The following is a 57,671-nucleotide window of genomic DNA, read 5'->3' on the forward strand; positions in this document are numbered from 1 at the left end:
GTTACTAGCGAATTGACTTCGCAAATGTTTGTTTTGGATTCAACCTAAGTTGAATCGCCCTGCACATTTGATTCGTCGAAACTTTGTTCAGTTTTCAAAGGTCTACAATGTCTCTCACAAGACAACTACTTAAATATACTACTTATTTTTATTCATGTCAACAACCTTTTTGAATAAAAATTCAATTGATATTTCTTAGCTGTTTGCTTCGTGACAACAGATAATAATATATCAAGTTCTGACGAAAATAGCAATACCTTGTACTCATATTTATCATTTTTTAATTTAGCCAACAAAAAAACACCTAATGACGAGTGGTCATTAGGTGTTTCATATTATGAATGATTAATCTTCTGGACGCATTGTTGGGAAGAGTAACACGTCACGGATGGTCGCAGCATCAGTCAACAGCATGACAAGTCGATCGATTCCGATACCTAATCCACCAGTAGGCGGCATCCCATATTCAAGAGCTTCAATAAAGTCTTCATCAATACCCTCTGCTTCATCATTACCAGCCTCACGTTCCTTGACTTGCGCTTCAAAACGTTCACGCTGATCAATTGGGTCGTTCAACTCAGTAAAGGCATTAGCATACTCATTACCAAGAATGTACAACTCAAAACGATCCGTAAATCTTGAATCGTCAGGATTCTTCTTAGCTAATGGTGAGATTTCTACTGGGTGACCATAGATAAATGTAGGTTGTTCCAGCTTATCTTGAACCAATTCTTCAAAGAATGCGTTAATAATGTGGCCAACGACCCAGTAATTTTCGTACTTAACACCGTGTTCATCAGCCAACTTCTTAGCATCTTCAACTGACATTTCTTGCCAGAAGTCAACACCAGTATATTCTTTAACGGCGTCTACCATATGAAGACGTTTGAATGAGTTACTCAAATCAACTTCAGTTCCCTGATAGTTGATTGTTCCTTCATCCGTAACAGCCTTTGCAGCCGCTTTAATGATACCTTCAGTTTCGTCCATGACGTCATTGAAGTCAAAGTAGGCCACGTATGACTCGAGCATTGTAAACTCAGGGTTATGATGCTTATCCATACCCTCATTACGGAATACTCGACCAATTTCGTAGACCCGTTCCATTCCACCAACAATGAGACGCTTTAGATAGAGCTCAAGCGCAATCCGCAAGTACAAATCAATGTCCAATGCGTTGTGGTGTGTTGTAAATGGACGCGCACTTGCTCCCCCAGCCTGAGTATGTAAAACAGGGGTTTCAACTTCAGTGAAATCAAGACCATCAAGGTAACTTCTAATTGCAGTGATAATCTTGCTCCGTTTTTGGAAGCGACTAAAGCTTTCTGGGTTAGAAATCAAATCTAAATAACGTTGACGATAGATTTGTTCCTTGTTTTGAAGACCATGGAACTTATCAGGCAATGGTCTGAGTGCCTTCGATAGGAAGGTTAATTTAGTAGCACGGATTGTTAATTCGCCCATATCTGTCTTGATGATGTCCCCTTCAATACCAAGGTGATCACCAATGTCAGAGCGCTTGAAGATGTGGTATGCATCTTCTCCCAGGATATCCTTCCGAACGTAAATCTGAATTCGGCCAGAGCGGTCCAGGATATCAGCAAATCCAACTTTTCCTTTACCACGTTTCGAAACCATTCGTCCCGCAATAATGGCAACTTTGCCACTTTCATTCAATGATTCTTTGTCTTCTTCAGCAAATTGGTCATGTAACTGCTGAGCTAAGTAAGTTCGCTCAAAGCGGTGACCAAAGGGATCAAGTCCCTCTTCACGGAGTTCATTCATCTTTTCGCGACGAACCCGCAGCTGATCATTCATTTGCTTTTCGTTTTTTTCAGCCAATCTTAACCCTCCATTATTTCATCATACTTAATCTATGATGATTAAATCCGCTTTAAATTGCAAGCTTATTTTGCAATTCGTTCCTCACGTTCACTACGCGTCTCGAGCTTTTCGATGAAACCATCAAAAATATCAATCATTTCTTGTTCTGTATCAGCATTGTTCAAGGCAGCTTTGGCCCGTGCTGAGTGTGAAATACCCTTAAGATAGTAAGCAGCTTGACCTCTAAATTCGCGAGGACCGGTCTTTTCGCCCTTAATTTCAACTAAACGGTGTAAATGTTCCTTAGCCGTTTCAACCTTCTTTTCAGGTGTTGGCTCAGGAATTAGTTCACCCGTTTCTAAATAGTGCTCAGTTTGGTGCAACATCCATGGATTTCCCATAGCAGCGCGGCCAATCATTGCAGCATCGGCACCAACGTATTCAATCATCTTTTTGGCGTCTTCTGGTGTAGTAATGTCACCATTCCCCATGAATGGAATCGTTAATTCACTAGCCACATCCTTCAGAATTTCCCAATCAGCTTGACCCGTGTACATTTGCTTCCGAGTCCGGCCGTGCATGGCAATGGCTGATGCACCTGCGCGTTCGGCTGCTAAAGCGTTGTCGACCGCAAAGATATGGTCACTATCCCAACCAGTTCTCATCTTGACCGTCACAGGCTTTTTAACGGCATCCGTCACGTAAGAAACCATTTCGTATACCTTGTTTGGATCAAGTAACCATCTGGCTCCAGCCTCAGTCTTAACGACTTTGTTAACTGGGCAACCCATGTTGATATCAATGATGTCAGCCGCCGTATTTTGATCAACGAACTTAGCAGCTTTAACTAGTGTTTCCTTAGTCCCACCAAAAATTTGGATGCTCATCGGATGTTCTTTGGCATCTACAAACATCATGCTTAGTGTTTTCTTGTTGCGGTACATAATTCCGCGGTCAGAAATCATCTCACATACAACTAACCCGGCACCAAATTCCTTACAAATCATTCGAAAAGCTGAGTTTGTTACCCCAGCCATTGGGGCCACAGCGATTTGGTTAGGAATCGTGACGTCTCCAATTTTCCATTCCATGTTCTTCACTCCATTTATTTAGATTCTTCTAGTAATTGTTTCAATTCTGCTTCACTAAAATCGTACTTTTTGCCACAAAAACGGCATACCGTCTCTGCATGATGATCCTCATCAATGATTTCCTGCAACTGAGCAGGATTGACACTACTAAGGGCCTTTGCAAACCGATCTTTCGAACAGTCACATTTGAAAGCTACTGGCTGTTTGTCTAGAATTTTAATTCGGTCTTCGCTAAAAATTAAATTGAGGATATCCTCTGGTTTCTGGCCGGCCATCAACAATTCTGAAACGATTGGAATCTGGCGTAACCGTTCTTCCAACTTTTCAATCGCCGTTTCATCTGCACCAGGCATAACCTGAATAAGAAAACCGCCGGCAACACTCACCGAGTTATCCGGTTCCACAAAAACGGAAACACCCACTGCAGAAGGAATTTGCTCTGATTGAGCCAAGTAGAACGTCAAATCGTCCCCAATCTCACCTGATGCTAATGGCACCTGCCCCGTGTAAGGCTCCTTCAAACCGAAGTCCTTAGTCACCGATAGAAAGCCCTCGTTTCCGACTGCCTTTCCCACGTCAATCTTGTGGTTTTTATTCAAAGGCAAACTGATGTGGGGATTTTGAATATAGCCCTTAACGGTACCATTTGCATTACCGTCAACGACGATCCCCCCAACTGGTCCACCACCATCAATTCGAACAGTCATTTTTTCTTCACCTTTTAAGACTGAGGACGATAATAGGAGCGTCCCAATCAGTGAACGACCTAACGCAGCCGAAGCAGCACTCCACGTATCGTGGCGTTGTTGCGCTTCTCTGACAAGGTCGGTAGCGTCCACTGCATACGCACGAAACTGCCCATCATCAATGATACTTTTCAGTAAATAATCGCTCATTGTTTCCTCCTAAAAAATTACATAAGTGTTTGTATTATAACAGGTTCTCTCCAAACCGGCTAATATTCTAAATGGCAAAAAATAAGTTGCCGCTGATAAACGCCACTTTAACAGTTTCAACGTGCCATCATGACAACAAAAAAAGATGCAACAAGCAGCTAGCTTGTGCATCTCCAAAATTGATTTATTATTCTTTATCAGAATCGTCCGGCTTCTGTTGCGTATCATCATCAGTTTGACTAGCAATTGTTTCACTAGCATCACCAGTTGAGTCCGCATCAGATTTGGCCTGATCTTCCAATTCTTGATGACGTTCAGCTTCCCGGCGTTCAAGCTCCTTCTTTGATTCCTCAAAGGTGGCTGCTTTTTCACTTGGGAATTCACTTTGATCGTCCTTTTCTGGCATCTTACCAGTCTTGAACAAACTAAGAATCTGCTTTTCATCAAGTGTTTCATACTTAAGCAAGGCTTCTGCAATAATCTTGTGTTGTTCACGGTGGGCTTCAATGATTTCACGCGCATTTTCGTGTGCTTCATTGATAATTCGACGTACTTCGGAATCGATGGTAGCTGCCGTTTCTTGTGAGTAGGCAGGACCTTGTCCGTAAGCAGCCCCAGCAAATGGCTGGCTGCCAGGACTTTCAAGTTGTACGGTCCCAAGCTTATCGCTCATCCCGTACTGCGTAACCATCGCTCTAGCAAGTTGAGTTGCTTGTTCAAAGTCATTTGAGGCGCCTGAAGATTCAGAATCGAAAATCAATTCTTCAGCTGTACGACCACCCATCAAACCGGCAATCTGCTCCATGGCATCCTTCTTGCTAAGCAACATTTGATCCTCACGTGGCAACATGATTGCGTAACCGCCGGCACGGCCACGTGGCACAATCGTAACCTTGTGCACAACACGAGCTTCATTAAGGACTAATCCAACAATTGTATGACCAGCTTCATGGTAAGCAACCGTGTTGCGTTCCTTCTTACTGATAACTCGATCACGCTTTGCGGGACCAGCAATGACACGATCCTCAGCTTCATCCAAATCAGCTGCATCAACGGCTGTCTTATTCCGACGAGCTGCTAACAGTGCGGCTTCATTCAACAAGTTTTCAAGATCGGCACCAACGAAACCTGGTGTTTGCTTGGCAATTTCTTTCAAATCAACATCGCCAGCAAGTGGCTTGTTCTTGGCATGAACTCGTAAAATGGCTTCACGACCTTTGACGTCTGGACGACCAACCAAGATCTTCCGGTCAAAACGACCTGGACGAAGTAAAGCAGGATCCAATACGTCAGAACGGTTAGTAGCTGCCATAACGATAACGCCTTCGTTACCCGTGAATCCATCCATTTCAACCAACAATTGGTTCAATGTTTGTTCACGTTCATCGTGGCCCCCACCCATTCCGGCACCACGTTGACGACCGACCGCATCAATTTCATCAATGAAGATAATCGATGGTGCGTTCTTCTTGGCTTGATCAAACAAGTCACGAACACGACTAGCACCGACACCGACGAACATTTCAACGAAGTCTGAACCAGAGATTGAGTAGAATGGTACACCAGCTTCACCGGCTACCGCTTTAGCAAGTAAGGTTTTACCAGTACCTGGAGGTCCCTCTAACAGAACACCTGATGGAATTCGCGCACCCAACGCATTGAATTTGCGTGGATCTTTCAAGAATTCAACGACTTCGACTAATTCTTGCTTCTCTTCCTCTTCACCAGCAACATCTGAGAAGCGGACTTTGTTGTCTTTGCTATCAGCAGGCTTAGCTTTGGTTTTACCAAAGTTCATCACCCGACCATTGCCGCCACCTTGTCCAGCTTGTCCCATCATCATGTAGAAGAAGAACACGAAGATTAAGAGTGGTAGAACGTAAACAAGAATGTTAACCCAGAAACCGCTTGATTCCTCAGGCTTTGTATTCATCTTAACGTTGTTGGATTTTGCAGCTTTGGTGATTTCAGCAACCGTGTCGTTATTCTGAAGCACTGATGTTGAGAACTTCGTTACCTTTGTTGAACTATTGGTACTCCCAATCGTAAATCCACTACTTGGCTTGACCTTTTGCGCTTCACGGTAAGTACCAGTAATCTTATACACGCCACCTGATGGCTGTACAGAGAAGTTCTTAATCTTGTTGCTATTTAGCTTTTGAATAAACTGACTCGTTTGGATATCTTGGCTTTGTGAATGCGAGTTATTACCTTGGAAGAAGTAAATCACACCCATGATCAGCAAGAAGACCACAATGTAAAACAGACTGTTCCTAAAAAGTCCATTTTTTCGGTTATTCATTTAGCGCCTCCTCAATCGCGTTCCGGTCACATTTGTGCGGAACAAAATGTAGGCCGAAGCCCCTGTAATTAAGATAAAGTCTATCACATTTGACTATGTTTGACTAATTATTTATTCTCGTAAATTGCCGGCTTCAAAACCCCGACATAAGGCAGGTTCCGGTACTGATTACGGTAGTCCAAACCGTATCCAACCACGAACTCGTTAGGGACAATGAACCCAACATAATCTGCTTTTGCCTCAACAACTCGACCAGATGGTTTATCTAACAACGTGCAAACCTTAATAGAGTTAACGTGACGTTCCTTGAGTAGATCCAACATGAACTTCAGTGAACGTCCACTGTCAATAATGTCCTCGACAATAATGATGTCACGGCCAGCCACATCGATACTTAAATCATGTTCCAGTTTCACTTCACCACTCGATTCCGTTCCACCGTGGTAACTGGATACGTCAATGAAATCCAATTCAGCTGAAATATCCATTTGTCTAATCACATCAGTCATGAAGAGTGCTGCACCTTTTAGAACCCCAACAATTAGGGGATTCTTATCTTTATACTCTTCCGCCATTTGTGTACCTAGTCGCTTACAAGCCTCTTGAATGTCCTGCACACTATAAAGTACTCTTTCGATGTCGTTATCCATTACGTTCCTCCAGGTTTTTTAATTTCAATTGGTAGTAAGTTGCATTCTGATCAGCCTCACGCCAGGCATTTTTACGATTAACTAATGCGAGAATCTCATTTTCCTGTGTGACAACCACTAAGTCTGACGCCCGTTGTGAATTAGGGACTTTCTGGTCGATCTGGATCCGTCGAACTAACTGGTGTCCTCCAGATTTGAGGGTTAACTGATCACCAGATTCAACCGGCCTAACCCATAACGGTAGTTCGGCATCTCGCAAAGAAACAGATAAAAATGTGTTTTCATCTGAATCCCCAGTGAACAAACCGATCTGTTGCGTCTCACTCACCAATTTCCAGTGATTTAAGTCTAGCACAGTTTTTTTATCAGTTCCCCTATTTTCTACCGAGTCTAGGCAGTTATTCAAGAAAAATGTCTCATATTGTTTAACAAACCGCCACTCATGGGTGAGATAAACCTCCCCCTGAGGCTTAGTTTTATTATGAATAAGCTGTAACACTTCCATTAAAGTAAGCTCACTCACCGATTCTTGCCCCTGTTGTAAATACCATCGAAGGAAAACTGCTTGTTGTGCATCAGGTAAATCGCAAAAAACTGGCAGATTAATACCGTCTTTGCCTTTGAGCTCTTGCGCCGTTTGTTCTGCCCAGTCAGCAACTACCATCTGTTGTTGAGCCAGTTGTTCCGAATACTGTTGGATGTGTAGCAAAAATTGCTCATTCTCTTGTTGTAGCAACGGCATCACGTGATGACGAATCCGGTTTCTTAGCGTTTCATCTTGCTCGTTGGTTGCATCTTCAAACCAGGTTAACTGTTGCGTTTTCGCAAACGCTCGTAAATCAGCTTTCGTGAATGATAGTAGGGGCCGGACGAGCTTACCCATTTCGAAATCTTGAACTGCCCTAATACCGATTAGCTGCTTCACGTCGCCTCCACGCAGCAGTTTCATCAAAATAGTTTCAGCCAAATCGTTTTCATGATGGGCCGTCATTAAAATAGCTGCCCGTTCTTCACGCATGACGCGTTTAAAAAAGGCATACCGAAATTGGCGAGCAGCAGCCTCAACGCCTGTGTCGGGATGATCGTTAATTGGCCAATCAGCCGTCCGCAAAGTTAAGTCCTCGTCCAGACAATAGTTTTCTAAAAACGCCTGCTCAGCATCACTTTCCGGCCGCAGTTTATGGTTTACGTAAGCCACAATCAACTTGGGGCGTAAAGATGCAGGGAGCTGTTTCAACAAGTGCAATAACACCATCGAATCAACACCAGTTGAAACAGCCACGACTACTTTGTCCTGGCTACGCAACCAGCCTTTTTGTTTAATCTGTTTTCGAAATTGTTTTTCTAAGTCCATGCTTTTCTCCATGAAATAAAAAACCGCGGATTCTCATCCACGGTCAATCGTCTTTAACTACGACGGCCGCCTCGGCCACCGCGTTTACCTTCAGTATTTCGTTTGAGTGTCGCCAAACGATCTTCACTATCCTTTAAGAACCCGGACATTAAGTCGTCAAAACTTTCCCTTGAATTGGAGGAGTGCTGGCTTGGCTTGTGACTGCTCGAACTATTGTGGAAGCCTCGATTATTATTTCGAGGGCCATCACTATGATAATTACTCTTGCTATGCAATCCAACCTTAGCCTGAGCCGGTTCGGCAGGCTTATCAACTGCTTTACGGATAGAAAGTCCAATCTTACCGTCGTCACCGATTGTTAAAACCTTAACAGTGACCTCATCGCCAACTGATAAGACGTCGTGGATATCTTTCACAAAGCCATCTGAAACTTCACTGATATGAACTAGGCCGGTTTTATGTTCGCCTAAGTCCACAAATGCTCCAAAGTTCGTGATTCCTGAAATTTTACCAGAAACCTTCGCTCCAACCTCAATTGCCATAAAAAAGAATTTCCTCCTTAAGATATGTACTATTAGTATAACATATTTTTAACAAGCTCAAAGTCAAATAAAACCAAAAGTTAATTTGCTTTGGCGCCTGCTAGTGGTCATTAGGAAAACTATAGACGGTTTCGCCAGTCTTAGTATAGAGGTATTTCGAGCGGATCAATTTTTCCATGTAGTCTTTGTTATGTAAGAGTTTGACTTCTTCTTTTAAATCAACATTGGTCTTCTTTTGCTTTGCGAGTTCTTTTTTTGACGTCACCAACTCTGTCTGCACCGAATTCAAATTAATCTTAGAGTAGATAATTTGAATACTAAAAACCAACACAAAGAAGAAAAACACGCCCAAGATAATCATGGCGCGTTTCTTACGCCGTTTGCTCATGTGCTGGCCCCCACCAGCAACAGTGGCAGTGGTTTCTCTAAAGCGTCTGATGTAGTCATTTTCAAGGTGTCTCACTTTTTGTTCCTTCATCATTCGAAACCTCCCTACAGTTTTCAATAATACGTCTAAAGTATACCAACTATTAAATAGCCTGTCCACGCTATCCCTCCACCTTTGTGCAATATTACGAAACAGTCTTCACAAGACTTGTTCCGTAATACTGAAAATCAACACCAAAACAAAAAGGTGCACCAGTATCGGCACACCTTTGTCCTACTCTTCACTAAAGTCGCGTTCGTAGCTTTCATTTAGAATCTTATACATCTTTTCTGCATCGTCTTTCTTCGTCGTCTCCAACAATTGCAGTACTTGAACTTCAAGCGTTTTGTTTCCAAACTTAATGACTAATTTGTCATTAGGAATAACGTCTGAGGACGACTTAGCCACTCTATCGTTGATTAGGATTCTACCCTTATCAGCAATTTCTTTAGCAACCGTCCGGCGTTTAATAATTCGAGATACTTTTAAGAATTTATCGAGTCTCATTTTTTACTTTCCTCCATGTGGCCGATACTTTTCCAGCCATGTTGATAAATACGGAATCGTTTGTAATTCTGTCTTTGTAAATAATTTTAACCAAATTGAAAGGCCAACGAAAACGAACGCACCTACTAAACTCTCCACTGCAACGAGCACTAACGCTTGTCCACGGCTGAATGTAGTGAAATGGCACAATACCATTGTAGTATGTTTAGCAATCAAGACACCACCAACCATGCCAACCAAAGCGACCACTAGTTTTCCAACAAACCACCAGTTAGCAGTGTTCGCGACGATATGCTTCACTTCACCACCATACATCACGAATAGCATGCAGACAAGCGCGAGATTAGTCATCACGGCCGCCCCAATCACACCAAACTGAGCAACCGCAACACTATTCAACAGGCTCTTTATCACCAAACCACTAATCACTGCGACGGCGACCCGGCGTTGTTGATTGAGGCTTTGCAAAATACTATTTTTCATGGTAATCAAGGCCATCAACCAAACGTTTAACAGATAAAGACTGATTGCAATCGGTAACTTGGCATCCCCAAACAAAAAAGTATTCATTTCTGATAGCACACTGATTAAGCCAATTGAAATCGTCAACGCCAGTGCAAAGTTCAGCTTTTGAAAAAGGCGATTCAAATACTGGAATCGTTGATGTTCCCCCTTTTGAATGGTGGCCACCAACCCCGGCAGCAAAGTCGTCGACAGGGCTACAGAGAAAACCAATCCCAATTGAACCAATGTTTGCGCCCGATCATAAATTCCTTTGACGTTCTTAGCAGCGTCAAAACTGAGTCCGAACTGGCGTAAACCATCAACCACCGTTAGCGAATCAACGAGTTGCAGTAGAACGAGTACGGCTGCTACCAAACAAATAAGCAGCCCTTCTGATGCGAGTCGCTTTAGTAACTGCATGCTTGAAATCAAATGCTGTCTACTAACCTTCATGAACATCACGGGTAAAAACCGACGCCATAAAATCAGAATCGCCATTAATCCAGCAATTGTGGCACTAAACATGGCCAACGTCCCAATCTGATAAACGGACCAGCCCTTCTGCATCCCGTAGTAGGCCGCAAAGAGAATGACGCCCACCCGAACGACTTGCTCGGCCAACTGTGATTGACTAGTGGGTACCATATCAAGTTGACCCTGAAAGTAGCCGCGACTAACCGCCAAAAAAGGCACCAAAACGAACAGCCAAGTGGCAGCTCGAATTTCAGCGGTCAACCCGCCATCACCCATGACACTAGCCAACTGTGGTGCAAAAAGCTGCAGGCCAGCAAATAATCCCCACGCAACCACTAAAAGAATGCTGAAGAGGCGCCGAGCAACCATAATCCGTTCCGCTGGTTCGTCATACTCAGCAATCACTCGGGAGATGAAAACCGGTACACCACTGAGTGCCAAGGTCATCGCAATCCCATAAATGGGATAGACTTGTTGATAGACATAAAACCCTTCATTGCCCACCATGTTTTGAAAGGGAATTCGGTAAAAAGCGCTCAGTATTTTCACCAGTAGTGAAGTAACTGAGAGAATCACCGCCCCTTTTAAGATTGTCGATGTCGTTTTTGATTTCATATGAACCCTACTCATTCTTGCTATCGGTCAACACAATATCTTTCAACCCAACGGTAAAATCGACCAGTTGCTGCAACCAATCGGCTTCCTTCATGTTTGGCTGAATAATAAGTTTAACCGTCATCTTGTCGTTTGCTAATCCGACCGTGGCCTTCAACTTCGTGTGTGAGAGCGCCTTAAAGATATCTTCACCACTCACTAAGTTGCTTCCCTTCTTGGAAAGGTTCACGATAATCTGATCATCAATCCGTCTAATCTTTTCAATTAAGGCTTCATCCGCCTGCATCTTCAAATGACTAATCTCTAACAGGTTGGCGACCGCATCCGGATACTCACCAAATCGGTCGATTAAGTCATCTTCAATTTCGTGATAATCGGCTTCATCCGCCACTTGCCGAATGCGTTTATACATTTCGATTTTTTGTTGTTGATCGTCAATATAATCGCTTGGTAGATAGGCTTCAATGCCCAATTCAATTGTGGCATCTGACTTCGCCTGCTTTTGCTTCCCCTGTTTCTTGGCAACGGCATCAGCCAGCATTTGCGAGTAAAGGTCATACCCCACGGAATCAATGAATCCGTGTTGCTGTTTGCCTAACAAGGTACCAGCGCCTCGAATGGATAAATCGCGCATGGCAATCTTAAACCCGGAACCAAGCTCGGTGAAGTCTTTAATAGCCTCCAGCCGTTTTTCACTCACTTCGGTCAGCACCTTGTTAGGTTGATACATGAAGTACGCATAGGCGACTCGATTACTTCGACCCACACGACCACGCAGCTGATAAAGCTGCGAAAGACCCATGTGGTCAGCGTTTTCAACAAACAGCGTATTAACATTTGGCATATCCACACCCGTTTCAATAATAGTAGTAGTAACCAAAACGTCGTACTCGCCCTGAACGAAATCATAGAGGACCCCCTCTAACTGAGCCTCCGTCATCTTGCCGTGAATAAACGCTACTTCGGCATCCGGTACGAGTGCTTTGATCTGACTAACGGTCTTTTCAATATCACTCACTCGGTTATGCAGGTAAAAGACTTGACCGCCCCGTTTCATCTCACGATGAATACCATCTTGCAACGCACCGGCATTTTGCTCCATCACGTAAGTTTGGATGGGGAACCGGTTTGCGGGTGGTGTTTCAATGACTGACAGATCCCGAACCCCCAACATTGACATGTGTAATGTTCTGGGGATGGGCGTTGCGGTCAGCGTCAATACGTCGACGTTCGTTCGAATTTCTTTCAACCGCTCCTTATGCTTCACACCAAAGCGTTGCTCCTCATCGACCAACAACAAGCCTAAATCTTTGAATTTAACGTCTTTAGAAAGTAAACGATGAGTACCGACAACCATATCGATACTGCCATCCTCTAGTCCGGCGATGGTTTCGTGAACTTCCTTAGTCGTTTGGAATCGTGACAAAATCGCCGTTTGAATTGGATAGCCCTCAAACCGGTTCATCATCGTTTCGAAATGTTGTTGTGCCAGGATGGTAGTTGGTACCAAAAAGGCGACTTGTTTCCCAGCTTCAATCGCTTTAAATGCTGCTCGCAAGGCAACTTCAGTTTTTCCATAACCAACATCCCCAACAAGTAATCGATCCATCGGCCGTGTCCGTTCCATATCGCGTTTTATTTCATCAATACTACGTAACTGATCCGGCGTTTCTGAATACGGAAAATCATTATCAAATTGCTCTTGATAGCTGTCGTCCTTCGGAAAAGCAAAACCTTTTTCAGCTTCCCGTTTGGCGTAAAGTTCGACCAAATCATCCGCAATGTCTTCAATTTTAGAAGCCACTTTACTCTTGGTTTTCGCCCATTCTGAGCCACCCAATTTATTAATCTTAGGCTTTTTATCTTCGGACGAAACGAACTTTTGAATCAAATTAAGCTGAGTAACTGGAATAAAGATTTTAGCGTTATTTTGGTAATCAATGGTCATGTAGTCTTGGTGCACACCGTCAACTTCGAGCGTTTGCATACCTTCGAAGCGACCAATCCCATGATTAACATGAACCACGTAGTCGCCCGGCTTCAAATCCGTATAGCTCTTTAGCCGTTCCGCGTTTTCAAGGGTTTGTCTGCGTTTACGGCGCTTAGGCACCTTTTTAAACATTTCACTTTCAGTGACGACCACTAAACTGGCACTTGGCAATTCAAATCCCAATTGTAATTGGTCAGTGATGAGTTGAACGACACCAGCCTGAATATTATTCTGACCGGTCAAGGTTGCCTTGATTTTAAAATCCTGCAGTGTTGCAGCCACTTTATTTAACCGCATTTCATCTTTCACCATAATGACAACGGTCTGCTTAAGCTTTTGCCAACGGTCTAATTCGGCCTTCAAAAGTGGCATCTGTCCGAAAAATTGTTGCATTGCCCGCGTTTGCCAGGCTGTAATTTGGTTAAAGCGTAGATTCCCCATCCCTTTTTGGAACATCGCCAAGAAGAGCTCCGCGTGGGCATCCTGCCTGAACGTTTCTCTAAGTGGAATGGCAAATTGCTGGTCGATGAACACTTGCTGGTTAGCCAGCTTATCCGTTACCCAACTTGCCTCATCACTCTCTAGTTGCTGATTCGTGTCAGTAATTCGGGTGAAGTCATCTAATAAAACGACTCCATCCTCTGATAGATAATCCAAAACTGTGGTCGTTTGCTCGTACAGATAGTCTGCAAACACCAACAGTTCAGGGCTAGAACTTCCCTTTTCCAGCTCAGCAATCAGCGGCGTTACATTATTACTGAGTAATTCCTGTTGATCCTGAGATAGTTTTTCTGTCAACGCTTTGGCTAACACGTCCTGTAATCGTTTCGCTGCCGCCGGACGTTTGCCACTAGAAATGAGCAAATCCGTAGCCGGTAGCATTGTCACCGTTTCAATGTTTTCGATACTACGCTGAGTTGCCACATCAAACGTGCGCATAGAGTCCACTTCGGTATCAAAGAAATCGATCCGAATTGGATTTTCCTCGGTGAGTGGGTATACGTCCACGATGGAACCACGCACGGCAAAGTCACCAGGTGCGTCCACTAATTTCTGGTGCACGTATCCTAACTCACTGAGCTTGTGCTGAAGTTCGGTCAAATCCACATCTTGTCCGATTTTTAAGGTCATCACATTTTCCTGAAAATCTGCAGGACTTGGTAAATAGCGCCGTACGCCCGAAACTGCTGCCACTACCACAACTGGTTTGCCACTTGTCAGTGCCGCTAGCGTCTTAACCCGTTGTGCTCGAAAATCAGGTGAACTAGTTGCCACTTCAGCCGCTAACATTTCTTCGACAGGGAATTCAAATAACTGATCATCATCCAAAACGTTGCTTAGATCATCAACTAGTTGATCCGCGTGAAATAGCGTATCCGTTACAAATAGAATTGGACGCGACAAATCAGCCAGCATCGCTTTAATCATCAGCGTTCGTGCTGAGCCAGCCATCCCAGTTATCAATTGCCTACTATTCGGTTGTAATTGTGCACGAATTGCTTGGTACTCGTCCGTGCTGATCATTAATTCTTCGATGTTCACTCTGACTTCTCCTGTCCATAGCCTACTAATTAAACTGATTCATTAAGTCACTAAATGATTTGCCTGCTGTCCATTCTTCTAATGCGGTAACGGCTTCATCCATGCCCTGTTCAAAAAGTGGTGCTTGGTCCTTCGTAAATTTGCCTAAAACGTAATCGACCACACTACTCTTAGATGGGTGATCGACCCCAACACGAATCCGATTAAATTTATCAGTACCTAAGTGGGCAATCAAACTCCGAATACCATTATGTCCACCAGCCGAGCCCTTTTGACGTAACCGGATTTTGCTTAGGGGTAAGTCCATATCATCGTAAACGACAATCAAGTCGTCCAAATCCAAATCGTAGTAATCCATCAGCGGACCAACTGCCCGACCAGACTCATTCATGAACGTTGTTGGCTTCACTAAAAGTAATTTTTCACCATTTAAAAAGCCTTCCGCTAATTTGGCCTCCATTTTACGAGTTGTAAACGTTAAATCATTCTTTTCTGCAAATTGATCCACCGTCATAAATCCTGTGTTATGACGAGTTTGCTTATATTGTGGACCGATGTTGCCAAGTCCCACTATCATTTTCATGAATTAATTGCCACCTTTTTTAATTTAGCCATGCAAAAACGGCTGAACAAAAATTTTTGTCCAGCAATCATCGCTTCAAATGTTAGCAAATTATAGCACAATTCAGGAGGCTTTCCTAATGAGTGATTTCATGTTCATTTTTGCACATTTTCCAAAATTAAGCTTAACAATATACAAATTCATGATACAATTGATAAGCGACATAAACATGTTTGAGGAGATGAATTATCTTGACTAATGCTAAAAAGTTTCAAAAAGTAATGCTTGTCGGTGACGGCGCTGTTGGATCATCATACGCCTTCGCTATGATGCACCAAGGTTTAGCCGAAGAATTCGTAATTGTGGACGTTGTTAAGGAACGTACTGAAGGGGACGCACTTGATCTTGAAGACGTTCAAGCCTTCACTTCACCAAAGAACGTTTACTCTGGTGAATACAGTGACGCAAAGGATGCTGATCTCGTTGTGATCACTGCCGGCGCCCCACAAAAGCCAGGCGAAACTCGTCTTGACTTGGTTAACAAAAACCTTAAGATTCTTTCAACGATTGTTAAGCCAATCGTTGACTCAGGTTTCGACGGCATCTTCTTGATTGCTGCTAACCCAGTTGATATCTTAACTTACGCTACTTGGAAGTTCTCAGGATTCCCTAAGAACAAGGTTATCGGTTCAGGTACTTCTTTGGATACTGCTCGTTTACGTGCAGCACTTGGCAAGAAGTTCAACGTTGACCCTCGTAACGTTGAAGCTTACATCATGGGTGAACATGGTGATTCAGAATTCGCAGCTTACGACGAAGCTACTATTGGCTCAAAGCCATTAATGACTATCGCTAAAGAAAACGGTGTTACAAAAGATGAATTGCTTAAGATTGAAGACGAAACTCGTCACAAGGCTTACGAAATCATCAACCGTAAGGGCGCAACATTCTATGGTGTTGCTACTGCACTTATGCGTATTTCAAAGGCCATCCTTCGCGATGAAAATGCAGTTCTCCCTGTAGGTGCCCCACTTGATGGCGAATACGGCTTGAACGACATCTTCATCGGTACACCAGCGGTTATCAACGCCAACGGTATCGAAAGTGTTATCGAAATTCCACTTAGCGATGAAGAAAAAGCAAAGATGGCTGCTTCTGCTGAAACCTTGAAGAAGGTTACTAAAGACGGTCTTGACGCTTTAGGTCTTTAATTTCAACTAACAGCTAGTATCTAAGAACTCGAAATCTCTGATTTCGGGTTCTTTTTTTGTCCTATGCCTTAATTCTTAAAATCTGATATTATTTTGAACAGACGTTTGTTTTTTACGTGGATTTGCCGTAATCTTGAGGTAGAGGAGAATCTTAGGAGGTTCCAATATGAAACTCAGTAAAATTTGGCTTATCGCCGCAGGTGCCGTCGTTCTAATCGGCGGTGGCACATACGTCGGTAAAGCCCTCCATTATCAAAATCAACAAGTTTTCATGAATCATACGGCTTTTGCTGGCGTAGATATTAGTGGCAAATCAGTCAGTGAAGCGACCAAATTAGTCAACGCTTCGCTCAATCAACGCAAGTTTAAAGTAACCGAAGATAACAATACGGTTATGAGCTTTTCACCCCAAAAATCGGGTATTGTTTCACATACAAAGCATGCTTTAAAGGCTGCGATTAAGAACCAGAACCCTTGGTCATGGCCTTTCAAGCTTAAGACGGTAGAGGCTACTAGTGACAACATCACGGTGGATTCAATCACTGAGTCTTCACTGAATAGGCTGACTAACACCATCCTAACGGAAACAAAACAAAACCGCGTTGCGACTCGCAACGCCAATCTTGTTTATAAAGACGGTCAATTTACGATTAAAAAGGAATTTCAGGGTAATCAAATTAGCCGTCACCGTTTAAGTCAGGCCATCATCACCGCCCTTCACAGTGGCAATACAACCATCAATCTTCAAAACACTTACGTCAAGCCCACTGTGACGTCAAAATCTGCTAAATTAACATCGGCTAAATCACAGGCTAGCGAACTAGCTAGTCTCTCTGTTGTCTATCATTTAGCTGGCCATAAGATTATCGTTTCTAAAAATCAGTTGGCATCATGGCTGACTTACCAAGGCGGTAAAGTGACTGTTGATCAGACTAAAGTCAAAGCTTACCTGAGCACGCTGAACGCTAAGTACGCGACTATCAACAAGACGCGGACTTTCAAATCGACTAAACGGGGAACAGTTAAGGTTAAAGCAGGGATTTACGGCTGGAGCATTCAAACCACTAGCGAAGCTAAAACTTTAGCCGGACTCATTGTTAAAGGAAAAGACATTGATCGGACGCCAACCATTCAAGGCAGTGGCTACGGTAAGAATGGTACCGATATTGGTAAAACCTATGTTGAGGTTGATAAGAAGAACCAACATATGTGGGTCTACAGAAACGGCAAAGTTGTCGTTTCTACCGATGTGGTGACAGGGAAACCAACCAAAGGGACGACCCCATCCGGCGTCTACTACGTTTGGTCTAAGCAACGGAACGCCACCCTTCGTGGCCTGAACGATGACGGCTCCAAGTACGCTTCTAAAGTTAGTTACTGGATGCCAGTGGATAACACCGGTGTTGGTATTCACGATTCATCTTGGCAACCAAAGTACGGCGGTACCTGGTACCTTACCCATGGCTCTCATGGTTGTGTCAACACACCGCCTTCCGTAATGAGCAAGGTTTATAAGGTCGTTTCAGTCGGAACACCAGTCATTATTTTCTAGAAAAAGATCAAAAATCCGGACAGCAAATTGCTGACCGGATTTTTTTAATCGATTGACCAAACTTTTTTAGCCGTATCTCTAACTAATTCTAACTTCTTCCATTGCTCCGCTTCAGTCAGGTGGTTTCCCTCTTCTGTTGAGGCAAATCCACATTGTGAGGATAAGCAAAGATCTTCCAAAGGAACATACTGACTAGCTTCTTGAATCCGCGATTCCAATAATGATTGTGGTTCGAGGTCTGGTGTCTTCGACGTTACCAGTCCCAGCACAATCCGTTGGTGTCGCCCATTTGCAGCAATTTTGGCGAGTGGTTCAAATCCGCCTGAACGCTCATCATCGTATTCCAGGAAGTATCCGTCAATGTGCAATTCAGCAAGATAATCGGCAACAGGATCATAAGCCCCAGCACCCGCCCAGGTTGACGCATAATTCCCACGACAAACGTGCATCGTCAAAACTAAATCATCGGGTTTAGTATCCGCAATCGCGTTGATGGCTTTGACGGCGGCCTCACAAAGGGGCTTTAAGTCGGGATTAATCGTTTTGTCTTAAAAACTTGCCCACATCCCCCATGATGTATCATCAATTTGTAAGTAGCGACATCCCAAATCATAAAAGTGTTGGACTGTCTTTTGGTATGCCACAATCAAATCGGCTAAATAAACATCAAAATCGTGATAAGTCTCGTCGAATACTTCAGCTGCTTCATTTGGGAAAAAGACTGATGGACTTGGAATTGTTTACTTGGCAGTAATTCCTTCTGGTACTGTTGCTTGAAATTTAGTGAAATCCGCAAAGAATGGATGCTCTGGATTGTACGCTAATTTATCCGTAATCTTGACGCCACCCTTACGTGTTTCAAGACCATGGAAGATGAAACCTTTTTCTGGTTCAAAAAAGTGAGCGCCTTTCAAACCGTCGAAGAAGTCAAGGTGCCACCAGCTACGACGAAATTCACCATCAGTAACGGCCTTATAACCTAAGTCCACCTGTTTATTAATAATTCGTTGAACTTCTTTGTCTTCCACTTGGTGCAATGCATCAACATCAATTTTACCAGTTTTAAAATCTTCACGGGCTTTTTTCAATGATTCTTGTCGTAACAGACTACCTACTTCATCGTACCGATACGGAAACTTTACCTTAACGTCAACTGTCATGCTTATGGCTCCTACTCATTTTTATTAAAAATAGCCAATAAAAAAGTCCTTGGAAAATTATTCCAAGGACGTCTATCACGCGGCACCACCTTAATTTCTACCCGACTCACGCCAAGTAGCTTCACGAGTACAAATCGTACTCTTGTGCGGTAATGGGCACCACCACTTAAGTTTCATCAGCGACTCAACTTAAGTTTACTCCAAGACCATATTCGTAACGCGTTTGCAGTCACTCTCACCCAACGTGACCTCTCTTAAGCTAACTTGTTACTACTCATCTCTTCATCGTCTATCTTTATTTTAATCGTATTCTAATGTTATTCAGGCAACTTGTCAAGCTGCTCAGAATCAGATTTCAGCGAAAAAGCGTGTTTCAGTAAAAATGGTGCTAACACCGTCGTTAGAATGATAACCGTTATGACTGCGGAGTAGTATTCTGCACCAATTAATTTTGCAGCAAAACCAATCTGGGCAATAATTAATGCCATTTCACCCCGAGAAACCATTCCGGCCCCAACGACATACGAATCTTTAAGCGTATAGTGACTTAATCGGGCACCCAGACCTGATCCAACCAGCTTTGTTAAAATCGCCAATAGCGTCAACGTGATAATAAACCAAATTTGGTTCATAAAACCGTCAAAACTGATTGATAGCCCAATACTAACGAAGAAGACTGGAATGAAAACGGCATAGCCAATGGGATCGATACTGCGAATCACAATTTTTTTAACATCCGTCTGCGAAATCGCGATTCCAGCAAAGAAAGCCCCGACAACAGCACTCAGACCAACCAAATCAGCGACTAGTGCCATACCAAGTGCCAGTGAGAGCGCAACGATTGTTTCACTCATTGGCACGTACAGTTTAACACCAACTTTGGCAATCGCTGGTGCACAGAAACGTACGATAACGTAGATTGCAACGAAAAAAAGGACCTGTTCAATGGAACGTAACAAGAAACTGGTATCTGAACCGCCACCATGTCCGGCTTGCCCACCCATTAAGCTTGTCATGATACTCAGCACAACAACTGCCAAGATATCATCAACAACCGCAGCGCCTAAGATTGTTGCACCAGCCTTACTCCGCAGCGCCTTCATTTCGTTCAGTACAGCAACCGAGATTGAAACCGAAGTAGCCGCAAAGATAACGCCAATAAACAAGCTCTCCATCTGATTAATATGGTATAGCAGGCTAAATCCGTAGACCATCGCTACTGGAAAAATTACCCCTAACACCGCAACCAAAAGACTTGGTCTTAAATATTTTTTCAGTTGGGCCATATCACTTTCGAGCCCTGCGCTGAACATGAGGATAATCACACCAATTTCCGCGAATAGACTAATATCACCATTGGGATGAATCCAGCCAAGCACAGCCGGACCAATCAAAATCCCCACCAGCAGCTGTCCCACTACCGATGGTAATCCAAATCTCGTGAATAGATGACTAACTAAAGTTGTGGTGACTAAAATCAGCAATAAAATACCAATTGTGTGCAAAGCAGCACTTCCTTTCTATCGTAAATCCTGAATAACTCATTTCTACGAGTATAGCATATTAGCCCCAATCCTCTGGCTTTTCCCACCTATTGTTATTCCCCTTACAGTGCCGATGTGGTATGATTATCTTAGATTATTAGAAGATTCTAATTTAGGAGGCAATTGCCATATGCTTTTAAAATCCCTTGTTAAACCTAAAGAGCGACTGACGACCGTTAAGGAAAACGTCACGTTGGAAGATGCTCTTAAGGTTCTCGAAGATTCAGGCTATCGATGTGTGCCCATTTTAGACGAAACGGGCCAAATCTTCCGAGGCAACATCTACAAGATGCACATCTATCGTCACAAGTCTCGTGGGGGTGACATGCAGCTTCCCGTCACCTCATTGTTAAAGAACGCGACTAAGTTTATCTCGGTAAACGCTGCATTCTTTAACGTCTTCTTCTCGATTAAGGATCTCCCTTACATCGCTGTTTTAGACGCCAACAACAATTTCTATGGCATTCTGACCCATACACGTTTGATGGACATGCTCTCACAATCCTGGAACGTTAACGTTGGATCATACGTGCTGACGATTGTTTCAGCTGGTGAACGTGGTGATTTATCCGCCATGTCAAAAATCATCACGAAGTATACGTCAATCGCCAGTGTGATTTCATTGGACGCTCAGGAAGGTGAGCTCGTTCACCGGACCATGTTCACGCTACCTGCTGAAGTTGATGAAGAAAAACTCAACCGAATCGTCAAGGCCTTGGAACGTAAAGAATTCCGTGTTCCAGAAATTGAAGATTTGAGAGCCGAAAACTAGTCTCGCCCACTTAGATACATAAAAAATACCCATCGCAATCTAATGCGATGGGCTTTTTTATGTTATTTGCATATGGTGCTTTATGTACTACGATGTCTTGCTTTGCTTTGTGGGCCCCACTTTCGATTTGTCCACTAAGCCGATGCTGACCTGCAACGCCAAATCAACCTTCTTCATCGTCGCGTCCTCCAAATGAGTGACCCGATCGCGCAGTCGTTGCTTATCAATCGTGCGCACTTGCTCTAACAAGATGACTGAATTTTTTTCAATCCCCGTGTGATTAGCCGTAATCCCAACATGCGTTGGCATCTTTGGCTTAGAAATTCGAGCCGTAATTGCCGCAACAATTACGGTCGGACTGTAATGATTCCCAACGTTATTTTGGATAATTAAAACGGGTCTCATTCCGCCCTGCTCCGAACCAATCACTGGTGATAGGTCAGCATAGAAAACATCGCCGCGTTTTATCTCAACGTTCGCCAATTTTTCCATCCCCTTTGTGTACTCACTAGCTAATGAGCACAGTTAATTCCATTCCGTAAATAGCTTCAACTCCGCCTCTGCTTCTGAAAGGGTAAACTCTTCAACGATTTCTCGATTAAGCTGTGACATTTCAATATAACCACGGGCCAATCTTTCAAAATCATCACCATAGTCACCAAATTCAAAATTTGCGTCTGGCACGTCATTTCCTCCTGTTTGCGCGAAACATTAAAGTCACGACAACTTCCCCAAATAATTTCCCTTACAATCTGATTTTAAGTTTACCATGCTTTATTACAGAAAGGAAACAAAATACTAGTGAACGTACTTTTTTGTAATCCGATCTGAGAATCCGCAAGCAATTTCGTAATGATTAGTTTCTAGGTGATCGGCTAAATCTTGTAAACTAATCTCTTTTGAACCATTTCGACCAACTAATGTGACTTTTGTCCCTGGTTGGTAAAATTTTGGTAACCGAATCATGATTTGATCCATGCAAACCCGCCCCAAAATATCACACTTCTGACCGTCGACTAACACGTAAAAGCCACCCAATCGGCGTTGGTAACCATCGGCATAGCCAATTGGTAATGTGCCAACAAATTCATCTTGTTTAGCGGTATATGTTGCGCCGTACCCGACACTATCGCCGGCATGAATTTGTTTTGAAAATACAATTTCGCTAGTCAAGCTCATCGCAGGATGCAGGTCAAACGGTGGCTGCAATTCTGTCCCAGATGGATTTAAGCCATAGCCCGCCGCCCCATATCGAATCATGTTGATACCGGGAAGTGGATGATGCCAAAGCGTGGTTGCAGAATTGGAAATGTGCACATACTTTGGCAGTTCTGGTAGCTCCGCCGTCATCGCTTGCCACTTACTAAGCTGACCTTGGAAGTATCGGTTGTCCTTCATATCCGCTGTGGCAAAGTGGGTGAAAATCCCTTCAAATGTGAGAGATTGACTCTTTGAAAGAAAATCAACCGCTCCCATTAAGTCGTCAGTTTCTCGAAAGCCAATTCGTCCCATTCCCGTATCCACTGCTAAATGAACCAAGAGTTGACCAGGTATGCCTTCAAGATTGCGCTCAGCTTGTTGTAGCCAATCAAGTGAACCGACTGCTGCAGCAATCTTTTGTTCAACCATTAAATGAGCGTACTCTGGTGACGTAATCCCCAGCACTAAAATTGGGTCCGTAAAACCACTTTGTCGTAGTTCAATAGCTTCATCTAGAATAGCCACACAAAAACCGGTAGCGCCAGCCTCCTTGGCAGCCATAGCCGTTTGTACTAGGCCGTGACCGTACCCGTTTGCCTTTACCACCATAAATAGTTCAGCACCATTCTGTAGGTGATCCTTGGCAGTTTTCACATTATAACGAATTGCCTCCAAATCAATGGTTAATACGGTTGGTCTATGAATTCCTACGGCCATTAGATCGACATCCTTTCTAAAATAACTTCTGTCATGACGAGTTGCTTAGTATGCGAAATGGATAAAAAGGCATTTCCCTCAAATGGGTGCTTCACGAATCCTGGTTTTCCTAGCGCATCGGAAGCAATCTCCAATTGTTTGAACGATAAGTTTTTACCAATTCCTGTCCCAAATGCCTTACTATAGGCCTCCTTGGCCGACCAACGATTAGCCAAATAAACTAAAGCCGCACGTCCTGTCAACGCTTGATAAGCGTTTAGCTCAGTCTCCGTTAGAATCCGGTTAGCCAGCGAACTTAATGATTCACCCCCGCGATCTAAGCGGTCAATTTCTTCTATATCAATGCCAATTCCATAGATCATGGCTTGCCTCCGTCGTTTTGTTCAGGCTTTAATTATAGCATATCAAGCCCAATTCGGCTGATATCCAAACCGGGCAAATTGGGCTTTTTTATCCATCTATCATCTTAAATTCCACTAATTGTAATTGATAGCAAAATAAAAAACGACCACACCAGATTGGTGTAGTCGTTTCGTTTAAATCGCTTAGTCTTTAGTTCTGATTGTGAAGGCCCGACTGCTTGATGATGCGCTGTGACTCTTACGAGCACCGCCACCATTGTTGCTGCTACGGTGTTCACCACCGCCACGACGATCGCTTGAACGACCTCCGCGTGAACCGCCACCTGAACGATGATCGCCACCGCGACCACCACGTGAGCCACCGCCACGACGATCGTTAGAACGACCACTACGGTTACGGCTACCGCCACGATAACCACCCTTGCTACCGCCTGATTTACGACGAGGCAATGGGCGTTCTGGTGTAATCTTAACAGGAACTTGGTTAGTGTCATCCTTCGTTACATCATTCAACAATGCTGCAACGAGATCAACTGCATCATATTTTTCCATTAATGATTCAGCAACTTCACGATACTTTTCAGTATCCGTGCGGTTGATTAAGTCATCAACAGTTGACTGAGCGTTGGCTAATTGACTAACCAAAGCTTCGTCATCTGTAGGTGGCTTCAATGGTAATAAGCGCACCTTAGTTAACTTTTCAATTTCTCTCATGTAATCCATTTCGCTAGGCGCAACGAATGTTAATGAAACCCCATGACGTCCGGCACGACCGGTACGGCCGATACGGTGAACGTAGCTATCTGGATCTTGAGGAATATCGAAGTTATAAACGTGAGTAATGTCATTAACATCAATCCCACGAGCAGCCACATCGGTTGCGACTAAGATATCTAACTTACCGCTCTTAAATTGGTTCAGGATTTGCATCCGGCGCTTTTGAGTTAAATCACCATGGATACCAGCAGCGTTGTAACCACGAGCCAGTAAACCACTAGTAATTTCATCAACACGACGCTTTGTTCGCGTGAAAACAAGCGTTAAATCAGGTGCTTGTACGTCGAACAAACGAGTCATGACGTCGAACTTCTCAAAGTCTTTAACCTTAACGTAATATTGGTCCACAAGATCAGTGGTCAATTCCTTGGCCTTAATCTTAATGTGTTGTGGATCTTTCATGAATTGTACACCTACCCGCTTGATTTCAGCAGGCATCGTTGCTGAGAATAGCAACGTTTGGCGTTCTTCAGGTAATTGCTTGATAATATCTTCGATGTCGTCAAGGAAGCCCATGTTAAGCATTTCATCTGCTTCATCCAATACTAACGTATTAACATGGTCCAACTTGATTGTCCCACGACGAATGTGGTCCAAAAGACGACCGGGTGTCCCCACAATAATTTGTGGGTGACTCTTCAAACTGTTAATTTGACGACGAATATCAGCACCACCGTACACAACTTGTACTTTGGCATGTTCGTCTTTACCCAGCTTATAAATTTCTTCTTGCGTTTGAATCGCAAGTTCACGAGTAGGTGAAACCACTAGTGCTTGAATAGCAGAGTTGTGTAAATCAGCCTTCTCTAAAATCGGTAATGAAAACGCAGCGGTCTTACCAGTTCCAGTTTGTGCCTGTCCAATAATATCTTTCCCTTGTAATACCAAAGGAATGGTCTCGGCCTGAATTGGTGTCGCTTCTTCATAGCCGTTTCTCTTGATTGCCTTTAAAATGTTATCAGACAACCCAAGTTCACTAAACTTCAAATAAATTTCCTCCTGTGGAAACGCTCATTATGACAACTTACCGCTAACGAAAAATCCGTTCCGTCGTACTGCGCAGCAAATGTGACAATGACTGTTCTAATCTTCTTTTAAACGTAACTAAACTACTATACAACTAAACCAATAGATTAGCAACAAAAGTTATTTGAGGGCGTTCAAGGCTTCTTCCAAATGAATCCCGTGACTCCCCTTCAACAACACTAAGTCATCTTCGGTCACTTCCTTGTCTAGTTGCATAATGAGCGCCGAAAGATCAGTGGTTGGAAAATAATGGAGTGAGTCAGAAGGGTAAATGGTAATCAGCTTATTTTCTAAAGCTTTCATATGTGTACCAATCAAATACAATGACTGAATTTGGTCGGGATGAAGATAATCTGCTAATTCAGCGTGCATCGCATCTGCATCCGTTCCCAGTTCCAGCATATCACCAAGTACAGCAATTCGCTTTCGTTTAGCTGGTACTTGGATAAAGGCACTCAGCACCTCTTTCACAGCTGTTGGATTTGAATTGTAAACGTCACTGAGGATTTGTTCTCCGCGGGCACCCTTCATCCATTCTGTTCGATTTTCGGTAATGTCAAAGTCCTTCAAGGCTTGATGCATGTTCTCGGGACGAATCTGATAGGTCGCTGCAACGGCTAACGCAGCTAATGCATTGTTAACGTTGTATTCGCCAATCAGTGGAATTTCGAACGTTTCATCTGGCCAACGGTTCGTTTTAAACGAAGTTGCAGTTGGTGTCGCCACAATGTCAGTTGGATAGAAGTCATTGATTGCTTCACGGCCAAACGTCCGTTGATATTGACTGATTGCCTCTGCTCGTTCTCGCAACAGCGGCTCATCGCCGTTATAAATGAAAACGCCATCCGCTTTCAAGCCACTGGTAATTTCCATCTTGGCATCAGCAATCTTATCTCTGGTACCAAAAAACTCAATATGAGCCTCACCAATCATGGTAATTACCGCCAAATCAGGCTGAGCTAACTTGCTAAGAAATTCAAGCTGGCCAGGTCGATCCATCCCCATTTCAACAACCAACAATTCAGTCGTCGGTTCCATTGATAGAATGGTAACTGGCACACCAATTTCATTGTTAAAGTTGTCCTGGGTCTTTGTGACGTTGAACTGGGTCGCTAACAATGCTGCAATCATGTCCTTAGTGGTTGTCTTACCATTGGAGCCAGTCACAGCCACAACTCGAGGATTGATTTTCATCAAATAGTAACGGCTGAGGTCCTGCAAAGCTTGTAACGTATCCTTAACCACAATAACTGGCAGATCCGTTGAAATATCAGTATGGTCACGACACCAGAATGTCGCTACGGCACCATTCTTGGCCGCACTGTCAACAAACGTATGACCATCACGTTCACCCATCAATGGCACAAACAAAGCGCCCTCTGTCACCTCACGACTATCAAAGCTGACGCTCGAAACCTCAAGGGTTTTCCACCGTTCGATATCGTTTTCTGCATTTACCGCTTTAGCAATTTCAGCAAGTTGCATTTTCATAATTTAAAACTCCTATTTTGTGGCGGTTCACTGAAAGTAAAAGAGACCAAACCATTCTCACAATTTGCCCTCCTTCAATTAACCGCTAAACTGTATGCCTTAAAATCAGGCTAAAAACGCTAATCACTATTATACCATATTCTAAATTTTCAAATTCAAAATAAAAATTCCCCAGCCCATTCTCATCAAAACACCGTCGTGAGAACGTTACTGAGGAATATTCGATTATGGTTATCTTACATTTTCTCCAAACGTTCAATCCGATCCGCAATCGCTGGATGGGTTGAGAACAAGGAACTTTCACGCTTTTTCTTGGCTGGATCCGAAATATAAAGTGCGGCACTTGCTGAATCAACATTTTTCATCGGCTGACCACCCTCTAATTTTCTTAGGGCTGAAATCATCCCTTGAGGATTTCGTGTCAATTCAACACTCGAAGCATCGGCCAGGTACTCCCGATTACGGGATAATGCCAACTGAATCATCGTCGCCACAATTGGCGCCAAGATAATGGCCAACAAGGAAAGAACCATTAAAATGAGATCAATTGGGTTTGACCCTTCTTTACGATCACGGTTTCCACCGCCCCACCATAGGCCACGCATCCCAAAGTTCACCAGGATAGAAATAGTTGAGGTGAGCGCTAATGCAATCGTGGAAATCCGAATATCGTAATTCCGAACATGTGAAATTTCATGTCCAATCACACCCTCTAACTCTTCACGATTCATCATCGCTAATAGGCCAGTCGTTGCGGCCACCGCCGCATGTTCAGGATTATTACCCGTTGCAAAGGCGTTCGGACTCGGGTCATCGATAATATAAACCTTTGGCATTGGGACTCGAGCAACCATCGCCATATCCTCCACCACGTGAAAAAGTTCTGGTGCCGCATTTGCATCCGTCACCTCATGTGCGTGGTTCATGGCCATGACGACGCTCGTGGATTGCGAAACCATGATAAGCGTATAAACAACCGCTATCACAACCGCAAGTAATAGTCCGCCAATCCAACTACCGTAGAAGTAACCGATAGCTGCGCCAATCAGGCTGACAAACAAAATGAAGCCGACCATCACATATATGGTTTTACGTTTATTTTGTGCAATTTGCTGAAATAACAACCAAATTCACCTACTTGTCAAATCCTTTAAACTCGTCAAAGTTAACGGTTGGGTTTTCTTTTTCTTCTTCGGGAACTTGTAGATAGTCGCCCTGCTTGAAGTGATGAATCCCAGCAACGATATTACTTGGGAAGCTTTGAATCTTCAGGTTCAAGTTGGCAACTGACGTATTATAAAGTTGACGGGAGTAAGCAATCTTGTTTTCAGTGTTTGCCAACTCTTCCATCAATTTAGTAAACTGAGCGTCTGCCTTCAACGTTGGATAGTTTTCCGCTACGGCGAAGAAGGAACTCATGGCGCCACTCAATTCGTTAGAAACCGCCATGGTCTTCTGGCGATCACCAGCGGGCACGTTAGCCATTTGATTTCTAAGACTGGTTACCTTCGCCAATGTCTCTTGTTCAAAATTCGCGTAACCCTTAACCGTGCTAATTAAATTAGGAATTAAATCATTCCGTCGTTTCAGTTGCACATCAATCTGACTCCATGATTCTTCTACGTAAGTTCGCATTTTGATCAAGCCGTTATATTGCACCACATAAATGATGGCAATCAGCGCGACAATCACAATAACAATAAGCCAAGTCATATTCATCTAATAACCTTCTCCCTCTGTATTTAACCTTATCTTAGCAGACTTTCTGCCCCTATACTAGAAACATCGTTCCTGCGGCAAAAACTTGACGAGTTCTTTAAAAATCACTAGAATACCGCTATTAGATTAGGAGTGAAACCATATGAAATCAGTTGTCTTTGTTTGCTTAGGAAACATCTGTCGCTCACCCATGGCCGAGGCCATCTTCAATCACTTGGTTGATGAGGCTGGCTTATCAAATGCCATTACCGTTTCTTCACGAGCCACAAGTACTGAAGAAGAGGGAAACCCTCCTCATCCTGGTGCTCAGGAAACGATGCGCCGTCATGGGCTCGATTTCACCGGCTTTCGATCCCAGCCAATTTCGAAACAAGATTTCGAAACCGCTGATTACATCATTACAATGGATCAACAAAACGTGGCCAATCTAAAACGAATGGCCCCAGCCGGGACTGAACAAAAAATCCACCTGTGTCTCGATATCGTACCGGGTCACGAAGGTCAAGAAATTCCAGACCCTTGGTACACGCACAAATTCGAATACACTTATGACCTACTCATGTCGGCACTGCCATCGTGGCTGAACAAGATTAGTAACTAAAAACAGGGAATCATATTCATAATGAATGTGGTTCCCTGTTTGCTTTCATCAATTATTAAACTTACCGTTGAACTGTTTCTTAATCGTTGTTGGTGCATCCTTGTAGGCGTAACTATCAACTAGTTTCCCACGAATCATGAGCCGACCAGCCCCCGTTGCGTCACAGGTAACTAACGTGACAATATCTCGTTTGGTCTGATCCACCACATCGACCCGGGTAGCCGCAATGTACTTACGAGTGTAGGCCTTATACTTGAACACTTTTTTCATGTTAGTCAGATAAATTGAATCTCCAACCTTCGTCTTGAAGAAAAGCGGACTAAACAAAACATCCTTTCGCACCATATGGTGTCCAGCCAACGGGTAGTTACCTTCACCCATCTTTTGGTCTGCTCTCAGGGTTCCGGCAGCTAAGGCTAACGTTTCGTTGCTAACCCCCTTAGCGACTGGCAAATGAACCTTGGAACTGGGGACCAGTATTTGTCCCACAACGCTAATGTCCTTCTCATTAAGTCGTGCCCGCGCCACTGTTGAAAAGTCCAAGCGTTTTGCATCACTAAAATCAAAGTTAGCCTTCTTTTTTTCGTTTTTCTTAACTGACTTTTGCGTAATCTCAGGCTGATAGGAGGTTACCAACCAGTTTTTAATTTGCTGATTTAAAATTAAGCCTAACGAAATGAGTACCAAAATCGTGAAGCCAATTCGATATAACCAAGTACCAAATTTATTTTTCCGTTTTTTTGCCATGCGTGTGTCCCCCAGGAGTAGTGATTAATGACTATTAAAGCATTAAATGTTAAGGTAATACCCATAGATAATTCTAAACTATGCGACTTGCAAATGAAAGAAGATTGATTTTTTGAAAACTGAAACACCTGACATGCCGACTGAAAAGCCGATGTGGCGCCAAAACTTAGTAGTTCTTTGGTTTGGTACCTTCATGGCTGGATTGGCATTCAGCGAAATTATGCCATTTTTATCCTTATACGTTGATACATTGGGAAATTTCTCCAAAACCGAATTAAATTTATACTCTGGGATCACCTTCTCAGCCACCTATTTGGTCACCGCAATCGCTTCACCAATCTGGGGAAAGCTAGCGGACAGTAAAGGCCGAAAGGTTATGCTTTTGAGAGCCTCACTTGGAATGTCATTCATCATGGCCTTAATGGGCCTGGTAACCAGTGTTTGGCAACTTATGGCCTTGCGCTTTATCCAAGGCATCTTTTCCGGCTATATTAGTAACGCTAACGCCTTAATGGCCACTCAAGTTCCCAAGCAAAAAAGCGGGCAAGCCCTTGGAACTCTGGCAACCGGTTATGTTGGTGGTTCGCTCTTTGGTCCCCTACTTGGTGGGATTCTCGCTGAGGTCTTCTCCTATCGAGTCACCTTCTTTATCACGGGTGCTTTGCTACTTTCAGTTTTTTTCCTCAGTTACTTCTTTGTTCATGAGAAATTTACCCCCGTTGAAAAAGCAGATATGCTTTCAACAAACGAAGTCGTCAAAGTCCTTCGCAATCCTAAACTGATTTTAGGAATGTTTGTTACCACACTGATTATCCAAGCCTCAAACAACTCCATTTCACCTATCTTAGCGTTGTTTGTTCGTCAAATCATGCCGGCCGGATCACCAGTCACCTTCTATAGCGGAATTGTCGCTGCTGTCCCAGGTGTTGCAACACTCTTTGCAGCACCCAGACTTGGCCGACTAGGTGATAAATTTGGGACGGAATTAGTGCTGTCGGTTGGGTTCATTTTCGCCATTATTGTTTATATCCCGATGGCCTTCGTTACCAACGTGTGGATGCTCATTGTCCTGCGTTTTCTAATTGGTATCTCGAACGCCACAATGTTGCCCGCCGTTCAGACCCTCTTATCGAAGAACACGCCGGCCGAAGTCACCGGACGGGTTTTCTCCTACAACCAATCATTCCAGGCCGTAGGGAACGTCTTAGGCCCCCTGATTGGCTCGTTTGTGTCAAATACGTTTGATTACCGAGCGGTTTTCATCTCAACATCAATTTTAGTCTTACTCAACTTCACCATGGTCTGGTTCAATACGAAGTCCATGCGCAAAAAACATTTAGATCAAATCTAAAAATAGGAGCCACGGAATAAATTCCGGGCTCCTATTTTTGTACCATTGCGGAAAAAGACCAAAGAAAAAAGCCGACGCAGGGTCGACTTTCGAATTGTTCTTTAGTTTGATAAACCGTACTTCTTGTTGAAACGATCGACCGCACCATCGGCTTGAGTAAACTTTTGCTTACCAGTGTAGAATGGATGTGAGTCAGATGAAATTTCAACACGGATCAATGGGTAGTCGTTACCGTCTTCCCACTTGATTGTTTCCTCTGAAGTGGCTGTTGAACCAGAGATAAACTTGTAGCCAGTACTTGAATCTTGGAAAACAACCTTATGGTAATCTGGATGAATATCTTTTTTCATAATTTCTTCGCTCCTTTGCCCTGAATCATTTGCTGAAACAGAGATTCATGAATAACCAACCTTTGTACTATAACACGAAACGTTTTTTCTGGCAATGCACTAAATTAAGAAAATTAGGACTCGACAGGTTGACTATTTTCCAGTTTAGCCACGGCATGTAGCGCGGTCAGCTTACGGATAATACTATCGTAGCCACGCAAAATGTTTTCTGCGTCTTCTATCTCGGTGATGCCTTCTGCCATCATAGCCGTAATCATCAGTGAAGCCCCTGCCCGAATTTCGCCGGCATCGACTACCGCACCACTCAACGTGTCGGTGTGCTCTACTACAATCATGTTCTGTTCACTACGAATATTAGCGCCCATTTTTTGAAGTTGGCTAATGTGCTTAACGCGCTTCGGATAAATGGTATCAACAATCATGCTACTTCCCTTTGCTCGCAGCAAAAGCGGCGTAATCGGTTGTTGCAAGTCCGTCGCAAAGCCAGGGAAAGGCATCGTCTTAACTTGAATAGGGTTCAATTCGACTGATTTACCAACGTAAATGCTGTCTTCGTTGATTGTAATATCAACACCCATTTCAACTAGCTTAGCAGTAAAGGCCTCTAAATGTTCTGGAATGACATTATTGATTGTAATGCCATCCCCAACTGCAGCTGCCATCGATAGGTAAGTCCCGGCTTCAATCCGATCGGGAATGATGGTATGTGTTGCTTTCGCTTTAAGGGTTGGAACGCCTTCAATTCTGATGACATCAGTTCCAGCACCACGAATATTGGCGCCCATGTTGTTCAGGAACGTCGCAATATCAATAATCTCCGGTTCCTTAGCGGCATTTTCAATAACCGTCCGGCCTTCAGCCTTAACGGCCGCCAGAATCGTGTTAATGGTTGCCCCAACGGACACGAGGTCTAAAAAGATTCGTGCGCCGTGAAGGCCTTCGCTACCGGTTTCAATTTTTACTGTCCCGTCAATCTCAGTGACTTCCGCACCCATGGCCCGAAACGCCTTGATGTGCTGGTCAATTGGTCGGGGACCAATGTTGTCACCACCGGGAAAACTCACTGTTGCTCGTTTAAAACGTCCAAGTAAAGCACCCATAAAATAATATGAGGCTCTCAGACTTTTAATTGCTTTACTAGGTAATGGTGCCTCCACAATCTCTGTTGGCTCAATGCTAAGGACGCCGTCTTCAAATTCCGAATGCACATTCATCGACTTGAGAATGACCATCAAGTTGTGAACGTCAAGAATGTCGGGAACCATATCAAATTTAATGGGCGTATCCGCCAATATGGCTGCCGGGATTAAGGCGACAGTGCTGTTTTTGGCACCACCAATTGTAACTTCGCCTGATAGGCGATGACCGCCTTCGATTATCATTTTCTTCATTGTATAAGATTCCTCGCTAAAATATCCGATTCAACAATCTCAATCCATCATAAATAAAGCCAATGAAAAATACAATACTTGATTGATGAATCACGCAAAATGTAATAATTAATTTGCGTTTGATGGCTACTAAAAAATGCTCAACTTTTATGAAGTCGAGCATTTGCAATTTTACTATTTAGCTAGTTGTTTATCAACGGTCGCAATGAAATCACGGAATAATCCTTCGGGCTTCGTTGGGCGTGATAAGAATTCTGGGTGGTATTGGGCAGCCACAAAGAAGTCATTTTCTGGGTATTCAATCACTTCAACCAAGTGATTATCTGGTGATGTTCCAGAGAAGACAAGGCCCTTAGCGGTCATTTCGTCACGATAAGCGTTGTTAAATTCATAACGGTGACGATGACGTTCACCAATTTCGGCTTTGTTGTCATAAGCGGCAGCTGCTTTAGTACCTGGCACCAACTTACATGGGTATAAACCAAGTCGTTGCGTCCCACCCATATCATGGATATCTTCTTGATCAGCCATCAAGTCGATAATCTTGTGAGCAACGTTAGGGTTCATTTCAGTTGAGTTGGCATCTTGATAGCCTAAGACGTGACGAGCAAATTCAACACTAGCCATTTGCATACCTAAACAAATGCCCAAGAATGGGACATTATTTTCTCGTGCGTACTGAATGGCAGTAATCATGCCTTCAATTCCGCGATCGCCAAATCCACCAGGGACAATAATACCGTCTGCATCGCCAATAATTGATTTCACGTTATCTTCAGTAATGTTTTCTGAGTCAACCATTTGTAAATCAATGTCAGCATCAACTGGATAGCCAGCGTGCTTCAATGCTTCAGCAACGGAAATATAGGCATCGTGCAAGCCAACATACTTCCCGACCAGGGCAATTTTGAAGGTCTTCTTTAAGTTTTGAACGTGGTTTTCAAGGTTTGCCCATTCGGTCATATCGGCCTTAGGTGCCTTAAGTTTCAAATGATCAATCACAAGTTGATCCATGTTTTGTTCTTGTAAACGGAGTGGAATTGAATAAAGCGTTGGTGCATCCTTTGATTCAATAACAGCTTCAGGCTTCACATCACAGAACAAGGCAATCTTACGACGCATATCGTCTGTAATTGATTCTTCAGTCCGAACTACCAAAATGTTTGGTTGAATCCCTAATCCACGAAGTTCTTTAACACTGTGTTGAGTTGGCTTGGTCTTCATTTCACCAGCAGCCCGTAAGTAAGGAATCAAGGTCGTGTGGATGTAAATGACATTGTCGTCGCCCACTTCTGCCTTCATTTGACGGATAGCTTCCAAGAATGGCAGTGATTCGATATCCCCAACGGTCCCACCAATTTCGGTGATGACGATATCAGCATCCAGCGTCTTTCCAGCACGCATGATTTTTTCTTTGATCATCCCCGTAATATGAGGAATCACTTGAACCGTTGCACCAAGGTAATCTCCGTGACGCTCCTTTTGGAGTACTTCTGAGTAAATTTTCCCTGTTGTGACGTTAGAATACTTGTTCAAGTTGTTATCGATAAAGCGTTCATAATGCCCTAAATCAAGGTCTGTTTCGGTACCATCATCGGTGACGAACACTTCACCGTGTTGGTAGGGATTCATCGTGCCTGGGTCTACGTTGATATAAGGATCGAACTTTTGAATCGTTACCTTTAAGCCGCGATTTTTAAGCAAACGACCGAGGGATGCTGCAACGATCCCCTTTCCTAATGATGAAACAACGCCACCAGTCACAAAAATGTACTTAGTCATGTTATGAACTCCTTGTCTTTTTATTTTGGGTATGGCCCGACACACTTGCAATTGATCATGTGAACATGAATTTTAACAATAAAAAAGCTCCCTATTCAAAATGAATAGGGAGCTAAACCGTTCGTTTGTCCCTATTACTCATAGGGAGCCCAAATAACATAATACCGTGTGAATCAACAGTCGTCAAGCAAAAGTCGAAAAGAAATTACTTGTTGCTCTCTTCGTCTTCTTCATCGTCGTCGAAATCGTCATCATCATTCAATTCTTGCAATTGACCTTCGATTCCGTCCGGGATATCTTCTTCGTCTGCATCGTCTGAGTCATCGATATCGGCTAAATCATTTTTGTATTTGTTAATGTCTTCGGTTGAATCGTCATCTTCATCAGCGGCGTAATCATCGTCTGAATCATCAATAGTGTCTTGATCTTCAGGATCATCATCGTCGTAATCGATAACATCATCATCGTCGGCAGTATCGGCAAGAAAGGCGTTAACCTTCTTACGCTTTTTACGCTTAGGTTGGTCTTCATCCTCTTCGGCATGGACAGTTGCTTCGTCGATAGATTCGAATGGGTACCAAGTACGTAGGCCCCATAGATTATCACCTAACGAAATGAAGCTGCCGTCAATGTTCAAATCCGTATAGAATTGAGAAAGTCGCTTACGCATTTCTTCGTCGCTTTCTCCTAAATACTGTTGAACTTCATTTGCCAAATCTGCGAAACCCATTGTGTCGCCACGCTCTGAAAGAATAGCGTGTGCAACTTCGATCATAGATAGTTCCTTTTTATTTTGGCCTTCAAAGATTTTTAATTCCAAACTGGAGCACGTCCTTTCCGCAGTCTACCAAAACACTATACTCGCTTAAACCGTAAATTGCAATCTAATCTTATGCTCGCTTAATAATTCTTCGCCAGCATAAAGGAAATAGTCGATGCTAACGCTACCGCCAAACGGGGTATCGTTGAACTGAAGCTTCAACGATGGTGTGACAGTATCGATAGCTAACAAGCCGTATGGCGTTTTGTACTGTGCCTGGACACGTTTGCCATCACTAAAAAAGAGCCGGGAACGGTTGTCGCCGTTCCGCGTCAGTTGGACATCCCCATTGGGCAGAATCTTCAACGTTACGGTTGCTGGTGAATCCTCTTCCTCGTTCATTTCCTGGTAACGAAGATAAAGCGTTTCACCAATCTGAACGAGTCTGCCCTCAACGTCGAGCACATAATCCGACTGCTCGCCGTCTTGTATTGTTACTGTTTGCAAATGAATAACGGCAGGTACGCCTGCTGATGAATTATCCAAAAGCCACACACCTTCCTTAATAAGTTCCATTACATTATAACGCTAACGCAACCAGATTACTTAATTCGAATTCGATTTACCTAGTGGTATTCAGAAATTTCAATGAGATTTTGATCCGGGTCACGCACATAAATAGAAGTTATCGGCCCGTGTGCACCAATTCGATTAACAGGTCCTTCCACTATATCGACATAATAACTCTTTAAATGGTTTTCTACTTCTTCCAGAGGATCCTTCACAATGATACAGAAGTCCGCTGCTCCAGGAGTCGGCGCCTTAGCAATTGGTAAGTTTGGCTTGTCTATAACTTGAAATTTAATGGCCTGTTTCCCACAAAGAACGTAATGCTGGTTATCGTTCCGATCAATTATCGGCATATCAAATACTTCGTGATAAAAACGTAAAGTTGCTTCGAGATCGGTCACGGTTAACGTAATATGATCAATATCCTTAATTTTCATTTTTTAATTTCCTCTCGTATTGAATAGATATGTCCATTATACCATCTTAGGCGGTCATTCAAATGACGGTAGTCGGTTTTTCCGCTATAATAAAAAGAAGTTGTGACAGAAGTTGGGTAGTTGCTGAGCACTAACCTAGATTGGCGAATAATTCGTTTCTGGAATTGTTCGTTAATCGTAGTTAGGCGGAGGCACCTGCGACTGGGACTCGCGAACTGCGCGGTAGTCCCATCGACAACGACGTGAAACTAGTGACTTCTGGAGCATGATTAAGTTAAGCAGTTCAATTAATTAGATGCTTTAACAAAGGAGCTTCGCCATGATTATTTCAGAAAATTTCGAATCGATTCAAACCATTAACACCCCCATCAAGCAAGGAGATAACCTGGCCGCCTTTGCGTACACGAACTCCTTTTTGAATTTAGTGAGTGACTTGAATCAGCCAATACTCCATTTTTGGACGACGCATCCATGCCTAATTCTAGGCCTCAAAGACAAACGCCTCCCACACTTGGCGGATGGTCTTGCGAGTGTTAAACAAGATGGTTACGATTATTTTCTGAGAAATTCCGGTGGCTTAGCCGTCGTCAGTGACGGTGGCATCCTCAACGTTTCCATTTTTCTTCCCCAGGCTTCTAACCGCGTTTCAGTGGATCACGCCTACCAAATAATGGAAGAACTCATTTCGCAAACCTTCCCTGAGTTAAAGATTGATCATTACGAAATCGAACATTCTTACTGTCCAGGTGACTACGATCTCAGCGTCAACGGTCAAAAAATTGCTGGTATTTCACAGCGACGGACGCCAAACGCCCTCACCATCATGCTGTACTTGAGTGTTACAGGCAACCAGGGCTTTCGCGGGGAAATGGTCAAGCGCTTCTATGACAAAGGCCTGGGTGGCGAACCAAACGATTTGGATGTCCCAGAGGTTTGGCCAGAAACAATGACGACACTTGAGGATCTTTACCGTACGCCCATGACCACGGCTGACGTACGACAAAAAATGACGCAAACTTTGCAGACGGCTGGCATGCGTGCCAGCTCAGCAAAAATCGAAACTTTTATGGCTGAAGCAAACTACCAAGCGCAATTCGACAAGGAATACGCCAAAATGCAAAAACGCCAACCAACACTAAACTAGGAGGACCAAACGTTTGTCTTATCAAGATGAAATTTTGCCTCGTGAAAAAGTTTTTCGCGACCCAGTTCACAATTATATTTACGTCCAATATCAAGTCATCATGGATCTCATTAACACCAAGGAATTTCAGCGTTTACGTCGAATCAAACAATTAGGAACGACCTCCCTTACTTTCCACGGCGCTGAACATTCCCGATTTGGGCACTCGTTAGGGGTTTACGAAATTACTCGCCGAATTTGTGATAATTTCAAGCGTAATTACCCCACCCAAGAACCAGGTGATGGGTCATGGGATGACTCTGAGCGCCTCGTCGCGCTTTGTGCCGCCCTATTGCATGATATCGGCCACGGCCCCTATTCTCACACCTTTGAACATATTTTTCACACTAATCACGAAGCGATTACGGTCGAAATCTTGACCTCACCCCAAACCGAGGTCAACCAGATTCTGAGCCGTGTCGCCCCCGATTTCCCTCAAAAAGTCGCTTCCGTGATTCAAAAAACTTATCCTAACAAGCAAGTTGTCCAAATGATCTCCAGTCAAATCGATGCCGATCGCATGGATTACTTACTTCGGGATGCTTACAATACCGGTACCAAATATGGTACCTTTGATTTAACGCGAATTTTGCGGGTCATGCGCCCATACAAAGGTGGCATCACCTTTGAAATCGATGGTATGCACGCGGTGGAAGACTACATCATGAGTCGCTTTCAAATGTACGTCCAAATTTACTTCCATCCTGTTTCCCGAGCAATGGAAGTCATCTTGGCCCATTTGCTCCAACGTGCTAAGGAACTTTATACCTCGGACAGTCCGGAAGCTGCCAAATTAAATCCATACCTGTTAATGCCGTTTTTCCATAACGAATTTGATTTGGACGACTACCTCCTGTTGGATGACGCAACCATGACAACTTACTTTGCCCAATGGCGTTCCGCTCATGATAGCGTCCTTCGCGATTTAGCTGTACGCTTCCTGGACCGTAAGCCGTTGAAATCAGTAGCTTTTGACGATGAAACCGAGCCGTTAATTCCAAAGCTAGTGGAATTGATTACGAAGGCCGGTTTCGACGCCACCTATTACACGGCTATCAACAATAGTTACGACTTGCCTTATGATGCGTACGATCCGAACCTCAAGAAGCCGATGACGCAAATCGAGCTGATGCAAAAGGATGGCTCATTAGTCGAACTATCAACCGTCAGCAGCCTAGTTAGCGCCATCACCGGTAAATTTTCTGGAGACCAACGCTTCTTCTTCCCACGGGAAATGCTGTTACCCGACTCAGAAATGATCGAGCTGTTCGAACCCATTTATGAGGAATTTAATCATTATATTTTGAACGATCACATTACTAATCCAAAGGAGTCTTAAACTCAATGTCTATTAAGCTAATCGCCATCGATATCGACGGCACACTATTAAATGAAAAAAATAAACTTGCATCTGAAACCATCGACACCATCAAACAAGCTCATGCTCAAGGTGTCAAAGTGGTCCTCACAACCGGGCGGCCACTTTCCGGGGTCTCTGCCTACCTAAAGGCGTTAGGCATCTCTGGTGATGATGAATACGTCATTACCTTCAACGGTGCCATGGCGCAAACAGTAAGCGGTAAAGTTCTTAACCACCACACCCTATCGAACAATGATTTCATCGATATCGAAGCGGAAGGCCGGAAATTGGGTTCCCACTTCCAAATCGAAACCTCTGATTTCATTTATACGCCTAACAAAGATATTAGTGTCTACACCATTTACGAAAGCTACCTGGTCACGATGCCAATTCGTTATCGTGAAGTCAGTGAAATGCCATCCGACCTCACCATTTCAAAAGCAATGTTTGTTGACCACGAGGAAATCATTTCCAAGATTAAGGACCAAGTGGTTGAACGCCTCGGTGACAAGTACTATGTTGTGCAAAGCGAACCCTTCTTTATTGAAATCATGAACAAGAACGCTAGCAAAGGTAACGCCCTTGATGAGCTTACAACGCAACTCGGAATTGCCCCTGAAGAGGTCATGGCCATTGGTGATCAAGGCAACGACTTAACCATGATTAAGTTTGCCGGCCTCGGTGTTGCGATGGGAAATGCCATCCCCGAAATCAAGGCAGCTGCTCAATACGAAACCAAGACCAACGCTGAAAATGGTGTCGCGTACGCCATTCAGGAAAACGTTTTGAAATAAAGCCTACAGCGACGAAAGCCACCTAATCCGAAAGAATTAGGTGGCTTTTTGTTGACCCTTAAATCATGTCATGCTGTTCATAATGTTGTCTTAGGTACGTTGCTGTCAATCCATGAGGCTGTTTCACAATATCGTCAGGACGACCCTGGGCCATAATCTGCCCCCCTTGCGAACCACCCCTTGGCCCCAAATCAAGAAGATAATCTGCATTTGCCATTAAGTCCAGGTCGTGCGTAATTAGGAGAATCGTGGCCCCCTGCTCAATCAATTGGTCAAAAACCCCCAGTAACGTTTGGACGTCCAGCGGGTGCAAGCCAATCGTGGGTTCATCAAAGATAAACAAACTGTTGGCTTGATACCGTTTCAAATGTGACGTCAGCTTCAGACGTTGGGCTTCACCGCCTGAGAGCGTTGGTGTGTCCTCACCTAAATGTAAATAGTCAAGGCCCATTTCTTGCAAAACGGTCAGCGTCTGGAAAATGGTCGGTTCAGCTTCAAATACCGAAATCGCGTCGCCCACTTCCAATGCTAATAAATCGGCAATTGAATACCCTCGCCACTTAATTTCCAAAATATCCGGATTGAACCGATTACCACCACAGGTTGGACACGTTTCAACCATGTCTGGTAAGTACTGGATATCCAGAGAAATCTGCCCGGTTCCACCACAAGTTGGGCATGCCCCCTCTTTGTTGTTATAAGAAAAATGACTTGCCGTGTAATGGTGTTTCTTCGACTCTGGCAAACTAGCAAATAGCTTTCGAAGCACGTCCATAATGTTGGTATATGTCGCTACCGTTGAGCGCATGTTTTTGCCCACCGGCGAAGCATCTACGCTGATGACGTGTTTCAAATCACCAGAATTTAAGTGACTAACCTGCTGCGGCATTACCTGATTTTTGGCCTTACTTTCAAGCGCTGGCACCAAACTATCTAAAATTAGGGTTGTCTTACCAGCTCCAGAGAATCCCGTAATGGCGCTAATCTTCTTTAAAGGAAATTCAGCAGTTAAATGATTTAAGTTATAACGATGGTTAACCGTCAATCCAAATTTTCCTTGAGCGAATAACTCGTCTTTTCTGGCTAGTTTTCTACTTTGAATGGGTGCCTTCCCTGATAAAAATGGGCCAATCAGCGATTGCGAATTCTGTTTCAAATGGGCTGGTGTTCCTGTGGCCACAACAGTACCACCTTTGGTACCAGAACCAGGTCCAATTTCAATCACCCAGTCGGCTGCATCAATAATCGCGGTTTCATGGTCAACCACAACCAGAGAATTGCCACCCGCAATCAGCGCCCGAAAAATTTTGATAAGTCCGGCGACGTTGTCGGGATGCAACCCAACTGAGGGCTCATCTAAAATATAAAGGACCCCCGTCGTTTCCGTTCGTAGCGTTCGTCCTAATTGAATCCGTTGTAGCTCTCCGGTTGAAAGGGTCGACCCCAACCGATTCATCGTTAAATAATCGAGGCCTAAATCTAATAATGGCTGAAGCTGATTCAGTAACTCTTGGCTTAAGTTGTGGGCTAGTTCTTGCATGTCTGCGGGTAATGCTGCCTTCATTCGGCTAATAAAATCTGGTAAATCGCCCAGCGGTTGCTCACTTGCCTCAGCAATATTCATGTCCAGCACATGCTGGTTTAATCGGTCTGGATTCAAACGCGTCCCATGGCAGGTCTCACAGGTACTGAAAGTGTAGAACTGATTGAGTCGCTTTAGTGCTCGATCACTTTTAGTGGTCTGCATACTATCCTCAATCGCGTTATAAGCATTTTCAAACAAGGCGTGCTCCATGTGAAAAACGCGTCCCGTTCCGGATAAGATATCAACAGGATACTGCTTTTTCTCACCGTGCATCACCATTTCTTTTTCATCGTCACTGAGGTCCTTATAAGGGACCGTCGTTCGAATCCCCATCGCTGCAGCAACTGTTGGCATAAAGTTTCGCCCAGGTAACCGCCATGACGCGATTGCGCCATCCGCCAAACTCAGATTTTCGTCAAAAATCAATTTACTGGGATCAATTTGCTTAGTCTTGCCAAGTCCGCCACAGGTTGGACAGGCTCCATCAGAGTTAAAGGCAAAATCCTCGGCACCAAAAGCCCGGAACTCAACTCCACAAGTGGGACAGGTAATGATGCCCATCTGATCATCCAGCCGATCCATCGCTTCGGCAATCTTAATAGTCGGCGGAACCCGGTGCCCATTTGGACAAACTGGCGAGCCTAATCGTGAATAAATCAGTCTTAAGACATTATAGATTTCTGTCATTGTCCCCACTGTTGAGCGCACAGAGGGCACGTTTGGCCGTTGACGCAGCGCTAAAGCGGCTGGGATATATTTCACCGATTTGACGTTAGCACGCCCAACCTGGCTAATTCGGCGCCTGGTATAGGTAGCCAAGGCATCAAGATAACGTCGTGAACCTTCGGCGTAAAGGATTCCCATGGCCAGTGAAGATTTTCCCGAACCCGATAAGCCAGAAATAGCGACAAACTGATTAAGCGGGATGTCTACATCGATTCCCTTTAAATTGTTAACTTCGCCGCCACGAACTTCAATTTGCGTTGGTAAATTTATCCATTCCGTCATCTAACCACTCCTCATTATCCTCATTCTACTCCTGCTAATTTTCGATGACAAAAGTAAAAACCTCCGCCAAACTCAGTCACCATTTTGGCTTCGACTAGTTCAGAAGAGGTTTATTTTTAATCCTTTTTCGATTGATTATTTAATAGACTATGCTTGGCTCCGTACAAGAAGTAAATGGCAAGACCAATGAGGAACCAGATGGAAGACACAATCCAAGTATCAAGTGGCAACTGTGCCAGCATAAAGATACATAGTGCAGCAGAAACGATTGGTAACACTGGGTACAATGGGACCTTGAAGCCACCCGCGTTGTCGATGTCCTTCCGACGTCGTAACGGAATAATACCAATTGAAATGAACGTGAAGGCAATCAACGTTCCAATGTTAACTAATTGCGTTAACCGATCAAGTGAAACCAGGCCACCCAAGATTGCGATGATAATGGTAACCGCAATCAAACTTACTCGTGGTGTGTGGTGCTTCATTTCAATCTTACCAAGTGCTTTTGGTAATAAACCATCCCGACCGATTGAGTAAATTAATCGTGATGAACTGAAAATCATTGAAACCATCATCGTGAACATACCGGCTAACGCACCGATTGAGATGATACCGGCTACCCAGTTTTGGTTAACCAAGTGTAAAGCAAATGAAACAGGATCAGAAACGTTTAGCTTCGTGTATGAAGTCATCCCCGTCAAAACGGCAGCAACGAGAATATATAAAATCGTACAGATTAACAGGGTACCAATAATTCCGATTGGCATGTTCTTCTTAGCATTTTTAACTTCGGCAGCTGATGCTGAAACAACGTCAAAGCCTAAGTAAGCAAAGAAAACCAGTGAAGCACCCGTCATGATTCCCTTCACACCAAATGGCATGAATGGTACCCAGTTCGTTGGTTTCACGTAGAAGAGACCAACGGCAAGGAACAAGAAGATAATGGCAATTTTAACCACCACGATGATGTTGTTGACCATGATTGAGGTCTTAGCACCCCGGGAGATAATCAAACCGATTAATAGCACAATAATAATGGCAAAAATATTAATGTAAGTTCCATGTGCTGGGTCAAATGGCCCAGTCAGCGCTTTAGGAACACTAATACCGAATCCTTTGATGAATGATAGGAAGTAAGCTGACCATCCCGTTGAAACTGAGGCAACTGCCAGCATATATTCCAAAATCAAGGCCCAACCTAATACCCAGCCAATGACTTCGCCGAAAACGATGTTACCGTATGAATAGGCGCTTCCGGCAATTGGTAAGGCTGATGAGAACTCTGCATAACACATTGCAGCAAACGTACACACAATCGTAGCTAAAATGAATGAGATGACGATTGCGGGACCACTGTATAATGCAGCAACCGTTCCGGGAAGAATAAAAATCCCAGTCCCAATAACGGCTCCCACCCCTAACATGACCAAATCTTTCGCGTTCATTGTTTTTTCTAATTGGGCATCCTTTAATAGATACCGGTCTAAACTTTCTTTCTTAAAGTACCGGGCAAGACCACCTGTACGCATAATTTTTCCTCCTTCTGACTCCATATGACCATCCTCCTTATTCTATCTTAATGAGGACCGGTAAAAAAGATAAAAGAAAAACGCACCGGTCTTTGAGTCACCGATGCGTCCACCGGGAAGACCGCTACGCTTCTGCCTAGCCATCTTCCGGTCGTTTGAGAATTCTCAATGCTAAAGATTCCTCTTTAACTGACCTGGAAAAGACTAGGCTCGTTAAAGAAGAAAAATCCTGATAATCGTAGTACTGGTCGATTAGTTAATTGCATTGGAAATTCCCCTCTCATTTGATAATGATGTTATTCTAACCTAAATTTCATTCAGGTACAAGCTTAAATTAAAGTTAGGAAGATAGAAACCACAATCAGGGTCACCCCAACGATTAGGCAAAAGCGGGCGTAACGGTTTACCACGATGGGACCGTTTTTTAAGGAGCCCACGCTCTCCACTTTAATCTTTTCCTTTTTTAAATCCTCTTCACCTTTTTTGCGGAAGTGAAACCAACCAGCAAACAAATGAGCTTTTTCCAAGATGAAGAAAGCTGCCCCAATTAAAAATAGTAAACCGATCATGAACCAAACGTTGGCGACGACAATCAGTGGCGCAAACCACAAAGCCACCACTCCGGCTACTAAAATGATGCCGAGCGTCCAGAGACTAACCCGATTCTTTTTAATAAATGACATGTTGCCCTCCTAACCAAACAAAAATTGGCTTGAATGGGATACATCCAAACCAATTTTGATTATTGATTGTTGATAACGTTAAAACGATTTGTGAACAATGGGCTAACTGGCTTGTGTTCGTGAATTCGTTTAATTGCGGCTCCCATCAATGGGCCAACTGAGATTTGTTGAATCTTATCAATCTGCTTTTCAGCGGGTAATTGAATCGAATCCGTCACCACTAATTCTTTAATTGGTGATTTGGCAATCCGTTCAATCGCTGGACCTGAAAGTACGGGATGAGTGCCACTAGCATAAACTTCAGTGGCGCCCGCATCAATTAAGGCTTGTGCGCCTAAGGTGATGGTTCCCGCCGTATCAATCATGTCGTCAATCATGATACAACGCTTACCCTTTACGTCTCCAATGATGTTCATCACTTCGGCCACGTTGGCCTTTGGACGACGCTTATCAATAATTGCGATTGGTGCCTTCAAGAACTCAGCTAATCGACGAGCTCGAGTTACGCCACCATGGTCAGGTGAAACAACTACCGCATTTTCATCGAGACCATGATTAATGAAGTAGTCCGCCAACAATGGCGCACCCATCATGTGATCCACGGGAACATCGAAGAACCCTTGGATTTGGGCAGCATGCATATCAAGTGCGACAACACGCGTAATTCCCGCCTTTTGCAACATGTTAGCCACTAATTTAGCCGTGATTGGTTCACGGGAACGGGCTTTACGGTCCTGGCGAGCATAACCATAGTAAGGAATAACCACGTTAATCGTCTCAGCACTTGCACGACGCAAGGCATCAATCATAATCAGTAATTCCATCAAGTTATCGTTAACGGGTGCTGATGTTGACTGAATGACGTAGACGTGACAACCACGAATACTTTCTTCAATGTTAATCCGAATTTCACCGTCGCTAAAACGGTCAACGGACGTTTTACCAAGTTCAACCCCAACTTCATCGGCAATTTTTTGGGCCAAAGGCTTGTTAGAATTCAGCGCAAAAATCTTCAACTTCGAGTCAAAATATTTGTTAGCCATAAGTTCCTCCAAGAACAATTTTTCTAATTCAATTTTATGCTATTCCATTAGAAAAGCAAGCGTTACTTCACGCTTAGTCTTCACCACCATAAGGTAGTTTTTGGTAATAGTTGGGTTTATTCGTTTGGCGTTGGCGAGCAATCGCCATATCGTATTTTGCCACATCATCGGTAATGGTTGACCCAGCCGCGATAAATGAGTGATCTGCCACATTAAGTGGTGCAATCAAGTTGGCGTTACTGCCGATAAACGAGTCATCCCCAACTGTAGTGGTATTCTTGTGTGCACCATCGTAGTTAACGAACACCACCCCGCAACCAACATTAATATTCTTGCCTAGGTTACCGTTACCAACGTAGGTCAAATGGCCCACCTTAGTACCTTCACCAATTGTCGACTTCTTGACTTCAACGAAGTTCCCCAAATGAACTTTAGGTCCAATGTTGGATTCTGGTCGTAAGTGACTCATTGGGCCAATGTTACTATCATCGTGCATTTCGGAATCTTCTAGATACGAAGAGATGACCTTCACCCTATCGTGTAACACGGAATCATGAATTTCTGAATTAGCGCCAATAAAACAATCTTCGCCAATAATGGTTTTACCCTTCAATAAAACACCAGGTTCAATAATTGTGTCTGCCCCAATCGTGACATTCATATCGATGTAAGTATTCTCTGGGTTGATCAAAGTCACACCATTCCGCATGTGGGTCTCATTAATCCGTTTTTGCATAATACGATTGGCCTTAGCCAACGCTACTCGGTCGTTAACTCCCATGGATTCATCAAAGTCCGACATCGTATAAGCAGCCACAGTGTCGCCCTGATTCTTCAAGATTTCAATGACATCAGTCAGGTAGTACTCACCCTGTGCGTTTTCATTATTGGTTTCGTGAAGTGCACGGAATAGAGCCTGATTGTCGAATACATAAACACCCGTGTTGATTTCGGCAATTTCCTTTTCGGCATCCGTAGCGTCTTTTTGCTCCACGATTTTTTCTACGATGCCCAGCTTATTTCTAACGATACGACCGTAACCAGTTGGATCAGGTGCAATCGAGGTCAAAACGGTCGCAACCGCCTTCTTAGCATCGTGAAATTCGAACAAGTTGCTAAGGGTTTCAGCAGTGAATAATGGCGTATCGCCACTAATCACCAAAGTGGTTCCCTCTTTATCCTTCAATAATGGTTCGGTTTGCATCACTGCATGGCCAGTTCCAAGTTGTTTTTCTTGGAGGACGTATTCACTCCGGTCACCCAGCGTTGCCTTGACATCCTCAGCACCGAAGCCAACAACCGTCACAATTTCATCTATTTGGGTTTTCTGAACTTCCGTCAGGACATGCTCCACCATGGGCATACCACAAACTTTGTGTAAAACTTTGTATAATTTTGATTTCATTCGCGTGCCCTTACCGGCAGCTAAAATGATCGTATTCCGCGTGTTCATTGCCATTGACTCCCTAACTAAAATTATTTTTTCGAAAAGATCTTTTCGAGATAATTCCCAGGTGCAACCTTCACTTGTTCGTTTTCAACACCAACCGTCAACAGGGAGGTATAGTCTTCAATCACCTTGTCTTCAGTGTCGGCACCTTCAGCAAATACCGAAATACCGACGACTGTAGAATCAAATTCCTTAACGAGCGATTGCATGCCCCGAACTGTTCCGCCGGCCTTCATATAGTCATCAACGACTAAAACTCGGGAACCTGATTTAAGACTACGCTTGGATAAAGCCATCTTTTCGATGCGGTTACTAGAACCCGAGACATAGTTTACACTCACCGTTGAACCTTCCGTAATTTGAGAGTCATGTCGCACAATCACAAATGGAACGTTCAGAAATGAGGCAACACTTTGTGCAATTGGCACCCCTTTAGTTGCAACCGTCATGACGGCATCGACAGCGCCTTCTTGATATTCAGTCGCGATAATCCGCCCAACCTGGCGTAAAACGTCGGGTTGTCCCAGGAGATCAGACATATAGACATAACCACCTGGCAAGAACCGATTTTCCTCTGTAAGGGCTGTTTCCATTTTGCGAACAAATAAAATGGCTTCTTCTTCGGAAATCCCAGGAATAAACCGGGCACCCCCAGCTGCTCCTGGGACGGTTTCAAGTATGCCCGTTCCACGTTCTTGGAACGTTCGTTTTAAGATAGTCAGATCCTCACTAATTGACGATTTGGCCGAGCCATACCGGGTTGCAAAAAATGTTAATGACACCAATGTATGTGGTCGTTCTAATAGGTATCTTGTCATATCAATTAGTCGGTCACTTCTTCGTACTTTCACCGTTTTCACCTCTACGTAAAATCTTTCCGTTTCTCACTGGTCAATAATATCATAAATGTTCGGGTTTTAGGACTATTTCAATGGACTTAAGCGAATTATTATTGATTTTTTGGAATTTAAAATAAAAACGCATCCCAAATTGATTGAGATACGTTTGAAATTCATTATTCAGTTTTAAGCCAGCGCTTGCTAGCCAAAGCCACAAGATACAAAGCTGCTTCGATGGTTGCAATGAAGAAACTCACAGGTAAGTTGGTCAGGTAGCTTAAATATAGGCCAACCCAAACTCCGAAAAGTGCGATACCAACTGCCAGCGTCATCATTCCGCCTACCGTTCGCGCAAAATACTTTGCCACGGCTGCTGGAATTGTCAGCAGGATAAAAATCAGTAATGACCCAACGATTTGGGCCGCCACACTAACTGAGAATGCCAACAAAATCAAAAAAACAATCGACAGTAACGTCTTGTTGACACCCCTAACCTGGGCGCCAATCGGATCAAATGAGTCAAATTTTAAGTAACGGTAAATCACGAAGATAACCGCCAATACCACAACTGACAAGGCACTAATCTGAATCACATCCGACTGGCCGATGCCAATCACGCTACCGAACAAAATATTCGTCGCATAACTCGCATTTTTGTTGGAAAGCGATAGAAACAAAATTCCCAGCCCAATAAATAAGGCTGAAATAGCACTAATCACGTTTTCACGGCGTTCCTGTTTGACGCTCAGTTGGCCTACAATAATCGAGCTGATGGTCGTAAACAGAATCATCCCGTTTAATGGTGGCCAACTCATGAACACCCCAAATGAAGCGCCCGCAAATCCAATTTCGGAAAGCGTATGCGTCAAAAATGACATATTTCTGGCAATCACAAAAACACCAATAACACCACAAAGAATGGCGATGATGGTCCCAGCTAGGAACGCATTTTGCATAAACTCAAATCTAAACATGGGCTTCCATCATCCCCCAAATCTCTTCTGTTGATAAATCTGCGCTATCCCCTTGAATAAACTTACCTGGGGTTAGCATCAGAAACTTTTGTGTGTACTTCTTGGCCAGTGCAATGTCATGCGTGACAAAAATCACCGTTAACCCAAACTTTTGATTAATTTCCAAAACCAAATCGAGCAAATCGTTCTTGCTAATTGGGTCTAGACTTGCCGTTGATTCATCCAGAATCAACAAATCTGGCTCTTCAATGAGCGCTTGTGCGAGGTAGGCCTTTTGTTTCTCACCACCAGAAGCCTGTCCCATCGGCCGGTTAGCTAAATGCTTCAACCCGGTTCGTTCTAGCATCTCTGTGACCTTTTGCCGTTCTGATTGGCTCAACCAAGGTAACTTGAAGCCCGTTAAGTTAAGGGCGACAAAATCCCGAATGGACAGCGGGTACTCACCATCGATGTTGCGAAACTGAGGGACGTAGCCAATATGCACCGCATGGTCATCTGGGTAATAGGAAATACTGCCAGATTCCGGTTTGAGCTGGCGCAAAATGGTCTTCATCAGTGTGGTCTTTCCAACCCCGTTTTCACCCACGATACTCAAGAAATCGCCACGATTAAGGGTATAGTTTAGATGCTTAATAACTGGCGTCGATGAATCGGCATATCCAGCTGTTAGATCCTTAATTTGTAAAATGGGGTCAGTCATTCGTTGCCATCTCCTGAATTTTTTCAACTTGTTGATTCTGCTTTTCCATCCATTCCACGTAGTCTTCGTGTGGTGGCATTGTTTCGGTGACCTTCACAACTGGAACACCCGACTGCTTAGCTAACTTAGCGAGCGATTTAACCTCATCACTGGTATTTTGTGTATTTTCAACAAAGAACGCAATTTGTTTTTTGGTAATCGCATTTCTTAACTCACGAATATCCTTTGGTGATGGGTCACTACCCTCTTCGACCGCTTCCGCAAAATGAGGATCGATCACCTTATAGCCCATTGCTTCGAGTTGATAATTGAAAACCGGTTCACTAACAGCTACTTGTTTAAGATCCCGATTTTCCTTAATCTGATCTAGCTGTGACTGAAGACTTTCCAATTTTTTAAGATACGTTTTTAAGTTACGTTGATAAGCCTTTTGATGTGTCGGATCTTTCTTGCTAAAAACGGTAGTTAACCGCTTGGCTAATTTTGGCATGGTCTCCGAATCATACCAAATATGAGGATTGGCACCACTCTTCAAATTCATAACCTGTGTGCCGACATTAATCGTTTCGTTTTTAGCCTTGTCATTTGCTGAAGCCAGTTTGCTCATCCACTGATCATAGCCTAATCCGTTGTAAAGCACGACATCGGCATCAGCCACTAGCTTGGCATCAGAAACTTGAGGCTCGTAGTCTTCCGCATCGACACTACTACTTTTGATAATAGATGTAACGGTTCCGTGGTTGCCCAAAATGGCTTTGGCAGCCTCACCATAGAAATCAACGCTACTAACGACTTTAATTTTACCATCGCTTCCGCCCTGTTTTTGATTAGTACATGCGCTTAAAAATAAGATAGCCATTAGTGCAAAAAAAATAAGCCCAGTTCTTCGCTTTAGTTTATTCATTCCCATATCCTTTTCATCATTTTGTGTAAATAGTAATCGTTACTGTTTTAGTTTAAAGGAATTCTTAGATTTGTCAATGCATTTTAGTAGAACCAGATACAAAAAAGCGCCTCCCATGACAGGGAAACGCTTCTCAGGTTATAAGGGTCTAACCAAGTAGACCTCATCACAGAACCCCTTGATACTATTGAACACCCGTTGGGCACGTGATTTTTTTTGAAAGATGCCAAATACCGTTGGACCCGTACCACTCATCTGGGCAGCGTCCGCACCAAAATCAAGCATCCGACTCTTTAGCTTTAAAATTTCAGGATAACGTTCAGCCGTGATTGGTTCCAGCACGTTCCCCATCGCCGCCACGATTTTTTCGAAATCAGCCAGGTAGATGGCTGACACCAATGACTCAACGTCGGGATGGGATAAATGATCGTAATCAATCTGCCGTAATACGGTTGGCGTCGAAACGCTAACACGGGGCTTTGCTAAAACAATCCAGCATGGTGGTAGCTTTTTAATTGGCGTTACCTTTTCGCCTTTACCAAAAACGTGCGCCGTTTGCCCGTAAACACAATATGGTACATCCGAATCTACTTCCAGACCGATAGCTGCTAATTCTGGCAAAGCTAAGTTAAGTCCCCAAATTTTGTTGAGGGCCCGTAAAACGGCAGCCGCATCGGTGGAACCACCGCCAAGACCCGCAGCAACCGGGATGTGCTTATGAATGACGATATCAACGCCCTCGTCAATACTAAAGCGTTCTTTGAGAACCCGGGCCGCTTGGTACGCCAAATTGCGTTGATCATTTGGCAAAAAACCAGAGTCCGAGGTCACATGAATTCGATTCTCATCTGGCAACGTCGTCACTTCGACATAATCTGCCAGGTCAATTGAAGTCATGACCATATTCCACTCCTGCAACCCATCTCTGTGGTTGTAGGGCGTATCGAGACCTAAATTAATTTTTGCAGGTGCTTTTTCTACGCTTCTCATCCGCTCACCTAAATTCCGAATTTAAACTCGTTTAGATTATTACAGACATTATACTAGAAATTTAGGCAAAATAAAAAGACCCTTGCAGGTCCCATTATTATTCCTCAAAATCAACTTCGATATTCTTGGTTAAAATATCGGTATAACTGTATGAAACTCGTTCAAACGAATTCTCATCTTGATTAAGGTCAACAACGAATACGGCGGGGTATGTCTCTCGAAGAATTCCCTTGCGTTCAGTTGTTTTCTTTCGACCTGCTTGAGCAATGACCATTAGCTCTTGCCCAATTCGGTTGTCGAGTTTTTCCTTGATGCTAGCTAAACTTGTTGGCATGCGCTCACCTCACGTGAAACAATTTTAGCATGGTTTCACGAAAAACGCAAATTATATCACAACATTCCTAGTGTGACAAGTTAGAATAGCATTACAACAGGCCTTCTTCGTGAAAAGCATTTGTTAATCGAATAAAATCGGTCATTTGCAGTGTCTCTGCCCGAATACCCTTATCAATCTTCACTTCATCTAGCACCTTGAGAATGCGTTCCTTCACCTCTGGCTGCTTTCCAAAAATACCTTGTAGGTTATTCCAGTAACTCTTTCGGCGATGCATGAAGCTGCCCTTCACAAATTTGAAAAACGCCTTTTCGTCAAACGGTAGTACCTTATGCGGTTCCCGCTTCGTCAAAGTGACGATGGCTGAGTCCACGTTTGGTTGCGGAATGAATGCTGTCCGTGGCACGATAAACGAAATTTCGGCGTTGCTACGGTACTGCACGGCAATTGAAAGTTCTCCGTACGCTTTCGTTCCCGGATGGGCAACAAGCCGGTCAGCGACTTCCTTTTGCATCATAACGGTGATTGATTCAAATTGTAGGTCGCCCTGTAACACGCCCATCAGAATTGGGGTCGTGATGTAGTATGGCAGGTTAGCAACTAATTTGAGTGGGAGCGACATATCAAATCGTTCATTAGCGACTTCTGTCAAATTAGCCTGTAAAATGTCCTGATTAATGATTTCAACGTTGTCATATGGCGCCAACGTATCGTCCAAAACTGGCAACAAGTTTTGATCAATTTCAAAAGCTAATACTTGGTGCGCGTTTTGTGCCAAAAATTCGGTTAAAGAGCCAATTCCTGGACCAACCTCAATGACATTATCTTTTTCCGTCAAATTTGCCGCCGCAACAATTTTATTGAGTACGTTTAAATCAGTTAAAAAGTTTTGTCCCAAACTCTTCTTTATAGATAGTCGGTACCGATTAATAATTGCCTGAGTTCTAGCGGGACTGGCAATTGGTGGGTTTTTACTTGTCATTTAAGTGCTCCTTTTCCTTTGTGGCAATCTGGGCGACTGCGTCTTCAAATTGGTGCTTGGAAATTCCAAACATGCGCAATCGTTTTTGAAGCTGTTTAGCGTTGACGTAACCAATTTTTAGGATTTCACCAAGTGCTTCGCGTCGATATTTGGAACTTGGTCCACCGACTAAACCGACTTTCATCAAATCAGATTGAGAGATTTGTTCCGGAGCGTCATCGACCTCCGTGTATAGGTTGCTAAGCGCCGTTTGAATAGCTTCAACACTTGCATGCTCAACGCCTAGTGACCCAGTCGTTCGCGTTGGCACACCCTCATTCTTGGGTAGAAAGGCGTGCTTGGCTTCCGGAACAACCTCGGAAACAATTTTGCGAATCTTTTCACCGGAGAAATCCGGATCCGTGAAAATAATGATGCCACGGGTAGCCGCCAACTGTTCAATGAGTTCCAACGTTTCAGTTGGGACCGCAGAGCCGCGAGTTTCAATGGTGTCTGCATTCACCGCTTTGTTAATTTGTTTAGTGTCATCCTTGCCCTCGACAACAATAACCTCTTTGATTCGTTTCATTAGGACTCCTTCAAGTGGAAAAATTCATGGGCGTTATCCCAGGTTGCTTCGGCGATCGCCTCAGCTGTCGTTTCACGCAACTTAGCGATAGCTTCCACCGTATAGCAAGTATAGCCAGGTTCATTTTGCTTCCCCCGATATGGCTCCGGAGTGAGATACGGCGCGTCCGTTTCAACCAGCATCATATCCAATGGCGTTACTTTAACTGATTCATGAACCTCGTGCGCATTCTTAAAGCTGGCAACGCCACTGTAAGAGATATGCATCCCCAGGTCTAAAAACTTCTTCAGCCACTCGGGGTCGCCATTAAAACTGTGCATCACGCCACCAATTTCACTAACGTTTGCTTGTTTCAAAATATCATAGGTGTCCTCAAAGGCATCGCGTGTATGAATAGAAACCGGCAAATGCAGGTTCTTGGCAATCGCCAATTGTCGCTCAAATACTTTTTTCTGGGTCTCGACCGGTGAAGTATCCCAATGATAATCTAAACCAATCTCACCCAGTGCTACCACCTTTCTGGTAGTCAATTGCTGTTCCAATAACGTCTCGGCGTCAGCATCATAATCTTTTGAATCTTCCGGGTGCCAGCCCACAATCGCATACATATTATCATACCGCGCGGCCAAATCAAGCGCACGTTCATTTAATTTAATATTTGAGCCAACGTTCGCAATCTTTTTTACACCTAATTCACTAGCATGATCGACAAATGTCTGAACATCATCATAAAATTCTTCACTATTTAAATGTGTGTGTGAATCAAAAATTTGCATGTCTTCCTCCTAATAGCGTTAGCGTCTTTCACGCCAAAAAGGTTGCGACATAATTCCTTACGTCACAACCCTTTTCTTAGTTAATCGACAATTGAACCAGCTTTAATACTGTCTGGTACCGTAATTAATTGGGTGTTATCGCCATCCTCAGCAGTCAAAAGCATGCCTTGACTTACTTCGCCACGCATCTTTCGAGGCTTAAGATTAGATACAATCACAACTTTTTTACCGACCAAAACTTCTGGATCTGGATAGAATTCCGCAATACCAGACAGGATTTGACGATGATCTGAGTCGCCAGCATCTAGTCTAAATTGCAGTAACTTATCTGCGCCTTCGACATGTTTAACTTGGATAACTTGCGCCACCTTGAGTTCAACCTTATCAAAGACTTCAAACCGAATATCATTCTTTTCAGAAACCAGTTCTGTTTCCCCAGGATTCCAAGAAGCATTATTATGAAATTCTTGTTTTGCTGATTCCATTGCCGCACGCCCCTTCTTCTTGTCGGACTTCGTCATTTGATCCTGAATGAAGGCTTTTTCCTCATCAGCATCCAAACGAGGGAAGATTGGCGTTCCCTTTTCAACAACTTTAGTGTTTGCTGGGAAATCTGCCAACTTAAGCGTCTTTAAATCAACACCTTCAAATTTAAGACCCAATTGTTGATAAATGTCCTTTGGCGCATGAGTCATAATTGGACTAATTAAAGCCGCAATCACTCGTAAACTAGCTGCTAAATGAGCCATAACGGCAGCCAGTTGTTCAGCATCGCCATCATTTTCGTTCTTAGCCAAAATCCATGGTGTAGTCTCATCAATATACTTGTTCGTCCGAGCCACTAACTTCCAAACTTCTGCAATGGCGTCCGCAAAGTGCAAGCTGTCCATCAGCGTATTAAAGTTCGTAATTGTTTGATCTGCCACTTCTTCAAGTGATGCATCAAATTCAGTGACGCCAGACTTAAAAGCTGGTACTTCGCCACCTTCGTACTTGTTGATCATGGCAACCGTTCTGTTTAACAAGTTTCCAAAATCGTTAGCCAAATCATAATTAATCCGGTCAACAAAATCTTCTGGTGTAAAGTTACCATCGTTACCGTATGGCATTGCCCGAAGTAGATAATAACGAACGGCATCTAGACCATAACGATCCACCAGAGTCTCAGGATAAATCACGTTACCACTCGACTTCGACATCTTGCTATCCTTCATCAATAACCAGCCGTGGCCAAAGACCTTTTTAGGTAATGGTAAGCCCAAGGCGTGAAGCATGATTGGCCAGTAAATCGTATGGAACCGAACGATTTCTTTACCAACCATTTGCACGTTAGCAGGCCAGTATTTTTCAAAGTTATCTGCGTGATCATTATCGTAACCTAATGCAGTAATGTAGTTGCTCAAGGCATCAATCCATACGTAAACCACGTGTTTTGGATCCGACTTGACTGATACACCCCAAGTGTAGGACGTCCGTGAAACGGCCAAATCTTCCAAACCAGGTTTGATGAAGTTGTTAATCATCTCGTTCATTCGAGCTGATGGCTCGATGAATTCAGGATGAGTGTGGTAGTAGTCTAGCAACCAATCTGCATACTTACTCATCTTGAAGAAGTAAGACTGCTCCTTCACGAGCTCAACTTCATGGCCACTCGGTGCCTTTCCACCCGTTACGTTACCCTCTTCATCGCGATAAACTTCAGCTAGTTGCGTTTCTGTGAAGTACTCTTCATCATCCACTGAATACCAGCCTTCATATTCGCCAAGATAAATATCACCTTGGGCCTTCAACTGTTCAAAAATCTTTTGAACAGCTTCTTCGTGATAATCGTCCGTTGTTCGGATGAACTGGTCATTCGAAATCTCAAGTTTCTTCCATAGTGTTTTGATTTCTTCCGCCATGCCATCAACGTAAGCTTGGGGTTCCATCCCTAATTTTTCGGCCTTCTCTTCAATCTTTTGGCCGTGCTCATCGGTTCCGGTTAAGAAGTGTACGTCGTAACCACTTGAACGCTTAAAACGTGCCAGTGCGTCACACGCAATCGTGGTGTAAGAATTTCCAATATGTAGCCGCCCTGATGGATAATAAATGGGGGTTGTAATGTAGTATGTTGGTTTTGTATCTGCCATCCTTCAAAGCTCCTTTTTAATCACTGTTTAATTTTTAAAATAATTACTCAATAGTATAGCATAATCACTTGTGGCAAAACAGATTTGCTAATGTTTTTGATTTAAAATAAATCCAACTGTTGTGGTCCTAGGCCGTGCCACTCCAGATTTAACTGAGACTTTACTGTGAGTGCATTAGGTGCTGCATCGCGTCCCGCGTTATTGTTGAAAATAACACAGACCTCCTCGGCTTGGTCAGCTAGCGTTTTGACCGCCTCGGCAAATTTAGCAAGTTCCTCATCACTATAGTGATATAACGTCCGTTTGCCACGCCAATCCTTGCTTTTATCCAGCCAACCTGCTTGATTTTGCCCATGTAAGCGCAGCAAGGCCAACTTGGGCGTCGTCACGGTTGGCACAAATGGCACCCCGTTACTTAAATTATGAGGTTCATCAGCAATCACGTGCGTCATGTTGATACTGGTCAAATAGGCCATCAGGTCATCAACGACAGCAGGCTGATACCAAGTTGGCGAACGGAACTCCACCGCGATTGGGAGGTCGCCCATTTCCCGACGAATTCGTTCCAACCACTGAAAATTAACCACCGAGCGAATGAAGAAAGGCGGAAATTGAAAGAGAATCGTTTTCAACTGTCCCGCCTTCACCAATGGCCGAATCGCTTTTTTAAAATCACGAAACGCCTGCATTCGAGTTAACTCATCTACTTCTTCTTTTCCCTCATCATGACGGGTCATTAACTGGTTTGCCTTCAAAATAAATTGAAAATTTTCTGGTACCTCGCTTTGCCATTTTTCAATGGTTGAGGAACTAGGAATACCGTAAAAACTTGTATCAACTTCAACTAACGGAAAAAAGCCGGCATACTCAGTTAAACGAACTTTGCGCGTTTCCCCGCCAATCAGACCAGGATGCTCCGTCCACGTGGTTAACCCAATCGTAATCATGCTTGCTACCCCCTAACACCCTAGCTTAGCGCATTTTAGCGAATTGGCTGACGATAGCTGCCTCTTCGGCATCCAATTCACCTGACAATTGAC

Annotated in this window: 53 protein-coding genes, 1 pseudogene and 1 other annotated feature (1 of these 55 running past the window's edge); of the genes and pseudogenes, 8 read left to right on the forward strand and 46 right to left on the reverse strand. The window is 43.7% G+C overall.

Annotation, left to right across the window (positions count from 1 at the left end; translation table 11 throughout):
- Positions 1-345 precede the first annotated feature (345 nt).
- The 12 genes from lysS to pth form a co-directional block, all read right to left on the reverse strand.
- A complete protein-coding gene (gene lysS / locus LOSG293_RS02165; RefSeq protein WP_439950829.1) occupies positions 346-1,818 on the reverse strand; it encodes a lysine--tRNA ligase in 1,473 nt (490 codons plus the stop codon).
- Positions 1,819-1,907: 89 nt separating this feature from the next.
- Positions 1,908-2,915 (reverse strand): tRNA dihydrouridine synthase DusB, encoded by a 1,008-nt coding sequence (gene dusB, locus LOSG293_RS02170; RefSeq protein ID WP_034526494.1) that lies wholly within the window; start codon positions 2,913-2,915, stop codon positions 1,908-1,910.
- A gap of 14 nt (positions 2,916-2,929) precedes the next feature.
- Positions 2,930-3,811, reverse strand: coding sequence for an Hsp33 family molecular chaperone HslO (hslO, locus tag LOSG293_RS02175; protein ID WP_034526503.1), 882 nt, complete (start codon positions 3,809-3,811; stop codon positions 2,930-2,932).
- Between the two features lie 187 nt (positions 3,812-3,998).
- Positions 3,999-6,113, reverse strand: a complete 2,115-nt coding sequence (ftsH, locus tag LOSG293_RS02180; RefSeq protein ID WP_034526505.1) for an ATP-dependent zinc metalloprotease FtsH — start codon at positions 6,111-6,113, stop codon at positions 3,999-4,001.
- Positions 6,114-6,220: 107 nt separating this feature from the next.
- On the reverse strand, positions 6,221-6,763 hold the full coding sequence (gene hpt / locus LOSG293_RS02185) for a hypoxanthine phosphoribosyltransferase (protein WP_034526507.1): 543 nt from the start codon (positions 6,761-6,763) through the stop codon (positions 6,221-6,223).
- Positions 6,756-8,117, reverse strand: coding sequence for a tRNA lysidine(34) synthetase TilS (tilS, locus tag LOSG293_RS02190; RefSeq protein ID WP_034526509.1), 1,362 nt, complete (start codon positions 8,115-8,117; stop codon positions 6,756-6,758). Before tilS ends, hpt begins: the two co-directional genes overlap by 8 nt.
- 53 nt (positions 8,118-8,170) lie before the next feature.
- Positions 8,171-8,659: a S1 domain-containing RNA-binding protein gene (locus tag LOSG293_RS02195; RefSeq protein ID WP_034526511.1), complete on the reverse strand. Its 489-nt coding sequence runs from the start codon at positions 8,657-8,659 to the stop codon at positions 8,171-8,173.
- Between the two features lie 100 nt (positions 8,660-8,759).
- Positions 8,760-9,140, reverse strand: coding sequence for a septum formation initiator family protein (locus tag LOSG293_RS02200; RefSeq protein ID WP_081919864.1), 381 nt, complete (start codon positions 9,138-9,140; stop codon positions 8,760-8,762).
- A gap of 180 nt (positions 9,141-9,320) precedes the next feature.
- Positions 9,321-9,593 (reverse strand): RNA-binding S4 domain-containing protein, encoded by a 273-nt coding sequence (locus LOSG293_RS02205; RefSeq protein WP_034526513.1) that lies wholly within the window; start codon positions 9,591-9,593, stop codon positions 9,321-9,323.
- A gap of 3 nt (positions 9,594-9,596) precedes the next feature.
- On the reverse strand, positions 9,597-11,186 hold the full coding sequence (locus LOSG293_RS02210) for a putative polysaccharide biosynthesis protein (protein WP_034526516.1): 1,590 nt from the start codon (positions 11,184-11,186) through the stop codon (positions 9,597-9,599).
- A gap of 7 nt (positions 11,187-11,193) precedes the next feature.
- Complete coding sequence (gene mfd / locus LOSG293_RS02215) at positions 11,194-14,718, reverse strand: transcription-repair coupling factor (RefSeq protein WP_034526518.1); 3,525 nt, start codon at positions 14,716-14,718, stop codon at positions 11,194-11,196.
- Between the two features lie 25 nt (positions 14,719-14,743).
- Positions 14,744-15,301 carry an aminoacyl-tRNA hydrolase gene (pth, locus tag LOSG293_RS02220; RefSeq protein WP_034526519.1) on the reverse strand — a complete coding sequence of 186 codons (558 nt, stop codon included), beginning with the start codon at positions 15,299-15,301 and terminating at the stop codon, positions 14,744-14,746.
- Positions 15,302-15,531: 230 nt separating this feature from the next.
- On the opposite strand from pth, the gene LOSG293_RS02225 reads away from it, so the two are divergent.
- Complete coding sequence (locus LOSG293_RS02225; protein ID WP_034526520.1) at positions 15,532-16,491, forward strand: L-lactate dehydrogenase; 960 nt, start codon at positions 15,532-15,534, stop codon at positions 16,489-16,491.
- 166 nt (positions 16,492-16,657) lie between these two features.
- The gene (locus tag LOSG293_RS02230) at positions 16,658-18,043 is read left to right on the forward strand and encodes a L,D-transpeptidase family protein (RefSeq protein WP_034526522.1); all 1,386 of its coding nucleotides are present in this window, start codon (positions 16,658-16,660) and stop codon (positions 18,041-18,043) included.
- Positions 18,044-18,087: 44 nt separating this feature from the next.
- Here LOSG293_RS02230 and LOSG293_RS02235 read toward each other — a convergent pair.
- Positions 18,088-19,203: pseudogene (locus LOSG293_RS02235) on the reverse strand (5-methyltetrahydropteroyltriglutamate--homocysteine S-methyltransferase).
- A 61-nt stretch (positions 19,204-19,264) separates the two neighbouring features.
- Positions 19,265-19,498: a binding site (T-box leader), on the reverse strand.
- 22 nt (positions 19,499-19,520) lie between these two features.
- A complete protein-coding gene (locus LOSG293_RS02240; RefSeq protein ID WP_034526524.1) occupies positions 19,521-20,708 on the reverse strand; it encodes a cation:proton antiporter in 1,188 nt (395 codons plus the stop codon).
- Between the two features lie 169 nt (positions 20,709-20,877).
- On the opposite strand from LOSG293_RS02240, the gene cbpA reads away from it, so the two are divergent.
- A complete protein-coding gene (gene cbpA, locus LOSG293_RS02245; protein WP_034526526.1) occupies positions 20,878-21,519 on the forward strand; it encodes a cyclic di-AMP binding protein CbpA in 642 nt (213 codons plus the stop codon).
- Positions 21,520-21,606: 87 nt separating this feature from the next.
- Here the strand turns inward: cbpA and LOSG293_RS02250 are convergent, their stop codons facing one another.
- The 8 genes from LOSG293_RS02250 to LOSG293_RS02280 form a co-directional block, all read right to left on the reverse strand.
- On the reverse strand, positions 21,607-22,002 hold the full coding sequence (locus LOSG293_RS02250; protein WP_152551075.1) for a type II toxin-antitoxin system PemK/MazF family toxin: 396 nt from the start codon (positions 22,000-22,002) through the stop codon (positions 21,607-21,609).
- A 42-nt stretch (positions 22,003-22,044) separates the two neighbouring features.
- On the reverse strand, positions 22,045-22,203 hold the full coding sequence (locus tag LOSG293_RS09915) for a hypothetical protein (RefSeq protein ID WP_160171695.1): 159 nt from the start codon (positions 22,201-22,203) through the stop codon (positions 22,045-22,047).
- Positions 22,204-22,317: 114 nt separating this feature from the next.
- Complete coding sequence (gene alr, locus LOSG293_RS02255; protein ID WP_034526530.1) at positions 22,318-23,436, reverse strand: alanine racemase; 1,119 nt, start codon at positions 23,434-23,436, stop codon at positions 22,318-22,320.
- Complete coding sequence (acpS, locus tag LOSG293_RS02260) at positions 23,436-23,798, reverse strand: holo-ACP synthase (protein WP_034526532.1); 363 nt, start codon at positions 23,796-23,798, stop codon at positions 23,436-23,438. Before acpS ends, alr begins: the two co-directional genes overlap by 1 nt.
- 183 nt (positions 23,799-23,981) lie before the next feature.
- Complete coding sequence (gene cshA, locus LOSG293_RS02265; RefSeq protein ID WP_034526534.1) at positions 23,982-25,562, reverse strand: degradosome RNA helicase CshA; 1,581 nt, start codon at positions 25,560-25,562, stop codon at positions 23,982-23,984.
- Positions 25,563-25,721: 159 nt separating this feature from the next.
- Entirely contained in the window at positions 25,722-27,092 is a 1,371-nt protein-coding gene (locus LOSG293_RS02270; RefSeq protein WP_034526537.1) for a UDP-N-acetylmuramoyl-tripeptide--D-alanyl-D-alanine ligase, read from the reverse strand.
- 236 nt (positions 27,093-27,328) lie between these two features.
- On the reverse strand, positions 27,329-28,216 hold the full coding sequence (htpX, locus tag LOSG293_RS02275; RefSeq protein ID WP_034526539.1) for a zinc metalloprotease HtpX: 888 nt from the start codon (positions 28,214-28,216) through the stop codon (positions 27,329-27,331).
- 10 nt (positions 28,217-28,226) lie between these two features.
- Complete coding sequence (locus tag LOSG293_RS02280) at positions 28,227-28,805, reverse strand: LemA family protein (protein ID WP_034526635.1); 579 nt, start codon at positions 28,803-28,805, stop codon at positions 28,227-28,229.
- A 148-nt stretch (positions 28,806-28,953) separates the two neighbouring features.
- Between LOSG293_RS02280 and LOSG293_RS02285 the strand changes: the two genes are divergently transcribed.
- A complete protein-coding gene (locus LOSG293_RS02285; protein WP_034526541.1) occupies positions 28,954-29,412 on the forward strand; it encodes a low molecular weight protein-tyrosine-phosphatase in 459 nt (152 codons plus the stop codon).
- Positions 29,413-29,460: 48 nt separating this feature from the next.
- Here LOSG293_RS02285 and LOSG293_RS02290 read toward each other — a convergent pair whose 3' ends face one another.
- Positions 29,461-30,159, reverse strand: coding sequence for a class A sortase (locus LOSG293_RS02290; protein WP_034526543.1), 699 nt, complete (start codon positions 30,157-30,159; stop codon positions 29,461-29,463).
- A 133-nt stretch (positions 30,160-30,292) separates the two neighbouring features.
- Here LOSG293_RS02290 and LOSG293_RS02295 point away from each other — a divergent pair, with 133 nt between their 5' ends.
- Positions 30,293-31,510, forward strand: a complete 1,218-nt coding sequence (locus LOSG293_RS02295) for a multidrug efflux MFS transporter (protein WP_034526638.1) — start codon at positions 30,293-30,295, stop codon at positions 31,508-31,510.
- A 101-nt stretch (positions 31,511-31,611) separates the two neighbouring features.
- Here LOSG293_RS02295 and LOSG293_RS02300 read toward each other — a convergent pair whose 3' ends face one another.
- From LOSG293_RS02300 to LOSG293_RS02325, 6 genes are all read right to left on the reverse strand, one after another.
- Entirely contained in the window at positions 31,612-31,860 is a 249-nt protein-coding gene (locus tag LOSG293_RS02300; RefSeq protein WP_034526545.1) for a type B 50S ribosomal protein L31, read from the reverse strand.
- A gap of 113 nt (positions 31,861-31,973) precedes the next feature.
- Entirely contained in the window at positions 31,974-33,251 is a 1,278-nt protein-coding gene (murA, locus tag LOSG293_RS02305; protein ID WP_034526547.1) for a UDP-N-acetylglucosamine 1-carboxyvinyltransferase, read from the reverse strand.
- Between the two features lie 174 nt (positions 33,252-33,425).
- On the reverse strand, positions 33,426-35,033 hold the full coding sequence (pyrG, locus tag LOSG293_RS02310; protein ID WP_034526549.1) for a CTP synthase: 1,608 nt from the start codon (positions 35,031-35,033) through the stop codon (positions 33,426-33,428).
- A 205-nt stretch (positions 35,034-35,238) separates the two neighbouring features.
- Positions 35,239-35,853 (reverse strand): DNA-directed RNA polymerase subunit delta, encoded by a 615-nt coding sequence (gene rpoE, locus LOSG293_RS02315; RefSeq protein WP_034526552.1) that lies wholly within the window; start codon positions 35,851-35,853, stop codon positions 35,239-35,241.
- A 45-nt stretch (positions 35,854-35,898) separates the two neighbouring features.
- Positions 35,899-36,369 carry a YwiB family protein gene (locus LOSG293_RS02320; protein ID WP_439950828.1) on the reverse strand — a complete coding sequence of 157 codons (471 nt, stop codon included), beginning with the start codon at positions 36,367-36,369 and terminating at the stop codon, positions 35,899-35,901.
- Between the two features lie 50 nt (positions 36,370-36,419).
- Complete coding sequence (locus LOSG293_RS02325; protein WP_034526557.1) at positions 36,420-36,800, reverse strand: VOC family protein; 381 nt, start codon at positions 36,798-36,800, stop codon at positions 36,420-36,422.
- 319 nt (positions 36,801-37,119) lie between these two features.
- On the opposite strand from LOSG293_RS02325, the gene LOSG293_RS02330 reads away from it, so the two are divergent.
- Genes LOSG293_RS02330 through yidA form a run of 3 tightly spaced genes read left to right on the forward strand, consistent with a single transcriptional unit; the run spans position 37,120 to position 40,137 of the window.
- Positions 37,120-37,944, forward strand: a complete 825-nt coding sequence (locus LOSG293_RS02330) for a lipoate--protein ligase family protein (protein WP_034526560.1) — start codon at positions 37,120-37,122, stop codon at positions 37,942-37,944.
- Between the two features lie 13 nt (positions 37,945-37,957).
- The gene (locus LOSG293_RS02335; RefSeq protein WP_034526562.1) at positions 37,958-39,322 is read left to right on the forward strand and encodes an HD domain-containing protein; all 1,365 of its coding nucleotides are present in this window, start codon (positions 37,958-37,960) and stop codon (positions 39,320-39,322) included.
- A gap of 5 nt (positions 39,323-39,327) precedes the next feature.
- Entirely contained in the window at positions 39,328-40,137 is an 810-nt protein-coding gene (gene yidA / locus LOSG293_RS02340) for a sugar-phosphatase (protein ID WP_034526565.1), read from the forward strand.
- Positions 40,138-40,195: 58 nt separating this feature from the next.
- Here the strand turns inward: yidA and LOSG293_RS02345 are convergent, their stop codons facing one another.
- The 17 genes from LOSG293_RS02345 to LOSG293_RS02425 all read right to left on the reverse strand — a co-directional run.
- A complete protein-coding gene (locus tag LOSG293_RS02345; protein WP_034526567.1) occupies positions 40,196-42,730 on the reverse strand; it encodes an ATP-binding cassette domain-containing protein in 2,535 nt (844 codons plus the stop codon).
- Between the two features lie 116 nt (positions 42,731-42,846).
- Positions 42,847-44,283, reverse strand: a complete 1,437-nt coding sequence (locus LOSG293_RS02350) for an APC family permease (RefSeq protein ID WP_235786784.1) — start codon at positions 44,281-44,283, stop codon at positions 42,847-42,849.
- Between the two features lie 305 nt (positions 44,284-44,588).
- The gene (locus LOSG293_RS02355; protein ID WP_034526569.1) at positions 44,589-44,942 is read right to left on the reverse strand and encodes a DUF3899 domain-containing protein; all 354 of its coding nucleotides are present in this window, start codon (positions 44,940-44,942) and stop codon (positions 44,589-44,591) included.
- Between the two features lie 59 nt (positions 44,943-45,001).
- Complete coding sequence (locus LOSG293_RS02360; RefSeq protein ID WP_034526572.1) at positions 45,002-45,985, reverse strand: ribose-phosphate diphosphokinase; 984 nt, start codon at positions 45,983-45,985, stop codon at positions 45,002-45,004.
- Between the two features lie 73 nt (positions 45,986-46,058).
- Positions 46,059-47,438, reverse strand: coding sequence for a bifunctional UDP-N-acetylglucosamine diphosphorylase/glucosamine-1-phosphate N-acetyltransferase GlmU (gene glmU, locus LOSG293_RS02365; protein WP_034526574.1), 1,380 nt, complete (start codon positions 47,436-47,438; stop codon positions 46,059-46,061).
- A 23-nt stretch (positions 47,439-47,461) separates the two neighbouring features.
- Positions 47,462-48,286, reverse strand: a complete 825-nt coding sequence (gene purR, locus LOSG293_RS02370; RefSeq protein WP_034526576.1) for a pur operon repressor — start codon at positions 48,284-48,286, stop codon at positions 47,462-47,464.
- Positions 48,287-48,450: 164 nt separating this feature from the next.
- Complete coding sequence (locus LOSG293_RS02375) at positions 48,451-49,248, reverse strand: metal ABC transporter permease (protein ID WP_034526578.1); 798 nt, start codon at positions 49,246-49,248, stop codon at positions 48,451-48,453.
- Positions 49,241-49,948: a metal ABC transporter ATP-binding protein gene (locus LOSG293_RS02380; protein ID WP_034526581.1), complete on the reverse strand. Its 708-nt coding sequence runs from the start codon at positions 49,946-49,948 to the stop codon at positions 49,241-49,243. The genes LOSG293_RS02375 and LOSG293_RS02380 overlap by 8 nt, the downstream gene beginning before the upstream one ends.
- Positions 49,941-50,807 (reverse strand): metal ABC transporter solute-binding protein, Zn/Mn family, encoded by an 867-nt coding sequence (locus LOSG293_RS02385; RefSeq protein ID WP_235786785.1) that lies wholly within the window; start codon positions 50,805-50,807, stop codon positions 49,941-49,943. The genes LOSG293_RS02380 and LOSG293_RS02385 overlap by 8 nt, the downstream gene beginning before the upstream one ends.
- Before the next feature lie 183 nt (positions 50,808-50,990).
- The gene (ispE, locus tag LOSG293_RS02390) at positions 50,991-51,842 is read right to left on the reverse strand and encodes a 4-(cytidine 5'-diphospho)-2-C-methyl-D-erythritol kinase (protein WP_034526583.1); all 852 of its coding nucleotides are present in this window, start codon (positions 51,840-51,842) and stop codon (positions 50,991-50,993) included.
- A gap of 97 nt (positions 51,843-51,939) precedes the next feature.
- The gene (locus LOSG293_RS02395; RefSeq protein WP_034526585.1) at positions 51,940-52,176 is read right to left on the reverse strand and encodes a Veg family protein; all 237 of its coding nucleotides are present in this window, start codon (positions 52,174-52,176) and stop codon (positions 51,940-51,942) included.
- A 91-nt stretch (positions 52,177-52,267) separates the two neighbouring features.
- Positions 52,268-53,158, reverse strand: coding sequence for a 16S rRNA (adenine(1518)-N(6)/adenine(1519)-N(6))-dimethyltransferase RsmA (rsmA, locus tag LOSG293_RS02400; RefSeq protein ID WP_034526589.1), 891 nt, complete (start codon positions 53,156-53,158; stop codon positions 52,268-52,270).
- Entirely contained in the window at positions 53,148-53,726 is a 579-nt protein-coding gene (gene rnmV / locus LOSG293_RS02405) for a ribonuclease M5 (protein WP_034526591.1), read from the reverse strand. Before rnmV ends, rsmA begins: the two co-directional genes overlap by 11 nt.
- Positions 53,726-54,502, reverse strand: a complete 777-nt coding sequence (locus LOSG293_RS02410; protein WP_034526593.1) for a TatD family hydrolase — start codon at positions 54,500-54,502, stop codon at positions 53,726-53,728. The genes rnmV and LOSG293_RS02410 overlap by 1 nt, the downstream gene beginning before the upstream one ends.
- An 80-nt stretch (positions 54,503-54,582) precedes the next feature.
- A complete protein-coding gene (gene metG, locus LOSG293_RS02415; protein WP_034526597.1) occupies positions 54,583-56,631 on the reverse strand; it encodes a methionine--tRNA ligase in 2,049 nt (682 codons plus the stop codon).
- A gap of 101 nt (positions 56,632-56,732) precedes the next feature.
- On the reverse strand, positions 56,733-57,578 hold the full coding sequence (locus LOSG293_RS02420) for a DUF72 domain-containing protein (protein WP_034526598.1): 846 nt from the start codon (positions 57,576-57,578) through the stop codon (positions 56,733-56,735).
- Positions 57,579-57,603: 25 nt separating this feature from the next.
- Positions 57,604-57,671: the 3' portion of a hypothetical protein gene (locus LOSG293_RS02425; protein ID WP_034526600.1), read on the reverse strand. 259 nt of this gene lie beyond the right edge of the window; 68 of the gene's 327 nt are visible here — the last part of the coding sequence; its start codon lies off the right edge, out of view — the gene reads right to left on this strand; its stop codon occupies positions 57,604-57,606.

Source organism: Secundilactobacillus oryzae JCM 18671 (assembly GCF_000740055.1).
Classification (GTDB): domain Bacteria; phylum Bacillota; class Bacilli; order Lactobacillales; family Lactobacillaceae; genus Secundilactobacillus; species Secundilactobacillus oryzae.

Coding starts and splice junctions, on each gene's coding strand:
- alr (WP_034526530.1), bottom strand. CDS start 23,436: ATGGCCGTAGGAATTCATAGACCAACCGTATTAACCATTGATTTGGAG.
- LOSG293_RS02285 (WP_034526541.1), top strand. CDS start 28,954: ATGAAATCAGTTGTCTTTGTTTGCTTAGGAAACATCTGTCGCTCACCC.
- glmU (WP_034526574.1), bottom strand. CDS start 47,438: ATGAACACGCGGAATACGATCATTTTAGCTGCCGGTAAGGGCACGCGA.
- LOSG293_RS02200 (WP_081919864.1), bottom strand. CDS start 9,140: ATGATGAAGGAACAAAAAGTGAGACACCTTGAAAATGACTACATCAGA.
- LOSG293_RS02195 (WP_034526511.1), bottom strand. CDS start 8,659: ATGGCAATTGAGGTTGGAGCGAAGGTTTCTGGTAAAATTTCAGGAATC.
- LOSG293_RS02350 (WP_235786784.1), bottom strand. CDS start 44,283: ATGGAGTCAGAAGGAGGAAAAATTATGCGTACAGGTGGTCTTGCCCGG.
- murA (WP_034526547.1), bottom strand. CDS start 33,251: ATGAAGAAAATGATAATCGAAGGCGGTCATCGCCTATCAGGCGAAGTT.
- ispE (WP_034526583.1), bottom strand. CDS start 51,842: ATGAGAAGCGTAGAAAAAGCACCTGCAAAAATTAATTTAGGTCTCGAT.
- tilS (WP_034526509.1), bottom strand. CDS start 8,117: ATGGACTTAGAAAAACAATTTCGAAAACAGATTAAACAAAAAGGCTGG.
- LOSG293_RS02355 (WP_034526569.1), bottom strand. CDS start 44,942: ATGTCATTTATTAAAAAGAATCGGGTTAGTCTCTGGACGCTCGGCATC.
- acpS (WP_034526532.1), bottom strand. CDS start 23,798: ATGATCTATGGAATTGGCATTGATATAGAAGAAATTGACCGCTTAGAT.
- rnmV (WP_034526591.1), bottom strand. CDS start 53,726: ATGAAACGAATCAAAGAGGTTATTGTTGTCGAGGGCAAGGATGACACT.
- hpt (WP_034526507.1), bottom strand. CDS start 6,763: ATGGATAACGACATCGAAAGAGTACTTTATAGTGTGCAGGACATTCAA.
- LOSG293_RS02410 (WP_034526593.1), bottom strand. CDS start 54,502: ATGCAAATTTTTGATTCACACACACATTTAAATAGTGAAGAATTTTAT.
- hslO (WP_034526503.1), bottom strand. CDS start 3,811: ATGAGCGATTATTTACTGAAAAGTATCATTGATGATGGGCAGTTTCGT.
- LOSG293_RS02375 (WP_034526578.1), bottom strand. CDS start 49,248: ATGTTTAGATTTGAGTTTATGCAAAATGCGTTCCTAGCTGGGACCATC.
- ftsH (WP_034526505.1), bottom strand. CDS start 6,113: ATGAATAACCGAAAAAATGGACTTTTTAGGAACAGTCTGTTTTACATT.
- LOSG293_RS02295 (WP_034526638.1), top strand. CDS start 30,293: ATGCCGACTGAAAAGCCGATGTGGCGCCAAAACTTAGTAGTTCTTTGG.
- pyrG (WP_034526549.1), bottom strand. CDS start 35,033: ATGACTAAGTACATTTTTGTGACTGGTGGCGTTGTTTCATCATTAGGA.
- pth (WP_034526519.1), bottom strand. CDS start 15,301: ATGAAAATGATAGTGGGACTTGGCAACATCGGTCCACAATATAAGCAA.
- metG (WP_034526597.1), bottom strand. CDS start 56,631: ATGGCAGATACAAAACCAACATACTACATTACAACCCCCATTTATTAT.
- LOSG293_RS02385 (WP_235786785.1), bottom strand. CDS start 50,807: ATGGCTATCTTATTTTTAAGCGCATGTACTAATCAAAAACAGGGCGGA.
- LOSG293_RS02325 (WP_034526557.1), bottom strand. CDS start 36,800: ATGAAAATTAAGGATATTGATCATATTACGTTAACCGTGACCGATCTC.
- LOSG293_RS02280 (WP_034526635.1), bottom strand. CDS start 28,805: ATGACTTGGCTTATTGTTATTGTGATTGTCGCGCTGATTGCCATCATT.
- rsmA (WP_034526589.1), bottom strand. CDS start 53,158: ATGACAAGTAAAAACCCACCAATTGCCAGTCCCGCTAGAACTCAGGCA.
- LOSG293_RS02230 (WP_034526522.1), top strand. CDS start 16,658: ATGAAACTCAGTAAAATTTGGCTTATCGCCGCAGGTGCCGTCGTTCTA.
- LOSG293_RS02330 (WP_034526560.1), top strand. CDS start 37,120: ATGATTATTTCAGAAAATTTCGAATCGATTCAAACCATTAACACCCCC.
- dusB (WP_034526494.1), bottom strand. CDS start 2,915: ATGGAATGGAAAATTGGAGACGTCACGATTCCTAACCAAATCGCTGTG.
- LOSG293_RS02270 (WP_034526537.1), bottom strand. CDS start 27,092: ATGAAAATGCAACTTGCTGAAATTGCTAAAGCGGTAAATGCAGAAAAC.
- LOSG293_RS02380 (WP_034526581.1), bottom strand. CDS start 49,948: ATGACTGACCCCATTTTACAAATTAAGGATCTAACAGCTGGATATGCC.
- LOSG293_RS02345 (WP_034526567.1), bottom strand. CDS start 42,730: ATGACGGAATGGATAAATTTACCAACGCAAATTGAAGTTCGTGGCGGC.
- LOSG293_RS02320 (WP_439950828.1), bottom strand. CDS start 36,369: ATGGAACTTATTAAGGAAGGTGTGTGGCTTTTGGATAATTCATCAGCA.
- LOSG293_RS02420 (WP_034526598.1), bottom strand. CDS start 57,578: ATGATTACGATTGGGTTAACCACGTGGACGGAGCATCCTGGTCTGATT.
- LOSG293_RS02210 (WP_034526516.1), bottom strand. CDS start 11,186: ATGAAATCAAAAACGACATCGACAATCTTAAAAGGGGCGGTGATTCTC.
- cbpA (WP_034526526.1), top strand. CDS start 20,878: ATGCTTTTAAAATCCCTTGTTAAACCTAAAGAGCGACTGACGACCGTT.
- LOSG293_RS02300 (WP_034526545.1), bottom strand. CDS start 31,860: ATGAAAAAAGATATTCATCCAGATTACCATAAGGTTGTTTTCCAAGAT.
- yidA (WP_034526565.1), top strand. CDS start 39,328: ATGTCTATTAAGCTAATCGCCATCGATATCGACGGCACACTATTAAAT.
- LOSG293_RS02395 (WP_034526585.1), bottom strand. CDS start 52,176: ATGCCAACAAGTTTAGCTAGCATCAAGGAAAAACTCGACAACCGAATT.
- LOSG293_RS02360 (WP_034526572.1), bottom strand. CDS start 45,985: ATGGCTAACAAATATTTTGACTCGAAGTTGAAGATTTTTGCGCTGAAT.
- LOSG293_RS02205 (WP_034526513.1), bottom strand. CDS start 9,593: ATGAGACTCGATAAATTCTTAAAAGTATCTCGAATTATTAAACGCCGG.
- LOSG293_RS02290 (WP_034526543.1), bottom strand. CDS start 30,159: ATGGCAAAAAAACGGAAAAATAAATTTGGTACTTGGTTATATCGAATT.
- lysS (WP_439950829.1), bottom strand. CDS start 1,818: ATGAATGATCAGCTGCGGGTTCGTCGCGAAAAGATGAATGAACTCCGT.